Source organism: Streptomyces flavotricini, assembly GCF_020639365.1.
In the GTDB taxonomy this organism is placed as follows: Bacteria; Actinomycetota; Actinomycetes; order Streptomycetales; family Streptomycetaceae; genus Streptomyces; species Streptomyces flavotricini.
On record NZ_JAINUL010000001.1, the window covers coordinates 8362609 to 8417929 of the forward strand.

57 protein-coding genes and 2 pseudogenes (1 of these 59 cut by a window edge) are annotated in these 55321 nt (G+C 70.7%); 20 read left to right on the forward strand and 39 right to left on the reverse strand.

Annotation, left to right across the window (positions count from 1 at the left end; genetic code table 11):
* Window positions 1-403 precede the first annotated feature (403 nt).
* The 4 genes from K7B10_RS38385 to K7B10_RS38400 all read right to left on the reverse strand — a co-directional run bounded on the left by K7B10_RS38385 (window position 404) and on the right by K7B10_RS38400 (window position 5972).
* Window positions 404-2875: a DEAD/DEAH box helicase gene (locus tag K7B10_RS38385; protein WP_308284673.1), complete on the reverse strand. Its 2472-nt coding sequence runs from the start codon at window positions 2873-2875 to the stop codon at window positions 404-406.
* 76 nt (window positions 2876-2951) lie between these two features.
* Complete coding sequence (locus tag K7B10_RS38390; protein WP_229344105.1) at window positions 2952-3581, reverse strand: hypothetical protein; 630 nt, start codon at window positions 3579-3581, stop codon at window positions 2952-2954.
* On the reverse strand, window positions 3578-4558 hold the full coding sequence (locus K7B10_RS38395) for a RelA/SpoT-related domain-containing protein (RefSeq protein WP_229344108.1): 981 nt from the start codon (window positions 4556-4558) through the stop codon (window positions 3578-3580). The genes K7B10_RS38390 and K7B10_RS38395 overlap by 4 nt, the downstream gene beginning before the upstream one ends.
* A 46-nt stretch (window positions 4559-4604) precedes the next feature.
* Window positions 4605-5972, reverse strand: a complete 1368-nt coding sequence (locus tag K7B10_RS38400; RefSeq protein ID WP_229344110.1) for a nucleoid-associated protein — start codon at window positions 5970-5972, stop codon at window positions 4605-4607.
* Between the two features lie 321 nt (window positions 5973-6293).
* Here K7B10_RS38400 and K7B10_RS38405 point away from each other — a divergent pair, with 321 nt between their 5' ends.
* Window positions 6294-7625 carry a hypothetical protein gene (locus tag K7B10_RS38405; protein WP_229344112.1) on the forward strand — a complete coding sequence of 444 codons (1332 nt, stop codon included), beginning with the start codon at window positions 6294-6296 and terminating at the stop codon, window positions 7623-7625.
* 304 nt (window positions 7626-7929) lie between these two features.
* Here the strand turns inward: K7B10_RS38405 and K7B10_RS38410 are convergent, their stop codons facing one another.
* From K7B10_RS38410 to K7B10_RS38435, 6 genes are all read right to left on the reverse strand, one after another.
* Window positions 7930-8625 carry a hypothetical protein gene (locus K7B10_RS38410; RefSeq protein ID WP_229344114.1) on the reverse strand — a complete coding sequence of 232 codons (696 nt, stop codon included), beginning with the start codon at window positions 8623-8625 and terminating at the stop codon, window positions 7930-7932.
* Window positions 8612-9556 carry a hypothetical protein gene (locus K7B10_RS38415; RefSeq protein ID WP_229344117.1) on the reverse strand — a complete coding sequence of 315 codons (945 nt, stop codon included), beginning with the start codon at window positions 9554-9556 and terminating at the stop codon, window positions 8612-8614. The genes K7B10_RS38410 and K7B10_RS38415 overlap by 14 nt, the downstream gene beginning before the upstream one ends.
* A gap of 98 nt (window positions 9557-9654) precedes the next feature.
* Entirely contained in the window at window positions 9655-10485 is an 831-nt protein-coding gene (locus K7B10_RS38420; protein WP_229344120.1) for an AAA family ATPase, read from the reverse strand.
* Window positions 10479-11255 carry an AAA family ATPase gene (locus K7B10_RS38425; protein WP_229344123.1) on the reverse strand — a complete coding sequence of 259 codons (777 nt, stop codon included), beginning with the start codon at window positions 11253-11255 and terminating at the stop codon, window positions 10479-10481. The genes K7B10_RS38420 and K7B10_RS38425 overlap by 7 nt, the downstream gene beginning before the upstream one ends.
* Window positions 11255-12841 (reverse strand): TnsB C-terminal domain-containing protein, encoded by a 1587-nt coding sequence (locus tag K7B10_RS38430; RefSeq protein ID WP_229344124.1) that lies wholly within the window; start codon window positions 12839-12841, stop codon window positions 11255-11257. The genes K7B10_RS38425 and K7B10_RS38430 overlap by 1 nt, the downstream gene beginning before the upstream one ends.
* A 542-nt stretch (window positions 12842-13383) precedes the next feature.
* On the reverse strand, window positions 13384-14190 hold the full coding sequence (locus K7B10_RS38435) for a hypothetical protein (RefSeq protein ID WP_229344126.1): 807 nt from the start codon (window positions 14188-14190) through the stop codon (window positions 13384-13386).
* 859 nt (window positions 14191-15049) lie between these two features.
* Here K7B10_RS38435 and K7B10_RS38440 point away from each other — a divergent pair.
* Window positions 15050-15490, forward strand: coding sequence for a helix-turn-helix domain-containing protein (locus tag K7B10_RS38440; RefSeq protein WP_229344129.1), 441 nt, complete (start codon window positions 15050-15052; stop codon window positions 15488-15490).
* 85 nt (window positions 15491-15575) lie between these two features.
* Here K7B10_RS38440 and K7B10_RS38445 read toward each other — a convergent pair whose 3' ends face one another.
* Together K7B10_RS38445 and K7B10_RS38450 are read right to left on the reverse strand one after the other, a co-directional pair.
* A complete protein-coding gene (locus K7B10_RS38445) occupies window positions 15576-16178 on the reverse strand; it encodes a ClpP family protease (protein WP_229344132.1) in 603 nt (200 codons plus the stop codon).
* A 1-nt stretch (window position 16179) separates the two neighbouring features.
* On the reverse strand, window positions 16180-16818 hold the full coding sequence (locus K7B10_RS38450) for a ClpP family protease (RefSeq protein WP_308284674.1): 639 nt from the start codon (window positions 16816-16818) through the stop codon (window positions 16180-16182).
* Between the two features lie 209 nt (window positions 16819-17027).
* Between K7B10_RS38450 and K7B10_RS38455 the strand changes: the two genes are divergently transcribed.
* On the forward strand, window positions 17028-17201 hold the full coding sequence (locus tag K7B10_RS38455) for a CsbD family protein (RefSeq protein WP_229344135.1): 174 nt from the start codon (window positions 17028-17030) through the stop codon (window positions 17199-17201).
* 73 nt (window positions 17202-17274) lie between these two features.
* Here K7B10_RS38455 and K7B10_RS38460 read toward each other — a convergent pair.
* The 4 genes and pseudogenes from K7B10_RS38460 to K7B10_RS38475 all read right to left on the reverse strand — a co-directional run.
* Window positions 17275-17502: pseudogene (locus K7B10_RS38460) on the reverse strand (DUF2267 domain-containing protein); the annotation flags it as partial.
* Between the two features lie 267 nt (window positions 17503-17769).
* Entirely contained in the window at window positions 17770-17928 is a 159-nt protein-coding gene (locus K7B10_RS38465) for a hypothetical protein (protein ID WP_229344137.1), read from the reverse strand.
* Window positions 17925-18398, reverse strand: a complete 474-nt coding sequence (locus tag K7B10_RS38470) for a hypothetical protein (RefSeq protein ID WP_229344140.1) — start codon at window positions 18396-18398, stop codon at window positions 17925-17927. The genes K7B10_RS38465 and K7B10_RS38470 overlap by 4 nt, the downstream gene beginning before the upstream one ends.
* A gap of 1225 nt (window positions 18399-19623) precedes the next feature.
* The gene (locus K7B10_RS38475) at window positions 19624-20649 is read right to left on the reverse strand and encodes an ATP-dependent DNA ligase (RefSeq protein WP_267501557.1); all 1026 of its coding nucleotides are present in this window, start codon (window positions 20647-20649) and stop codon (window positions 19624-19626) included.
* 892 nt (window positions 20650-21541) lie between these two features.
* Here K7B10_RS38475 and K7B10_RS38480 point away from each other — a divergent pair.
* Window positions 21542-22039, forward strand: a complete 498-nt coding sequence (locus K7B10_RS38480) for a DUF6233 domain-containing protein (protein WP_229344142.1) — start codon at window positions 21542-21544, stop codon at window positions 22037-22039.
* 7 nt (window positions 22040-22046) lie between these two features.
* Here K7B10_RS38480 and K7B10_RS38485 read toward each other — a convergent pair whose 3' ends face one another.
* From K7B10_RS38485 to K7B10_RS38500, 4 genes are all read right to left on the reverse strand, one after another.
* Window positions 22047-22409 (reverse strand): hypothetical protein, encoded by a 363-nt coding sequence (locus K7B10_RS38485; protein ID WP_229344145.1) that lies wholly within the window; start codon window positions 22407-22409, stop codon window positions 22047-22049.
* Entirely contained in the window at window positions 22406-22876 is a 471-nt protein-coding gene (locus K7B10_RS38490) for a hypothetical protein (protein WP_229344148.1), read from the reverse strand. Before K7B10_RS38490 ends, K7B10_RS38485 begins: the two co-directional genes overlap by 4 nt.
* Before the next feature lie 71 nt (window positions 22877-22947).
* On the reverse strand, window positions 22948-23241 hold the full coding sequence (locus K7B10_RS38495; RefSeq protein ID WP_229344150.1) for a transposase: 294 nt from the start codon (window positions 23239-23241) through the stop codon (window positions 22948-22950).
* A 75-nt stretch (window positions 23242-23316) separates the two neighbouring features.
* Complete coding sequence (locus K7B10_RS38500) at window positions 23317-24183, reverse strand: hypothetical protein (protein ID WP_229344153.1); 867 nt, start codon at window positions 24181-24183, stop codon at window positions 23317-23319.
* Window positions 24184-24830: 647 nt separating this feature from the next.
* On the opposite strand from K7B10_RS38500, the gene K7B10_RS38505 reads away from it, so the two are divergent.
* The 3 genes from K7B10_RS38505 (at window position 24831) to K7B10_RS38515 (ending at window position 26740) form a co-directional block, all read left to right on the forward strand.
* The gene (locus K7B10_RS38505) at window positions 24831-25238 is read left to right on the forward strand and encodes a YciI family protein (RefSeq protein WP_229344155.1); all 408 of its coding nucleotides are present in this window, start codon (window positions 24831-24833) and stop codon (window positions 25236-25238) included.
* Window positions 25239-25246: 8 nt separating this feature from the next.
* The gene (locus K7B10_RS38510; protein WP_229345718.1) at window positions 25247-26392 is read left to right on the forward strand and encodes an RNA polymerase sigma factor; all 1146 of its coding nucleotides are present in this window, start codon (window positions 25247-25249) and stop codon (window positions 26390-26392) included.
* A gap of 81 nt (window positions 26393-26473) precedes the next feature.
* Window positions 26474-26740, forward strand: coding sequence for a hypothetical protein (locus K7B10_RS38515; RefSeq protein WP_229344157.1), 267 nt, complete (start codon window positions 26474-26476; stop codon window positions 26738-26740).
* 18 nt (window positions 26741-26758) lie between these two features.
* On the opposite strand, the gene K7B10_RS38520 is transcribed toward K7B10_RS38515, so the two are convergent.
* The 3 genes from K7B10_RS38520 to K7B10_RS38530 form a co-directional block, all read right to left on the reverse strand.
* Window positions 26759-27391, reverse strand: coding sequence for a class I SAM-dependent methyltransferase (locus tag K7B10_RS38520; RefSeq protein ID WP_229344160.1), 633 nt, complete (start codon window positions 27389-27391; stop codon window positions 26759-26761).
* 99 nt (window positions 27392-27490) lie between these two features.
* Window positions 27491-27703 carry a hypothetical protein gene (locus K7B10_RS38525; RefSeq protein WP_229344163.1) on the reverse strand — a complete coding sequence of 71 codons (213 nt, stop codon included), beginning with the start codon at window positions 27701-27703 and terminating at the stop codon, window positions 27491-27493.
* Window positions 27704-27784: 81 nt separating this feature from the next.
* The gene (locus K7B10_RS38530) at window positions 27785-28264 is read right to left on the reverse strand and encodes a MarR family winged helix-turn-helix transcriptional regulator (protein ID WP_229344166.1); all 480 of its coding nucleotides are present in this window, start codon (window positions 28262-28264) and stop codon (window positions 27785-27787) included.
* Between the two features lie 204 nt (window positions 28265-28468).
* On the opposite strand from K7B10_RS38530, the gene K7B10_RS38535 reads away from it, so the two are divergent.
* Complete coding sequence (locus K7B10_RS38535) at window positions 28469-29818, forward strand: MFS transporter (RefSeq protein ID WP_229345719.1); 1350 nt, start codon at window positions 28469-28471, stop codon at window positions 29816-29818.
* A gap of 54 nt (window positions 29819-29872) precedes the next feature.
* On the opposite strand, the gene K7B10_RS38540 is transcribed toward K7B10_RS38535, so the two are convergent.
* From K7B10_RS38540 to K7B10_RS38555, 4 genes are all read right to left on the reverse strand, one after another.
* The gene (locus K7B10_RS38540; protein WP_229344168.1) at window positions 29873-30331 is read right to left on the reverse strand and encodes a hypothetical protein; all 459 of its coding nucleotides are present in this window, start codon (window positions 30329-30331) and stop codon (window positions 29873-29875) included.
* A 16-nt stretch (window positions 30332-30347) separates the two neighbouring features.
* Window positions 30348-31565: an RNA-guided endonuclease InsQ/TnpB family protein gene (locus K7B10_RS38545; RefSeq protein WP_229344171.1), complete on the reverse strand. Its 1218-nt coding sequence runs from the start codon at window positions 31563-31565 to the stop codon at window positions 30348-30350.
* A 208-nt stretch (window positions 31566-31773) separates the two neighbouring features.
* Entirely contained in the window at window positions 31774-32730 is a 957-nt protein-coding gene (locus tag K7B10_RS38550; RefSeq protein ID WP_229344173.1) for a DUF1648 domain-containing protein, read from the reverse strand.
* A complete protein-coding gene (locus K7B10_RS38555) occupies window positions 32727-33074 on the reverse strand; it encodes a GntR family transcriptional regulator (protein WP_229344175.1) in 348 nt (115 codons plus the stop codon). The genes K7B10_RS38550 and K7B10_RS38555 overlap by 4 nt, the downstream gene beginning before the upstream one ends.
* Window positions 33075-33161: 87 nt before the next feature.
* Here K7B10_RS38555 and K7B10_RS38560 point away from each other — a divergent pair, with 87 nt between their 5' ends.
* Window positions 33162-33713: a GNAT family N-acetyltransferase gene (locus tag K7B10_RS38560; RefSeq protein WP_229344177.1), complete on the forward strand. Its 552-nt coding sequence runs from the start codon at window positions 33162-33164 to the stop codon at window positions 33711-33713.
* Here K7B10_RS38560 and K7B10_RS38565 read toward each other — a convergent pair.
* Window positions 33654-34306, reverse strand: a pseudogene (locus K7B10_RS38565) (response regulator). The gene K7B10_RS38560 and the pseudogene K7B10_RS38565 sit on opposite strands and share 60 nt — an antisense overlap.
* A 71-nt stretch (window positions 34307-34377) precedes the next feature.
* Entirely contained in the window at window positions 34378-34533 is a 156-nt protein-coding gene (locus K7B10_RS38570) for a hypothetical protein (protein WP_229344180.1), read from the reverse strand.
* 987 nt (window positions 34534-35520) lie between these two features.
* Between K7B10_RS38570 and K7B10_RS38575 the strand changes: the two genes are divergently transcribed.
* From K7B10_RS38575 to K7B10_RS38585, 3 genes are all read left to right on the forward strand, one after another.
* Entirely contained in the window at window positions 35521-36621 is a 1101-nt protein-coding gene (locus tag K7B10_RS38575) for a bifunctional DNA primase/polymerase (protein WP_229344182.1), read from the forward strand.
* The gene (locus K7B10_RS38580; protein ID WP_229344184.1) at window positions 36618-38297 is read left to right on the forward strand and encodes a DNA primase family protein; all 1680 of its coding nucleotides are present in this window, start codon (window positions 36618-36620) and stop codon (window positions 38295-38297) included. The genes K7B10_RS38575 and K7B10_RS38580 overlap by 4 nt, the downstream gene beginning before the upstream one ends.
* Before the next feature lie 183 nt (window positions 38298-38480).
* Window positions 38481-38858, forward strand: coding sequence for a DUF6009 family protein (locus K7B10_RS38585; RefSeq protein ID WP_030872546.1), 378 nt, complete (start codon window positions 38481-38483; stop codon window positions 38856-38858).
* A gap of 153 nt (window positions 38859-39011) precedes the next feature.
* Here the strand turns inward: K7B10_RS38585 and K7B10_RS38590 are convergent, their stop codons facing one another.
* The 6 genes from K7B10_RS38590 to K7B10_RS38615 form a co-directional block, all read right to left on the reverse strand.
* Window positions 39012-39758: a VOC family protein gene (locus K7B10_RS38590; protein ID WP_229344185.1), complete on the reverse strand. Its 747-nt coding sequence runs from the start codon at window positions 39756-39758 to the stop codon at window positions 39012-39014.
* 48 nt (window positions 39759-39806) lie between these two features.
* The gene (tpg, locus tag K7B10_RS38595) at window positions 39807-40361 is read right to left on the reverse strand and encodes a telomere-protecting terminal protein Tpg (RefSeq protein WP_229344186.1); all 555 of its coding nucleotides are present in this window, start codon (window positions 40359-40361) and stop codon (window positions 39807-39809) included.
* Between the two features lie 6 nt (window positions 40362-40367).
* Window positions 40368-42527, reverse strand: a complete 2160-nt coding sequence (gene tap / locus K7B10_RS38600) for a telomere-associated protein Tap (protein ID WP_229344188.1) — start codon at window positions 42525-42527, stop codon at window positions 40368-40370.
* Window positions 42528-42662: 135 nt separating this feature from the next.
* Window positions 42663-43658 (reverse strand): ParB/RepB/Spo0J family partition protein, encoded by a 996-nt coding sequence (locus K7B10_RS38605; protein ID WP_229344191.1) that lies wholly within the window; start codon window positions 43656-43658, stop codon window positions 42663-42665.
* Window positions 43655-44932, reverse strand: a complete 1278-nt coding sequence (locus tag K7B10_RS38610) for a ParA family protein (protein WP_229344193.1) — start codon at window positions 44930-44932, stop codon at window positions 43655-43657. Before K7B10_RS38610 ends, K7B10_RS38605 begins: the two co-directional genes overlap by 4 nt.
* Before the next feature lie 191 nt (window positions 44933-45123).
* A complete protein-coding gene (locus K7B10_RS38615) occupies window positions 45124-45801 on the reverse strand; it encodes a ScbR family autoregulator-binding transcription factor (RefSeq protein WP_229344196.1) in 678 nt (225 codons plus the stop codon).
* Window positions 45802-46042: 241 nt separating this feature from the next.
* Between K7B10_RS38615 and K7B10_RS38620 the strand changes: the two genes are divergently transcribed.
* From K7B10_RS38620 to K7B10_RS38630, 3 genes are all read left to right on the forward strand, one after another.
* On the forward strand, window positions 46043-47332 hold the full coding sequence (locus K7B10_RS38620) for a cation:proton antiporter domain-containing protein (protein ID WP_229344198.1): 1290 nt from the start codon (window positions 46043-46045) through the stop codon (window positions 47330-47332).
* A gap of 126 nt (window positions 47333-47458) precedes the next feature.
* Window positions 47459-47953, forward strand: coding sequence for a hypothetical protein (locus K7B10_RS38625; RefSeq protein ID WP_229344212.1), 495 nt, complete (start codon window positions 47459-47461; stop codon window positions 47951-47953).
* Between the two features lie 176 nt (window positions 47954-48129).
* Window positions 48130-48636 carry a DinB family protein gene (locus tag K7B10_RS38630; RefSeq protein ID WP_229344214.1) on the forward strand — a complete coding sequence of 169 codons (507 nt, stop codon included), beginning with the start codon at window positions 48130-48132 and terminating at the stop codon, window positions 48634-48636.
* Between the two features lie 10 nt (window positions 48637-48646).
* On the opposite strand, the gene K7B10_RS38635 is transcribed toward K7B10_RS38630, so the two are convergent.
* Together K7B10_RS38635 and K7B10_RS38640 are read right to left on the reverse strand one after the other, a co-directional pair.
* On the reverse strand, window positions 48647-49201 hold the full coding sequence (locus K7B10_RS38635; RefSeq protein WP_229344217.1) for a flavoprotein: 555 nt from the start codon (window positions 49199-49201) through the stop codon (window positions 48647-48649).
* 33 nt (window positions 49202-49234) lie between these two features.
* Complete coding sequence (locus K7B10_RS38640; protein ID WP_229344219.1) at window positions 49235-50080, reverse strand: alpha/beta fold hydrolase; 846 nt, start codon at window positions 50078-50080, stop codon at window positions 49235-49237.
* A gap of 120 nt (window positions 50081-50200) precedes the next feature.
* Here K7B10_RS38640 and K7B10_RS38645 point away from each other — a divergent pair, with 120 nt between their 5' ends.
* From K7B10_RS38645 to K7B10_RS38655, 3 genes are all read left to right on the forward strand, one after another.
* Complete coding sequence (locus K7B10_RS38645; RefSeq protein WP_229344221.1) at window positions 50201-50416, forward strand: DUF4287 domain-containing protein; 216 nt, start codon at window positions 50201-50203, stop codon at window positions 50414-50416.
* Between the two features lie 78 nt (window positions 50417-50494).
* Window positions 50495-51337 (forward strand): NAD(P)H-binding protein, encoded by an 843-nt coding sequence (locus K7B10_RS38650; protein WP_229344224.1) that lies wholly within the window; start codon window positions 50495-50497, stop codon window positions 51335-51337.
* 34 nt (window positions 51338-51371) lie between these two features.
* On the forward strand, window positions 51372-52379 hold the full coding sequence (locus tag K7B10_RS38655; protein WP_229344226.1) for an AraC family transcriptional regulator: 1008 nt from the start codon (window positions 51372-51374) through the stop codon (window positions 52377-52379).
* A gap of 65 nt (window positions 52380-52444) precedes the next feature.
* Here K7B10_RS38655 and K7B10_RS38660 read toward each other — a convergent pair whose 3' ends face one another.
* Entirely contained in the window at window positions 52445-52921 is a 477-nt protein-coding gene (locus K7B10_RS38660; RefSeq protein WP_229344228.1) for a GNAT family N-acetyltransferase, read from the reverse strand.
* A 102-nt stretch (window positions 52922-53023) separates the two neighbouring features.
* Between K7B10_RS38660 and K7B10_RS38665 the strand changes: the two genes are divergently transcribed.
* Entirely contained in the window at window positions 53024-53557 is a 534-nt protein-coding gene (locus K7B10_RS38665; RefSeq protein ID WP_229344230.1) for an anthrone oxygenase family protein, read from the forward strand.
* 18 nt (window positions 53558-53575) lie between these two features.
* Here K7B10_RS38665 and K7B10_RS38670 read toward each other — a convergent pair whose 3' ends face one another.
* Entirely contained in the window at window positions 53576-54070 is a 495-nt protein-coding gene (locus tag K7B10_RS38670) for an anthrone oxygenase family protein (RefSeq protein WP_229344232.1), read from the reverse strand.
* A gap of 191 nt (window positions 54071-54261) precedes the next feature.
* Between K7B10_RS38670 and gdhA the strand changes: the two genes are divergently transcribed.
* Window positions 54262-55321: the 5' portion of an NADP-specific glutamate dehydrogenase gene (gdhA, locus tag K7B10_RS38675; RefSeq protein WP_229344234.1), read on the forward strand. Its footprint extends 296 nt past the window's final position; 1060 of the gene's 1356 nt are visible here — the first part of the coding sequence; it begins with the start codon at window positions 54262-54264; its stop codon lies off the right edge, out of view.

Here is a 55321-nt window from a genome sequence, read left to right on the forward strand (position 1 = left end):
GTATCTATGCGCTGCGCGCATAGAAGAGACCCCCCCGAGCTGCGCTCGGGGGGCTCGGCTTCGCCGAGCAGGGCTGCTCCCTTCGGGAGCAGAGTCCTTCGCTGCGCTGCGGACGCTCAGGGTTCCGCTGCGCTTCACCCTGAGCGCCTGCTTCGCAGGCCTGGGAGTTCCGCGCTGCGCGCGGAGGGTGACTCCGTTTCACGGAGTCTGGGCCTTCGGTCAGTTGGGGTGTCCGCTCCGCTCCCACCCCTGCTCCTTTCGGCTTCGCCTCCAGGAGGAGAGCCCGCTGCTGCGGGCTGCCAGCCGTAGAGGGGCTGGTGTTTCCTTCGCCCAAAAGTTTCTGAGAATCCGGCTTTCCTCTCGTTCCTGTTTCTGTCTCGCGGCTGGACTCTGCAAAGCCCAGTCAGGTGAAGGCTGGTGAAGGGTTCTCGTCAGTCCATTCGTCTTCGAAGAGGGCTGCGAGGAGGACTTCGTGCTCGGGGTTGAGCTGGCCGGCGCGGTGCTTGGTACGGGCCTTGGCGAACCAGGGGCCGATCTTGATGGTGTCACCGTCGACGGTGATCGACTCGCGGGCTGCTGGAGCTCGACGCTCGCGGTGGAGGAAGAGTTCGAGGATCTGGACGGTCTCGGCGAAGGTGCGGCGGGCTACGGGGCGGGGGGCCAGTGTGCTGGTGGTGGGGGTGAGGTCGAGGGCGGCGAGAAGCTCACGCTGGCCGGCTTCCAGGCTTGTCCATTGGGTGAGTTGGCGGATGGCCCAGCTGCCGATGCTCGTGCTGGCGACAAGGGTGTCGGGTGTGAGGGGGCGTCCGGTTTCGATGTGATGGCGGGCCAGGTGGTACTTGCGGTGCCAGTCGGGGCCGTACGGGAGGAGCCAGTGGGGGTCGATGGCCTCAAGGTCCGCGGCGCGGGCGGGGTCCAGGTGGCCACGTCCGGCGAGGGATCGCTGTTCGGCGAGCCAGGCGCCGACAGGGGTCGTCGAAGGTGCGGCGAGGTGGCCGTGGGCGCGGTGGTAGTCGGTGACGGCGGTGAGGCGGGCCCGCCAGGCGGCCTGGTGTTTGTCCCAGATCATGCCCAGGGCGTCGAGTTCGGCGGTCCAGTCCGTCTCAAGGCTGCCTGCTGCCCGGGCGTCGCGCATGGCGGTGACGAAGCGGCCGAGCTCAAAACCGGCGGTGTCGGTGTAGGTAGCGGGGACGTCGAGGTGGCCGTAGGCATCGTGAAATGCCTGGGCGGATACGAGGCCTTCGCGGCGGGTGCGGGTGAGGGCACCACGAGGGTTGAAGGCGATGAGGTCCATGGCGCGGGCGATGCGTTCGGGGTGGATGGTGAAGTCGAAGTGCCAGCGGTGCTGGATGAGTCTGCTGGTCTCGGCCGGCAGGCGGTTGGCCTTGTTGGGAAGGCGTTCGAGGATGCGGTGGTCGTGGCTGGCCAGGGCGGTGGTGATGGCCCAGACGGGCTCGTATGCGCTGCCCAGGATGTTCTCGGGGTCGGCGCCGGGCGGGATGTAGAGGGGGATGATCAGGCTGGCGACCTTGCCGCTCACGGACAGGCGCAAGGACCGGCCGAGGGCTTGGACACAGCGGCGGACACTGCGGGTGGGGTCGGCGAAGACGACTGCGTCCACGCTGGGGATGTCGACGCCTTCGGCGATCAGCTTGGCGTTCGCGAGAATCGCGAAGGGCGCGGCAGCGAAGTCGGCGAAGATGTCGGCGCGCTGCTGCGCGGTGTGCTCGCCGTGGACGAAGAACAGCTGCGGATCCACGTCCGGGCACAGATCGGCGGCGGTGCGGCGCAGCTGGCGCAGGGTGTGGCCCAGTTCGCGGGCAAAGCGTTTGGCGTCTTCGACGAGGTTGAAGTAGACCAGCACCCGGCGCAGCCCATGTTCGGACATCGCTTTGAGGACGGCCAGGTGGAGGGCTGTGGTGCGCAGCGCGCCATCCATTTTGAGACTGCCGTCTTCGGTGGTGGGAAGGTTGAGGCGCTCGCGCAGTTGTGCGTCGTTGAGGGTGGGTACCACGATGCGGTAGTCGGCTGCTCGGCCGTCTGCGATGGCCTGGGCGAGGGGATACTCGTGGATCTTTTTGCCGTAGACGGCTTCGTTGTCCATCGAGTTGGCGAAGTCGTCGACGCTCGGCGCCGGGGTGTGCCATCGGCGGGGGCGGGCGGTATCGGCGGATTCCGACAGGTCCGGGCCAGCCAGGATCCGCGGGGTGGCGGTCATGTAGAGGCGGCGATCGGCGCGGATACGGGTGGCGTCGTTGACGACGGCCCATTTCTTGTCGGTACGGCCCGCGATCCGGTGCGCCTCGTCCATGACCGCCAGGTCGAACGCAGGCACCTCGAACTGCGTGTGCCACGTGTTCTCGATCTTGTCGAGGGAGTCGTAGGTGCAGATCACCGTCAGCGCCGGGAGCCGGTTTGCTCCCTCCCCCACCTGCGACATCAGCCCGGCCAGAGCGCGGAAGTCACCGGTTGAGCGGACCCGGTGGGTGACCAGCACGTCATGGCCGGAGGCATCCATGGACGAAACGATCAACATGTGCTCCGTGTGGCCGTCTCCGCGCCAGGCCAGCGCGGTCTGCACGGCCAGGTCCAAGGTCGGCACCACGAACAGCACCAGTTTGGCGTCGAGGGCATCAGCGATCCGGATCGAGGCAAGGGTCTTGCCGGTGCCGGTCGCCGACACATAGAGCCCGCGCGTACCCGGCCGGCGCAGATGCCGTACCGCCTGCTGCACTCCCTGGGCCTGGTCCGGGAAGAGATGGGACCGTTCGGGGCGGCCGGGCAAGGGTGGGGTGAGGGCTGCGGTACTCATACCGACCATGCTCGCAGCAGCGACAGGACGCGTGGAGAAAATGCGCTGGGTGGGGCGCACCACACCCGGGAGCGGAGGCGTTCCGGCTCCTTGGTCGGATGCGGCCCCCTCGCAGGAGTGGGCCTTCCTCTCTCCTCGCCTATGGAGACGGCGTAAGTACCGTGCCGGACTGAGACTGGGCCGGCAGCGGCGCAGGGGGCGTGGTCTGTTCGGCGAGTTTGCGGTAGCCGGTCGTGGTGAGGGCGCGCCAGGCGCGGTAGAACCCGAAAGCGGTCACTGTGCCGAACACGGTGGTGGCACCCAGGGTGAGCGCACGGTGATCGAGGGGGTATCGCAGCATGGCCAGGTCTGCGGTGAGAGTCAGGGCCGCGGTGTTGAGGAGCCATCCGCGACAGATCCGCACGCGGGAGCGGGCGTAGTCCGCCCGGGCGGCCAGAGTGGGGAAATCGGCCAGGCGAAGGCGTGCCTGTGCGTAGGCGCTGCTGGAGGCGAAGTACTGGGAGCGCAGGCGGCGGCGTTGGGGGGTCAAAGCGGTGTCGGCGGCCCGGTCGAGGAGGATACCCAGGGCGTAGGCGGCAGCGAGGGACACGCCGGTGGCCAGGGAGGAGCCCGCCACGGGGGCGAGTTTGGCCGTGTTGGCAGGGCCGATCACGGCGATGAGGAGCAGCGCCGCCGCGGTGAGTGTGCCGATGCCGACCACGAGGACCTCGATGAACATCGCGGTGGCGGCCGCCAGTGCGGGGGGTTCCGGCTGTGCAGAGTTCTTCATAGGGCAATCCCCCAGATTTGTGCCATGTCGGTGAGCATAGTTTCCGGCAGCTGGCCGTCCCAGGTGCTCTTGAGACGGAAGCGGGCATGGGCCAGCCGTTCGAAGATGATCAGGCTTTCCGGCTGGCTGGCCAGCATGTAGCGGCCGTGCTTGAGGAAGTGGTCGCTGGTGGGGCCGTAGTCGGCGTAGGCCCGCTGGATGCGTGAGCGGTAGCGTTCGGCGAACTCGGCCAGGCGCTCGCCGTAGGCGTTTTCGTCGTCGATGGTCTGCGCCAGTACGTCGAGGATGTCGTGCGACAGGTCCCGGCTGTAGGGGTGGTCGGTAAACGTGCGGTAGACCTGTTCGGCCATGTCAAGGAGCAGGTTGCTGCGCACGAGCTCGGGATGCTGCGCCATTGCTTCCACCCCCCGTTCGACCTCGAGGTCGTACAGCTCGACCAGCGCAATCAGACGGTATAGCGAGCGACTGACATCGGTGGGTGGGGTGACGCCGGGCTTGTAGAGGAGCCGGTGGGACATGCGCGACCACAAGTCGACCGCTTCGGTGCGCAGTTGGATCTCGCACTGATACGGGATACCGTCCGGGTCTTCTTCTTTGCCGAACATGACGGCCTGGACGTGCAGCCGCGGGTAGCGCAGGCGGTACTGGTCGTCGTGGGCGTCACGGTCGTCCTGCACCTCGATGATCTCGAGGGACTCTTTGATCACTTCCAGGGCAGGGTCAAGCAGCCCCCTGTGGGGCACGACCAGACGCACTCCGGCTTTGTCGGTGATCTGGTTCCAGGGGTCGGTGTAGCGCTTGCGGTACACCTTGGTGTTGAAGCTGCTGACTTCCTTGGCCCGGGAGGTCACCTGACAGGCGATCCCCTTGCGTGCGGCGCGGTTGAAGAGGTGGGTCGCGGTGGCTTTGGCCGCCTTATCGATGCGCGGCCACTCCTGCTGGTAGCGCTGGAAGGCCTCATCGACGGTCAGAGGCATGAAAGCCCCACCAATACCGCGCAAACGGGGATGTTGTCGCCTGAGGTCACGTCTGCGCCGGCAAGCAATCGTCGCCGCTCCGAGCGTGCGGCATCCGAGCCGGGACGGTGAGTACGACACTCTCGAGCCCCGGAATCATCTCTTTCTGGGAGGGCCGCTCCTCGGGCTGGCTTTGAGGCTTGTGCTGGCGGCCCGCCGCGGCGCCGCTGCTGGTCTTGGTGAGCTTGCCGGTGACCGTGACGGTGGTGCGGCCGTCCCCGAGATCCTCCAGGGCCACGGTGCCGTCCTGTACGGCTTCCAGCGGCGCAACCAGGAAGGCCCCGTTGGCAAGGTCTACTCGCACCTTCTGCAGCCGGCTGCTGATGAGTTCGGTGTTCTTGTCGAAGGCGCGGGTGGGAACGTCGTTCTCGGTCAGGAACGCGGCGAAGTCGTCGCGGTGCGGTTCCTGCAGGTGGGTTTCGAGGAACGTCACCGGGTCAAGGGTCCCGGCGGAACTCTGGAGCTCGACCATGACGGCCATGACGTAGTCCACCCGTACCTCGGAGTCCGTGAAGCGGCTGTTGACCCACTCCATGGCCGTGTCGTGGAAACGGCGGGTGAGCTCCCTGGGGTCGTCCTGATGCCGGCATCCCAGGAACTTCTCGAGGAAGAACCGGGCCACGTCCTTGCCTGATTTCTGAGGGTCCGCGGCCCATCCCTGGAGCCCCTGCTCGGTATCTCCTTCTTCGGAGAACAGAGCCACCTTGTACACCTTGGACTTCTCGGTGAACAGCAGGTTCGCGAAGTACTGCATGTCGAAGGTGCGCAGGCCGTCCGTGACGATCTCGTTGGCCTGCATGCCGGTCTCCTGCTCCAGCTTGACCATCAGCAGCGCGTGCCGGTCGTCCAGGCGGGCAGCGGCGACCAGGAGCAGGCCCGCCGAGCTGGACCCGTTCTGGCTGTCGCGCAGCGCATGGGCCAGCTCCCCGGAGACCTCCACCAGGTCCTGCCCGCCGGCCAGGTACGCCCGCACGGCATCGGGCAGGGGGGACTTGAGTTCAGGGTCCTCTACGACCTCGCGCCCCAGCCGATCGAGGACGTCGCGGAGCTTGGCCTGCAAAGCCGTGCGCACGGCATCGTCGAGCCGACAGGCCGTCTCGCTCAGCTGGAGCGGAAGAGGTTCCTCTCCCTTGGGGCGCTGAGGCACCACGTGAACGATGGCCTGCTCGACGACAAAGTCCCCGAAGTCGGTCCGCACTTCCCGCCCCCTGCATCCCGGCCCACAGCGCAAGGCCGGACGCCGTCCATCTCCAAGCGCGACCCGGGCCCGCTTTCGCGCCCGGACCGACGCACCTTCGTGCCATTGCCCCGCTGCGCCAGGAAAGAGACCTGACGGTCTCCATTCATGCCGCATGACGACAATCTCGGCGCTCATCGTAACGGAGCGTGTATCCAGCACGGACAGATACCGACAACGGGGACCGAACACCGGCGGCGGGAAGAAACTCCGGCCCACAATGCGTGCCGGCCTGGGGCGCGTGGGCAGCCGCGAAGCGCCCCTGCCCACGCGAGGCTCCCGGCAGCGGCCTGCGGCCGGAGCCCGGCGCCCGCTTTGGGCGACCGCCGACTGTCTCGGCACCCCCGAAGGAAAGCGTGTGATGCACGTCACTCAATGATTCTGGTGGAGGTGTGCCGGTTCGGTCTCGTCTCGGGCCCAGAAGTAGGAACCTCGTCGCCACCCCTTGAAGGAGTATCCGTGGCCCTGCTCTGTTACTCGGACCTCGATGACGGCCAAGCCGCCCTCTCCACACTCGACGGGCTGCATGCCTCCTTGAGGGGGTGGGTGTTCGATCTCCTGGCTAACGCCGAGATCCAAGATCGCTCTTCGCGGCCGCTTGAGCGCTTCACAGCTTCGCCCGCCGATCGAGGCACGAGTGCCGAGAGGATCGCCTTGCAGGCGATCCAGCTCATCACCTACGCCCAAGAACAACTGCTCCACCGGAACGCATACATCCGCTACCTCTGCCCCGACTGTCCGCGAGAGGGGCGCTCCGCATGCCCCAGAAGCCGAGGGCCGCACCCGCCGTGGAAAACCGCACCCGCCCCGGCGGCCGGCATGCCATCCGCCAAACGCCCTGTGCGGCCCCAGCCCCTGTTCCCCACCCCGTCAAAAGTCGTCGAGCGGCTTCACCTGACGGCCTCGGCGATCGAGCAATCACCGGACGACACCATGGACACGGCCACCCGGGCCTCGATCGCCGCCAAATTCCGCGAAACGGCGCACCGATGGCAGGTTCGGGGCATCGAAGACAGCGCTGTGGACCTTGAGACGACAAACCCTGGCGAGCTCTACGGCAGGGTCACGTTGGCGCTCAGCCGTTCCCACAACGTCGAGCAGGAGAGCACGGACGCCCGGCACTCGCCCGTGAACTTCATCGCGGCCGTACTCAAGAAACTGGCCGGCTACGTCAGCTCCCAGCCCCTGCCTGCAGCTCGTCAGACCATCGTGGCCGCACTTGTGGCCCGCAACGCCGCCATCGAAGGCGACACCGCCACGGTGGACGAATTCACCCGCACCTGGCTCGGCCTCGGCCAGCCGCAGATGTGGCGTGAGGCGGTGGAGGCGGCCCTTCTCAGCGACTGGGTCGACAGGCTGGGATACCGCCTCAGCCGGGACGCCGAGGTCGCGGAGCTGCTCAAGCGCCACGCACACACCGAACACCGACACCTAAAACCACTGTGGGAACGCAAAGTACGCGGCCTGCGGTTGCGCATGCTCGACGAACCCGTGTCGGAAAACCTCACGCTGCGAGACACCATCCCCGACCGACGACGTCCCGAGGACAGAGTCCTCGGACATCTGCAAGACGACCGAGTACGAGACGTCTTACGCTCCCTCACCCAGGCCGAGAAAGCCGTAGCGGCCGTCTACGGCTCAAGCCGTATGACCTGGACCCAGGCCGCGCACGCTACGGGAGCACACGATCCGGCAGCATTCGGAGAACGCGTACGACGGAAGCTCAAGCGGCTTGGAGCACAGCAAGCCCGAACGGCAGCCGCCGCACATCCACAACCGGCATCAAGGTGATGACCATCCTGGACAGCGCACTGCCCGACTTCCTCGGCAGCCTCGCAGCAGCACTCGTCCTCGCAGCCGGCCAATACACCAGGCGATCGATGAAACGCCGACGAGCACATCTGCCAGGCCGGACCGAGTCCACGCACGAGCGCGTGGACTCGCCACCCCCTTAAGAACCGTGCCCGCGCGCGACCCCAACCAGCCGAACGCCACCGGTGCCAGTCCAACCGCAGCTGCCTGTGAGCGGCCGCGGGAAAAGCCGAACCCCCCGCAATCGGGCACCCCGTACCGGGGCGGGTCTCGGGGCCGGGCCTCAGAGGGTCACGGTGCGCTGGTATTCCTGAACGCGCTGAGCGAGCTCGTCCTGCGGGGTGTCCGCCCACCGGCTCAGCCGGGTCCAGGGCACACCCCCCGCCCTTCCCACCAGGGCCACCTCGTTCATGGCCTGGCCGATCAGGGCGTGAGCCGCACCCAATGAGGCCATGGCCAGCTCGGCGCCCTCGGCCGCCGGCATGGAGCCGGCCACCCTCAGCTCCGTCAGGTGCCGTACCGCGTGAGTGATCAGGTCGGTGACGAAGGATGGCATGTCCGAGGAGACGCATGATCCCCAGGACCGAGTGTTCCGCCCGGCCGGCTCCAGAGGGTCGGCCGGCGCATCCGAATCCGCGGCCTGCCCGTGGCGTTGGGCTCTGACGTGGTCCCACACCCATTGATAGGACACGCCCGTGTCCTGGCTCTGGACGAGCGCCTGATAAAGCCCGAAGACGTCCCGGCGCTGCTCCGGGCTCTTGGCCGCGTCCTCGGCGAGCAGCTCATCCAGGCGCTCCTGGCATGCGCGCTGCTCGGTCTCGGTGACCGGCCCCGGCTGGGGCGCGATGAGGGAGAGCGCGTTCATGACGTACTCGCGGGAGACCTGGTGGCGGGCGGCCAGGGAGCTGGGCAGCTTGTCGCCGTCCCGGTGGTCCCGGCGGATCGCTGCCGGCAGGTCATGCTCGTCAGGTGCGGTCATCCTCGGCTCCCCTTGGTGGTGCGTGTCGTGAGTCTGGCATGCCGTCAGGGCGGCCTGCGCCCAGGCCGCAGGCCAGGGCTGCTTCCTCCACGGCGATGCGGTCCCATCCGGTCAGACGGAACAGGCGCCGGCTGCCGGCGCGGCCGTCGAGGTCCCTGAAGCGGCGCCCGGCCTCGATCAGGCCGGCCGCCCACACCGGCACGGCCTTGGCGGTGAAGGCGGAGGGCGGCAGGCTGATGACGTGCTCCAGCCCCCGGCCCGTCATGACCTGGGCGGCCAGCGCCGCAGCATGCTGGGGGTGGGCGATCCGGCTGTGCAGACGGCGGGCCACGGCCACAAGGTGCTCCTCAGGAAGCGGCGAGTGGCCCGGCGGCGGGAAGCAGAGCTCGTTCGCCGGTGGCGGGAACGGAGCCGGCTCCCACCACGCAAACCGGTCCGGTACCGGCCCGGCCGGTACGGCGGGCACGATGCGGCGGGCTGCGGTGAGCGTGTACACCCTGGCCGGGCGCAGCAACTCCACGGCGGCCGCCGCGGCGGGTGCGAGCGGGCCGTGACACACCAGGGTCAGGCGGATACCGGTCAGATGGGCGAGCGCGAACAAGCGTGTCAGATGGGCCGCGGTGACCAGGTGGGCGCGGGTGAGGAGGACATGTCCGATCTCCAGTGCCTGCACCCAGGCGGCGACCGCGCGCCAGGCGGTGCGCGCATCGCGCATCCAGCAGGTGCCTTCCTCACTGCCCGCCCACGGCAGGTGCTTGCCCAAAGCGCGCAGCAGATCGTGGGCCAGGGCTGCGGGGGCGGCCGTGGTGGGGGCCGGGTGCACGGTGATGCGTCCCGCGGCCGGGGCGTGGGCGGCCAGCGCCCAGTCCATGAACGCCCTGTCGTCGTCCTCGTCATGGACCACGGTGAGCAGCGGCCGCAGGCACGGCATACGGGTGTCCTCCGGTGGCCAGTCGGGCCTCCAGGCGCGCTCGGCCGGGCGTGGCATCGGCAACGGCCCCGGCGGCCGGACGGGCAGGGACACTGCCGTCACCGGGGAACCGGCCCGGGCCTGGGGGTGATGCGCTCCACCAGTTCCTTCACCGGCAGTGCGCCCTGGATACGGAGTGTTTGGTGGGCGTGGTGGGTCAGTGCCGCCCAGGCTCGCAGCCGGCCACGCGCCGAGCGGGCGTCGGTGCGCCGTAGCAGTCCGTCCGACGCACCACGCCACAAGGGATGCAGAGCACGCACGGCTGCGGGTATGAGCGCTGAGGCCAGCGCATTGATGTGCATCCAGGCCATGCAGCGGGAAGCCAGCATGCGCGTCTGACGCAGCACCGCTTCACCGCCCTGGCCGGCGATCAGCACCATGCACACTCCGCCGGCGGTGGCGTCGTACAGGTAGCGCAGGTACTCGAAGGCGGCGGGCGAGAGCTGGTGCGCCTCGTCGGCCACCACGATCCGCGGCCGGGCCGACAGTGCTGCGAGGATCAGTTCATCGGCCGTACCCGCATCATCGCCAGGGGTCTGCGGGCAGCCCAGCACCGCCTGAAACGCGCAGCGCAGATCAGCGGGGTCAGGACGCGAACGCAGCCGCAGCCAAGCGGCGCGGCCCGGCGGGTGGGCGGCGAGCACAGCCCGGACGGCGAACGTCTTGCCCACCCCGGCCGCCCCGTTCACGCACACCACGGCTCGCTCGGCGAACGCGTCGGCCACGGCACGGGCGGTGTCGGCGACGCCTTCGGTAGCCAGCGCCCGGAGCCCCGGCACGGGAAGGAAGTGCAGCCAGGGCTCGACCGGGTACGGCAGCACGGCGTAAGAGGGCTTGGCATCGCCCGTGCCGCCGCGGGCCGCGTGCGCGGTGTGGGCCCCGCTCAGCACTGCTCCAGGGCCCAGTCGACCACGCGCCGGTCCACCTCGCCGGTCTGGAAGTGCTTCAGGCCCTTGAGCACGTGGTGGGTGGCCCTGGCCCACTCGCGCATCGATCCGCCGGCATGCACCCGGTCGATGTGCGCCAGCAGTCCTTCTTCCGCGCCCTCCCACACCGGATGCATGGCGCGCACCACCTTCAGTGCCTCGGCCTCCGACATCGCCAGCACCTCGCAGCGGGTACAGATCCTCGACGCCAGCGCCGGGTCGCTCTGCAGCGTGTCATTGGCCTCCCGCCCGCCGACGAAGATCACCGCGGGCCGGTCGCGGCCGGTGTTGTCCCACAGGTTGCGGACGAACTCGAAACACGGGCGGCGGTACTGCTGCGCCTCATCGCACACGATCACATACGGGCGCCGGGGCAGACTCGCCAGCAGCAGCCGGTCGAACGGCGTCGGCGTGCCCGGCATCTTCCCTTGCAGCCGCATCTGCACGAACAACTCCTCGCGCAGGTCCTTGGGGCCCGGCCTCGAGCGTGCGAACTCCAGCGACAGCACCAGATCCGGGTCAAGCCGCGCGAGCGCGGCCCGGGTGGCGAACGTCTTGCCCAGGCCCGCTTCCCCGTAGACCAACGACATCGCCTTCGCTTCGACGGCCTCCACGATCGTGTCCTGCACCCGCATCAGCACCTCGGTGGCCACGAGCTGCGAACCGGGCACATCCAGATAGAACTCCGGCGGGCGAACCCGCCGGGCCTGCTCCGCTGCCGCCTGAACCGCCATCACGGCTCCTCTCCTGCGTCTGCCGGCGACCCGCCCGGCCGCACCCCGGGCACCACCCACCCCGGATCCGGGGCGTTGCGCGGCTGATATGCCGGGCCGCTCGCACGCCGCGGCCGCCCGGCCGGCGGCCCCGCCTCCTCGAGCTCCGCCAGCGCCTGGCGGCGCGTCATCGCCTCGGCCGGGCGCGGCGCGACGGGCTCTGTCACCGCTTCGTAGCGCACCCTGCGACGCACCGCGGACCCCTTCAGCGCCCGGCGCAGCCGACGGTCTCGCTCATCACGGGCTCGGAACACGCTGGCCCGCTCCACCTCGCTCGCCTCGTCCGCCAGCACCGCCCTGCCCAGATAGCGGTTCCCTGACACGGTGTAGAGGTCGATCTCGTGCGCGTGGTGCGGCATCCAGCGCACCCACACCCGCGTCCCCACCCGCCCCACCCCGTCCTCGGGCATGTAGGAGCGGCCGTGGAACTCCACCCCGTGGCTGGTGATCGTCCGCGTCCGGCCATCACCCTCAAGCATGTACGCCCGCAGGTCTTCAGCCCTCACCTCACGCAGCGGCGTCGTATCGGCCTGCCACGCGGCCAGCGGCGTCATCCCCGTCCTGGCCAGGCCATGTCCGGTGTTGTGCTCCACCACCCAGTCACGCAGCAGGCCCACGAATCCCTCGAACGAAAGCAAAGGGTCGTGCTGGCCCTGACGGGTGCGGTGATCCAGCAACGGGGCCCTCGTGTAACCGGGAAGGTCCGCGAAGAAACGGGACATGGCTGTCCGGTTCAGGCGCTCCACCCCGCCCTTCAGGCGCGCCGAGCCCACCACCGTGACCGGGACGTCCAGCGCACCGAACGCCGCACGGACGATCCTGGACACGAAATCCGCGCCCCCGTCGATCCGCACCAGCTGCGGCAGACCGCCCGCCGGCCCGTACGGGGCGCACGACAGGACCGAAAACCTGAGAGCGGCCAGCACCGAACCCCGGTGCGCGGAGCCCGCGGTGACCGCCCAGCCCATCACCATCGACGTGGCCCGGTCCTCGAACCACGTCACCCACACCCGCGCCAGCGAGCGGTCCGGCATCACCACCTTCAGCGGGGCCTGCTTGTGATCGCCCTCCCACGCCTGGTTACGGACCCCGCCCGGCCGTACGAACGCCGGGTCGAACCCCCGCGCTGCCGGCACCCCCTCACGCAGACCCGCCATAAGCCCCGGGGTCAGATCACGGCGGATCGCATCCCGCAACGTCGAGAGCCCGGGCGGCCGCCCTCCCGCGGCCCGGGCCCGGCCGGCCAGTTCCTCATGTGCGCGCTTCACATTCCCGCCGCAGTCCGCCAGCACATTGACGACCTCGTCCGTGATCTCGAAACGCGCGCGTCGGACCGGATGCGGGGAACCCGTCTTCTGCGCGCGGGCCAGCCACCGCCACACCGTACGCACACTCACACCCAGCGACACCGCGACCAGGCGCACATGCGCCGTCGACAACTCCCCCGCCGCCCGCCGTTCCAGCAACCGGGCCACCGCCACCGGCCGCAGCGACTCCCGCCGGTCTCCCAACGACACCATGCCGGTCTGCTCCGAGGCTGCTTCCACAACCCCACACGGTAGAAACAGGAACCGGCCCGGCCACGACGCAGAAACCATCCCTCGCCCCCGACCGGATGAACCCACCCCGTAACAGGCCTCCCCACCCCCACCCGCCTGCTACAAGCCCCTCCCGGAGAAAGGGCCGTACGAAGGAGACACGGGCAAATCAACACCGGTCGACACGGAACCCTGTCACCAGCCGACACGGCCCGCTGACACCACACCCCGGACACAAAAACAGGGCCCTCAACAGGCCCTCAACCACCAGTGACACCAACCCGCACTAACCAACGACAACCACCCCACACCTCACAGGTGCTGCTGTCGCGGATGACGAAGTCCACTGACATCTGTATGCCGATTCCTGTCAGCCGGTGAGCGAGCCCATTGCTTCATTTCTGATAACGGATGGATTCTGGGATCAACGCGTTGCCCCATCTCGGTACCGGACCGCCCTGCGAGTGTCGGAGGCCGGTCGGGCCGCGTGTGTTCGTGAGCCGAGCAGGTGCCAAGCACGGTTCCTGGTCGTGGTGCCGCGGCTCTAATTCTCAGCGTGGAGGCTGGAGTTCGCGCAGGCCATAGTCCGGCGGCAGCCACCCGTTCTTCCTCCTGGCGATGGTCTTCCGGGTGTGGGGTGGCGGGTACGGGCAGCCGCGCATCTGGTCGGGCTCGAGCATCACCGAGGCCAGTCCGTAGTGGACGGTGCACACCGGCCAGACAGTCTCCTGCTGCTGCCTCGGGCGCGGCGCTGTACCGGTTTTCCGCTTGCGTGGTGCCGGCCGGGGCGGTTGGGGAGGCCGGAGCTTGCAGCTTTCAGCGAAGGCGGTCAGATGGGGCAGGCCGGTGCTGCCCAGCGGGTCGGTGAAGAGAGGACCGCTGGTGCCGGTGACGATGTCCCAGCAGCGGCGGGCCGCCATCAGCAACGGACGCGCCCACAGCGGGACCGGGTGGGTCATGCAGCCCTGTCGGAGTCCGTCGTCGTGGAGTGTGATGGTGGAGGCCTCGGGGCCCAGGTCGTGGACGTGGACGGTGGACAGCTGGGTGGTGGAGGCAGCGGTGAACACCGCGGTCGCCAGCTCACCGGCCACATGCGGGTGCGCGGTGGCACGGTGCAGGCGCCAGGCAACCTCGGCCTCGGTGGTCTGCGGGATCACCGGCGGGAAGAAGTCGCAGTCGGCTGCCAGCGGTGCGCGGCAGTGGCAGAGGCGGGCGGGTTCGTCGAAGGCCAGGAGGGTGGTCAGGGCCGGAAGGGCGATCCAGCGGTGGGCCAGGGGGCGCCGCGGCGGGTGGTCGGCGGTGCAAGGAGCTGCGGCAGCGGGGAGGAGGGCCGTGGCATCGGCGAGGTGGTGGCGCACGCCGGACAGGACACGGTCCAGGCCGGCTGGCAGGTGTTGATGACGTCGACGGCCACCTTGGAGGTGCGGATCGCACTCTCCTTCCACTCCTTGCGCAGCCGCACGAGGGGCCGGGCCTTGGGCTTGGGCGGGCGCGTCTTCTTCGCGGCGATCACGGGGTGAACCACTCGGGCTTTCCCTCCCCACGCCCGCCTCAGCCGCCTCCTCTTCACCTGCGAGGACGTTGAGCGCATCTACGAGATGCACCATCTGCCGGCGCTCTCCCGCCAGCCCCACAGTGCGAGTAGAAGGAAGCGCAGTCAGTCAGCCAGGAAGCGAACCTGAACAGGCCGCGGCCCTGGTACCGCGTCGGCGAACTCCGGCTCCGGGGCGGGAACGACGACGGAGACTGCTCGCGGACCTGTGCCCACCGGTGCTCGCGGATCCACGCCTGGGCGGTCACGTCCTGGTGCAGCTGCGGGTTAGTCAGGCCGAGGCCCGCCGCGGAGCGGCCTGCGGGAGCCGGTCACCGCCCTTCCGTCCGCTTCCACTCCTTCATACCGATGGCACGCCCCCGAAACCGACCGGGCTTCGCGTGCGCCGGCGCCCGAGGGCTGTGACCACGATGCCGAGTCGGCCTCAAACCCCCGGCGCATCGTTCCACCGTTCTGGCCGCCCTGACCGTGCTGTCCGCGACAGAAGGACTGACCGGCACCATGCCCGGGAGGGAGCCGTACGCCCGGTCGGGTTCTCTGGTTCCTTCCGGCATTGCAGACACGCTCTAGCGCCGAACCCGAGTCGCCCCAGGCGCTGGCGCGGCTTCACCCAGGGCAGAAGACCACTCCCTTCCCCCCGCGCCCCGGATGCCTAGGGTGAGGGGGTGAGCACTCATGCGCCGAACGAGTCCCGCGTCATCTCCCTGCGTCCGCAGGCCCCGTCGCCCGGTTCCGGCGGGGCGGCCGGCGCCCCGCGGCGACCCATGGGGCGTCCACAGCCACGCGCGCCGAGGGAGCCGCTGTGGCGTGACCTCGTCGGCGACGTGCTGCGGCGCGAGCGGCTCGCCCAGGAGCGCACGCTGAAGGACGTCTCGGAGGCGGCCCGGATCTCGATGCCGTACCTGTCGGAGGTGGAGCGCGGACGCAAGGAGGCATCCTCCGAGGTGCTCGCGGCCGCCGCCCAGGCCCTCGGGCTCGGCCTCGCCGACCTGCTCCTGCTCGCCGGTGACGAGCTGGCCCGGCACGCCCGGAGCCGGGTGGTCCGGGCCCGCACGCCACCCACGTCGCCCACGGCGCAGTACGACGGCTTCTGCCTCGCCGCCTGACCGGACCGGGCCGACGGCCGGTACGACGGGGCGCGCCGCCGCCGTACCGGCCGCCTCGCCGGCCCTCGGCCACGACCGCGCGGGCTCAGACGAACGCGAACCGTCGGCTCAGCACCTCGTCGGCGAGCCCGTAGGCCACGGCCTCCTCGGCGGTGAACACCTTCTCCCGGTCCATGTCCGCGCGCAGCGTCGCCACGTCGTGGTGCGTGTGCCGGGACAGAACCTCCTCCACCTGCGAGCGGATACGGACCATCTCCTTGGCCGCGAGGCTGAGGTCGGAGACCGTCCCCTGCCGGGCGCCGCTGGCCGGCTGACCGAGCAGCACCCGCGCGTGCCGGAGCACGAACCGCCGCCCGGGATCTCCGCCCGCCAGCAGCACCGCCGCCGTCGACGACGCTTGACCGACGCAGAAGGTGGAGATCGGAGCCTGCACGAACGTCATCGTGTCGTAGATCGCCATCAGCGAAGTGAACGACCCGCCGGGCGAGTTGAGATAGATCGAGATCTCCTGCTCCGGGCTCGCCGACTCCAGGTGCAGGAGCTGCGCGATGACCACGTTGGCGACCCCGTCGTCTATCTCGGTGCCGAGAAAGATGATCCGCTCGTTCAGCAGCCGGCTGAAGACGTCGTAGGACCGCTCGCCCTGCGCGGTCCGCTCGATCACGTAGGGAACCGTGTACGACCCCATGTCACAGCCCCGTCCGTCGGCGCGGCGTGGCCGGGCGGATGTCGGCGAGCGACTCCACCACCCGGTCCACCATCCCGTACTCCCTGGCCTGTTCGGCCGTGAACCAGCGGTCCCGGTCGCCGTCCCGCGCAATCGTCTCCACACTCTGCCCGGTGTGCTGGGCGGTGATCCGCTCGACGGCCTTCTTGGTGAACTGGAGGTTCTCCGCCTGGATCTCGATGTCCGCGGCGGTACCGCCGATGCCAGCCGAGGGCTGGTGCATCATGATCCGCGCGTTCGGCAGCGCGAACCGCTTGCCGGGCGTCCCCACGGTGAGCAGGAACTGGCCCATGCTGGCGGCGAAGCCCATCGCCAGCGTCGAGACGTCGTTCGGGATGAGCCGCATCGTGTCGTAGATGGCCAGACCCGCGGTGACCGACCCGCCGGGGCTGTTGACGTACAGGCTGATGTCGGAGCGCGGGTCCTGCGCCGACAGCAGCAGCAACTGTGCGCACACCCGGTTGGCCGACACCTCGTCGACCTGGGTGCCCAGGAGGACGATCCGCTGGTCGAGCAGCCTTGCCGCGAGGTGGTCGTCGAAGTGGCCGGGCGGTGTGTCGCCCTCCTCCGCGCGGGGCGCGAGCATGGTGAGGGAAGTCATCTCTTCTCCTTGTCGAGGCGGGATGCCGTCGACTCCACTCTTGACCTCGGGAACCCCCCGAACGCCGTTCCTCTGCCCCCGGCAGATCCGCCACGGGCGGACACGACGTCACGGCACTGGTGGTCGAACCTGATCAGCTCCTTACCCACGCTGGAGTCGAACGGTCTGCTCCACATCAGGCGTTTCCACCGAAGAGGGAGTGATCAGCTGTGTCTGGTGAGCAGAAGGCCGAGGCGAAGGGCGAGCAGGCCAAGGGCAAGCTCAAGGAGACCGCCGGCCGCGTGACGGGCAACGAGCGGCTGACCGCCGAGGGCCGTGCGGAGCAGGCCAAGGGCGATGCCCGCGAGGCCAAGGAGAAGGTCAAGGACGTCTTCAAGCGCTGATCGTCATACGTCGGGGCCGGGACCGCAGGAGTTGTCCTGGCCCTGACGTATGACCGCGCGCTGTCGGCGTGGGTCAGGCGGCGGCGGGCTCGGGCTGGCGCAGTTCCGCCTGGCCGAAGAGGAGGGCGTAGCCGCCGGGGAGCCGGCGCAGGATGCGGGCGAGGAGGTCGGCTCCGGCGAGGCGGGTGACGACGGCGAGGACGGCGCCGGTGTCCCAGCGGGCGGTGGCGGGGGTGGCGCCGGTGTGTTCCGCGAGGTCTTTGACGAAGCCCCAGCCGGTGAGGTGTTCGGTGGTGGGGATCGGAGAACGGGTTCTGGCTCAACTTCTGTGGAGCCGTGCCGTGCGCGCTCGGGTGTACGGCGGAGCATCCCGCTGACCTGCCTGTCCGCCGTGTTCGGTCGCCCGATGCGCTCAGGTCTGGCCCGCCACCACAGAAGATGAGCCAGAACCCGAGAACGGGAGGCGGTCACCCGGGCTCTGCTCAACGGCCGTAGTCAATCGCGTGAAGCAGCTCCGGTTCTCGGGCTGCAGCGGGCGCACAGCCCCTTGGCGTGATGATCGGCTTCGTCAGCTGATGATCTGGTCCCCGTCAGGCACGTCCTCGACCGTGACAAGGCCGCGGGGCAGCCCAAGGCCCCGCGACACCGCCTGGGCAATCCCGTCGAAGTCCGGGCCTTCCGGGATCGGCACCTGCTCCCCCTCGCCGTAGCTCTCCAGCGCCTTCACGAAGTAGCTCCGATGCCAGGCGCCAACGGCCCCACTGACCTCGATCGCGGCCACAGGGCGCTCGCCGACGAGTTGCTTGAGCGCGTCCAGAATTTCATCGGATCGCAGTTCACCCGGTACCTGAAACAGGCTGGCGTGAGCACCGACGAGGCTGCCCGATGGTGGCGGCACCCGAAGCACCACACACCTCCCGTCAGCGCGCAGCCCGGCCCGATCTGCGGATACTCCACCGCTTCCGACAGCAGCACCTCCGCCCGCGTGTTGCAGCCGCCCGCGGGGATGTCACCGGCGTTCCAGTGCTTGAAGCTGGTCCGCTGGTAGCCGGTCCGGTCCTCGACCGCGAGCGGCAGCGCGGATACCGCGACGCTCATCGGGAGGACCTGCGGCACGACCGCGGGCTGGTCGGCGGCGTACGCCGCGGTGGGCAGGGACAGGGCGAGAGCGGTGGCCGCCAGGACGGCCCGCATCATGATCATCATGAGGCCGGCTGTATCGGCCCCCGCACCATCAGCAATAGGCTCACGGCGCCTGGTTCACCCGGCCGGGGCCCCACGTTAACCGGCAAAACGACACTTCACCGGCCGCCGGGCTCCCCCCACCCACGCGGTGGAGAACTGCCGCACCTCCAGCCACTCCGTCGTCGGGGCCGTCACCGACGGGCTGTCCCCCTTGGCTGTGGTGACGACCGAGCCGTCCCGCCCGGGCAGCGGCATCCACATCGTGATCCACTCCGCAGGTCGTCGTCCGCCCTGATGTCACCGGCGCGATAGTCCGCAGGGGCAAAGCAGCGCAATCACCGGGCACATCCGGCACGTCGCCGCGTTCGACCACCCCTCGCCGAGTGCACTCCGGACAGATCAGCACCAAGCGGGACGCCTCCAGCGCTACTACCTGCACACTGCCTGCGGAGGCCAGCGCGAAGAGCAGCGCACGCAATGCACCACATGCCAAATGCCGAGCCAGGAATTTGGCGATTTGTACAGGTTGTATACCTGACGTGTACGGGGCACGGCGCCCTAGGGTGAACACAATGGCCGGGGGGACGTTGGCCCGGGCAGTTCCGCCGCCCATGGCGGCAGTGGCGATCAAACACGCCTCGTGGCGGCGGCGCGGTTTCATTCCTTCCTTCACCCAGGTCACGCAACGGTGCGCGACAGGAGCCAGAGGACATGCAGACCAAGCCGAGCCAAGCCCGACGTGAGGCCTCCGACACGAACCGCCACACAGACACCCCCGCACCAGCCCTGGAACTACGCTGCGGCGGGCTGCACTTGACTCTTCAGCGCGTGCCCGTGTGGCTCGTGTCGCTGGCAGCAACCGCCGCAGGTACCGCCGCCACATGGTGGGCACATCAGTAGGGGTGGCGGCCCTTCACCTGATTCAGCGGCGAAACGCCACTGCTGCCGTACGCGAAAGGCCCCGACCAGCCCAGGGGGGGGGACGGGCTGATCGGGGCGGGGCCCGTGCCAGCCGGGGGGGGGAGGGCTGGCTCGGGCGTTCAAGGGGTGTGGGCGGGCAAGGGGTGGTCGCCTCGCGGCGGAAGGCACTGCGGGGTTTCAGCCGAACGATCTTCCCCACAGGCAAATGGTTGAGCCCGGGGACATCAGCCCCTCCGCCCTACCCACACAGATAGATGAACGGTCAACCACACCCGGATGTTCCCACTTCCTGCGCTTCCTCTCGATCCGGCCCGAATCAGCCCGACGCTGCGGCCGCGCCGGCACCGAACCCGGGCACATCCTCCGGGGCCACATCCGGGCGCAGCCGCTGGAAGCGGAGCGGGTGGCGGAAGATCCCGCCGTGGTCGACGGCCCGGTCGGCGCTGACCTCCGCGACCAGATCCGGGCGGACCAAGGTCACATCCAGGACGTCGCGGCTCCCCCATGCCGCCGAGAACACCGCCCCCGTCCAGGGGTGCCCGGATGCGGATGCGGTGAGACGCTCGGCGACCTGGCGCGCTGCGTCCGGGCGCAGCGGTACGGTCCGGGCGACGGCACGGAGTCGGCCGTCCTGGTCGTAGCGGCCGAGGATCAGCAGCTGCGGGCGGGTCAGGGTGCCGGTGACCGCGCCGATGACAGCTTCGGTGGTGTCGCGGCGGCGGACCTTGGTCCAGCCCCGCGTATTCGGGAGGTATTTGCTGGTCAGAGGCTTGATGACTAGGCCTTCGACGCCTGACACGTCTGTCCAGTTCTCCAGCCAGTCTTGCGCCGTCGCCAGGTCGGTGGTCATCGGGCACAGGGTCCACGGGGCCGTCAGCGCACGGGCGGAGCAGAGCACTTCGAGGCGTCGGCGGCGCTCACGGTAGGGCAGGCCCATGGTCGCGACGCCGTCGAGCTGGAGGACGTCGAACGCCAGGAAGTAGGCCGGGGTGCAGGCCGCGAGGGTGGCCGCGCTGCGGGCGCGGGCCGCCGCCCGGCGCTGCAACGCCTCGAACGACAGGGCCCCGGCCTCCGTATCCCAGACGAGGAGTTCGCCATCGAGGACCAGGCCGGGCGGAAGCTGGTCCAGTGCGGCCGCGACCAGGTCGGGGAAACGGTCCTGCACCAGCGAGCCGCGGCGGGTCTGGATCAGCACCGGGCCGCCCGGGACGGTCGGCGTAAAGAGCAGGGCGCGGTGTCCGTCGAACTTCTGCTCGTACGCCACGCCAGCCGCCAGGCGCGTGGGAGGGATCGCCTCGGCGGCCTGCGCCAGCATCGGCTCGACCGGCGGTCTGAGCACCATCCCCGGGCTCCCTCGCGCCTTTGCCCCCGTCCCAGGGTCGGTCAGGCCAGCCCTCTTCGGGCCGGTGGCGCGGCCGTAGCATCCACCATCCGAGGGGCCGGGCGGGCCGGTCAGAGGGGGTGCCGGGGCCGACTGCGGCACGGTAGCGGCATGCGCCGCTGGTCCCTGCCCCTGCTCCTGGCCGCCCTCCTCACGGCTCCCGGATGCGCCACCGTCCACCCCCACCTCCACCCCGCCCGCCAAGCTCTCCCCCGCCACCACGTCGGCGGACCCCAAGCAGCCGGCCAACCCTCGCCCCGCACAGCCGGACACCAGGCCGGGACTGCCCCTCTCCCGGCTGCCCGAGCCACCCACCACCCCCGAGCACGACCGCGCGCCCGCACCCGTCCGCCGCGCGCCGACCCGGCAGGCGTCCGACGAGACCCGGCGCGCCCGGACGGCACCCCGTCGCAGGGCCGCCCCGCCGAAGCACGCCGCGAAGCCCAAGCCCCGGAAGGCCAAGGCGCGGCCGAGCCGTACGCCCGCCCGTCCGGGACGCCCCGCGACGGGCGCGGGGACCGCCGACATGACGACGCTGTGCCGCGCCTCGCACGGCGTCACCAGCACCCCCATCAGCGCCCTGTGCCACCAGACCTACGGCCGGTGACCTGCGCAGACTCGTGCAGAAATTCGAACATGAGATCTAATAGGAGTGATGTCCTCCGCACTGCCAGGAGCCCACGATGACCACCTCCGAAACCCCCGCCAGACCCCAGCCCGTCACATGGGCCCCGAGCCAGACCGGCCCCTGCGCAAAATGCCACACCTCGACGTGCCGCTACGGGGTGGGTGGGAACCCGCTCTGCACGTCGTGCCGGCAGGCCCGGCAGGAGCAGTTCGCCCGCCCCTGACCGTGACTGAACCCCCGCCACCACCTGCACCGGTCACGCTGCTCCTGCCCGACGGACAGGAAATCGGGCGTGTACTGCTCTACGAGCGACAGCAGCTCGACTCCGGATTGTGGATGTACCGCATCGGCGTCCCCCTCTGGCAGACGGCCGCCGGGGGCGGGGTCGAGCCGGCCGAGTACGGCACGTGGGTCACCTCCGAGCAGCTGCGTCCGCTGCCCGGGGTCGACCTCGGGCACATCCCCGCCCACCCCCGTACCCACACCTCGACGCCGACCCGGTGGGCGTGGCTGCTCGACGGCCGCATCCACGGACGCCCGGCCACCGTCCACGCCGAAGGCTGCCGGAACGCCGCCGACCGCGCGCATCCGCTGGGCACGATGCCGGCGCTCGACGCACTCGCGCGCCCCGGTACGACCGCCTGCACCGTGTGCGACGCCGCCGAGGTACTGCTGCCGATCCTCGCCCACGGCCAGGACGACATGCCCGACACCGGCGACTGATCACAGGTCAGACGGTCGGGGACCCGGTGTAGTCGTGGCGTTGGTAGCCGTGTCCGTCGCCGTGCCAGTCCAGGAACAGCACCGAGTCCCCCAACGCTCCGCGGCCGGCCCGGTGGCTGATCGTCGGCGTTCGATAGTGGCCGTCGTAGTTCGCGTTGGACGTGCTGTCCTCCAGCCGATCCTCGAGCCCAGGGAAATCACGCTCGACCACCACGGGGTCGGTGCCCTGGCGGGATTGCTTGATCTGCAACCGCAGCTTGGCCCCGTCGAAGATCGTCGGATCGTCCACCTCACGGAACGCCGGGCCGTCCCACTTCACCTCGGCGTACACGTACACGGTGCCGCCGGACCGGGCCGCGCATGTCTTCACCGTGACCTTCCAGTTGTCCGGCCACGGCCCGTCATAGCCGGCGTCGTCAATGTCCTTCGTACTGCTCGCGCACCGGTAGGTCGGGGCGGCCACAGATACAGCTTGCCTTCGCCGGTGGCGTGCTCGGTGATGTCGGTCAGCCACAACCGGTTCGGGCCGTCAGAGGTGAAGTCGCGCCTTACCCGGTCGTCGTGGACCGGAGGGCCGGCCTTGGTGTTCTTGCCCCGGCCTTTGCGCTTGCCGAACGCGCTCCACCAGCGGTTGTCCCGGCAAATCCGCCAGGCGGTCCGCTCAGCCATCGACTCACCGGCGGCCCGCGCCTCGTCGTGAAGGAAGCGGTGGCCGAACTCGGGATCGTCGCGATGCGCGTCGAACAGGGCGTCGGCCCGGTATGCCTCGGTCAGCTCGGAATCGGTGACCGGTGAAGCCAGCCACCGGTAGTAGGGCTGGCGGGCCAGCTTGAGCACCCGGCACGTCACCGCCACCGGCACCCGGTGAGGGGCAGCGGCGGCGGCCGGCTCGCGGACGAGCGGGTACATCATTTTGACGGCAGGTTCGCCTGCGACAGATACGCCGCGGCCCTCCGCAGAACCTCGTTCTCCTGCACCAGCAGCCGGATGCGCTTGCGGGCCTCGCGCAGCTCGGCCGACTCATCCGACGATGTCGCGGGCCTGGCGACCTCGTCGGTTTCGGCGCGGTGCAGCCACTTCGACAGCGTGATCGGGTGGACGTCAAAGTCGGCGGCGATCTGTTCCAGCGTGGCGCCGGGCTCACGGTTACGCGCGACCCGCACGACGTCCTCGCGGAACTCCTTCGGATAAGGCTTGGGCAATGCGACATCCTTCCAGGCCGCCTCTCAGCAAGCCAGGTCAGGTGTCACTCATCCGTGCAGCAGTCCCAGGCACTATCAGGGGGTGGCCGTGGGTGACGCCGTCGAAGTCGCCAGCGGCGTGAGGGGCTCGACTTCCGCGATCGGCTCCTTCCCGGTCTTCAGCTTCAAGTAGACGCCGGCCGTGCACCTGGTGCCGTCCATGGGAACCACGTACGGTTCCGCGTCGGAGCCGGCGAGTTTGAGCGCCGTGAAGGTGATCGGACAACCGAGCTGCTTGGCTCCAGCGGGGGTGAGCGTCACTTTGACGACCGGCATGGGCGAATCTGCGGCTTTGGAGTTCACGGCCGTGGCGAGGAAGAACACTGCAAGCGCCGAAGCAGCAACGGCACAGGTCACGAGCAACCAGGAGAGGGGACTGGTCACCCGTTCGCGCAGCTTGTCCGCAGTGGCGAGCAGATGGACGCTTTCCAGCGTCCTGAGGACCCCTCTGAGGCCTCTCTCCGCATCTGCCCGCTCGGCATCGGATCGGGCGTCTGCCCGAGCCTGCTGGAGCTGATCGATCCGCTCGAGCAGGCCGTCGACATCCTTCTGCCGCGTGCCGAGAACCCTGTTGATGTCGAACCGCTTCAGTTCTGTGAGCTCGATCTCAACCGGCTGACGCATGCGGACCGCGAGCCAGACACTGGCAAGCAGAGCGACTGAACCACAGGTGAGGCCCCACCCCAGCCGCCATCCGTTGAGCCCTTCCTCGCCCGGAGCGCGGATGAGCGAGGTGAGCAGTGTCGCTGCCGGGACGGCCGCGAGGACGGAGATGAAGATCTCTCCCAACCTGCGGTAGGACTCGGTCGATCCGATGACCTCAGCTGTCAGTGCCTCTGCGGCCTCAGGCGTGGTGGTGCCCCCACCGGGCATCGGTCGTCCTCCTGCCGTGTCATCTGCCATGGCGTTCTGCCTTGCGTGGCCATTCCACGACAGGGGGAAGCGGTGGGCGTACGTCCAGCAGGGTCAACAGGTCCAACCACACGTCGCGCTCACACCAGAAGTGTGCTGTGGTCCCGTCACGGCTCTGCCGATCCAGCAATCCCGAGAAGGCCTGGGCATTCTTCACATCAGGCGCCCTGAGCTGGACCCAGTGGATGCCCTCCCCGTGGAGGCGACGCTCTGACCTGGGGCGGCGGCGCCAGACATCGGACGCGGGGCCGGGTTGGTCAGCGGGGAGCGGAGGCATGGGGGGAGCGTCGTTCCACTCTTGAGAGATGTACGCCGTGAGGACTGTTTCGCCGTCGGTGTACTTGACAGTCAGCTTGTCCTTCTCGTCCCTGGACACGCTCCCAGCCTTTTTCACCCCCGTCGGCGCGTCAATTCGAGAAGCGCATCCGAGCGCCTTGGGATCAGTCGACGAAGGTCCGTGCTCGCCGGTCCGACGTGACGCGGATTTGTCGAGGAGCGTCGTGGGGGGGTGCGCCGGCATCGCGATCCAGTACGCGAGTCAAGAAAAGATGGGCGGGGGTGTCGAGAAGGCGTGGGTGGCTCCGTCCTTGGAGTGAAGGCGGCCAGAATGGGTCGCATCAGCACCGAGGAGAGACACCATGGCCAAGTACCTGCTGCTCAAGCACTACCGTGGCGCCCCGGCTCCGGTCAACGACGTGCCCATGGATCAGTGGACGCCCGAGGAGATCTCGGCGCACATGCAGTACATGCACGACTTCGCGGCCCGGCTCGAGGGGACCGGTGAGTTCGTCGACGGGCAGGCGCTCGCCCCCGAGGGGACGTTCGTCCGGTACGACGGCGAGGGGCGCCCGCCGGTCACCGACGGGCCGTTCGCCGAGACCAAGGACCTGATCGCCGGGTGGATGGTGATCGACGTCGACAGCTACGAGCGCGCCGTCGAGCTGGCCGGGGAGCTGTCGGCCGCTCCCGGCGCGGGCGGGAAGCCGATCCACGAGTGGCTCGAGCTGCGCCCCTTCCTGACCGCGCCGCCCACCATCACGGAGTGAGCCCGTCCATGGACGAGGCACTGCTCCGGAGCCTCACACCGGGTGTCCTCGCCGTCCTCGTCCGCCGCGGAGCAGACTTCGCGGCGGCCGAGGACGCGGTGCAGGACGCCCTGGTCGAGGCGGTCCGTGTCTGGCCGGCCGACCCGCCGCGGGATGCGAAGGGATGGCTCGTCACCGTCGCCTGGCGGCGGTTCCTCGACGCGACCCGGGCCGACGCTTCACGGCGCAGGCGTGAGGACCGCGTCGAGGAGGAGCCGGCGCCCGGGCCCTCGCCCGCGGTGGACGACACGCTCCAGCTCTACTTCCTCTGCGCCCACCCCTCGCTGACGCCGTCGTCGGCGGTCGCGCTCACCCTGCGCGCCGTCGGCGGTCTCACCACCCGGCAGATCGCCCGGGCGTACCTGGTGCCCGAGGCGACCATGGCACAAAGGATCAGCCGGGCGAAGCGGACGCTTTCGGGGGTGCGCTTCGATCAGCCCGGCGACGTCTCCACCGTGTTGCGCGTCCTCTACCTGGTCTTCAACGAGGGCTACTCCGGCGAGGTGGACCTCGCCGCCGAGGCGATCCGGCTGACCCGCCAGCTCGCCGCCGCGATCGACCACCCCGAAGTGGCGGGGCTGCTCGCGCTCATGCTGCTCCACCATGCCCGGCGCGCCAGCCGGACCGCCCCCGACGGCAGCCTCGTACCGCTCGCCGAGCAGGACCGCGGCCGGTGGGACACGGCGTCTATCGCCGAGGGGGTGCGCATCCTGCAGGCGGCCCTCGCCCGCGACCGGTTGGGCGAGTTCCAGGCCCAGGCCGCCATCGCGGCGCTCCACGCCGACGCGCGGACCGCCGAGGAGACGGACTGGGTGCAGATCGTGGAGTGGTACGACGAGCTCGCGCGCCTGACGCAGAGCCCGGTCGTACGCCTCAACCGCGCGGTCGCCGTCGGCGAGGCGGACGGACCGCGCGCAGGCCTGGCGGCGCTCGCGGCGCTGGACGACTCACTGCCCCGGCACACCGCGGTGGCCGCGTACCTGCACGAGCGCGACGGGGACCTGATGACCGCGGCCCGGCTGTACGCCGAGGCGGCCCACAAGGCACCCGACCTCGCCGAGCGGGACCACCTGACGCGCCAGGCCGCCCGGCTCAACGCCCGTCTGCGTTCGTGACGGCTTTCGCGACGAAAGTCGCGCGCACGGTCATCGTTCGTAGGACGAAGGTCGCGTGCACGGGGTTCTAGTGTTGTGCGCATGACCAGTGACACGGGGGACGGTGCCGGCGGACGCCGATGGCCGCGGGCTGCGATGGGGGTCGTGGCGGGAGTGCTCGCCGCGGCGGGCGTGTGTGCGATCTTCTGGTGGCTGGGGCTGAACCTGGGCGTCGGCGCGGCCTGGCTGTCCGGGAAGGCCGCGGTCAAGGCGGGCTTCTTCGTCGCCGCCGGTGGGCTCGCCGGTGTGAGCATGTGGTGGCAGGGGCGTCGTGCGTCTCGCACGGCGCCGCCCGAGGGGACGGACTGAGGCGTCCTCCGTGGCGTCCTACGGGCGGCGGGCCAGCAAGTGGGCCTCCAGGAAGCCCCGTTCGGAGTTCGGGTCGTGGACCAGCCGGGCGAAGGGTACGAGGCCGGCTTCGGCCAGCAGCTCGGCGAAGCGGTCCACCGGCCAGCTGTAGGCGGGCGTCACCTTGTGGTCGAAGCGGACCGGCTCCGGCCGTCCGTCGGTCGCGAAGAACGAGACCAGGAGCAGGCCTCCCGGTGCCAGGACGCGTACTTGTTCGGCGAGCAGCGCGGGCAGTTCGCCCGGCGGGGTGTGGATCATCGAGTAGTGGGCCAGGACGCCGCCGAGCGCACGGTCCTCGACCGGCAGGGCCTCCATGCGGGCCTCGTCGAACCGGATCGCCGGATGGGCCCGCCGGGCGTGGTCGACCATGGCCGGGGAGATGTCGAGCCCAAAGGCGTCCAGCTCCAGGTCGTGCAGCATGGCCGTCAGATGCCCGGGACCGCATCCGACATCGGCCGTCCTCGGGTTTCCCGTACCGCGCACCAGCTCGACGAAGGTGCCGATCATGGCCCGCGCGAACGGCCGCGTCTCCAGCCGGTCGGCGAACAGCGACGCGTAGAGGTCGACGACGTCGTCGTAGGCCGCTCTGGTTTCGTCCTGGTGTTCCGCCACGGGGAGGAAGCTAGCATCCGGGGGATGCGGCCTCGGCAGTGATCCGCGGGACGGGCGCCGGCGAGCCGGGCCCGGTCGGGATCGGTCTGCGGAGTCGGGTCAGGGGCGGTAGGCGGTGCCGTGCGTGATCGAGTTGTGCACGGCGTTCGAGTTGTACGAACTCCGGTCGCTGCTCGCCTGCGCGGTGCGCGCCAGCTCTATCAGGAGGCCGTCCGCATTCTCCGTACGACGCCTGCCGCGGCGCAGCAGAGTCCTCACCAGCCATGCCGCCGCCACACCCATCAAGCCCAGGAACACACCCAGCTCGACCACGCCACATCCCCCTTGTGAACGCCGACTTCGGACCTGGCCATGTCATCACCACAGCGTCCGTGTCGGCAAGGTCGTTTCGGGTCATTGGCGGGCGCGGCGGGTGGGGCGGGGGGTTTCCGCCGGGGTCTCCAGGGGGCCCTCGGCCAGGACGGCCAGGACGCGCAGCAGGGTTTCGCGATCGGCGGGGGTGAGGGAGGCCAGAGCTTCGGCGTGCACCTCGTCGACGATCCGCCGGCTGGTGGCGGCGAGGGCGGCTCCCCGTTCGGTGACCGCGATGATGCGTGCCCGCCGGTCCTTGGCGGAGGGCCGCCGCTCGGCCAGGCCCGCCTTCTCCAGGGCGTCGACCGTGACGACCATCGTCGTCTTGTCCATGTCGCCGATCTCCGCCAGTTGGATCTGGGTCCGCTCCTCCTCCAGCGCGTGGACGAGGACGCAGTGCATCCGGGCGGTGAGGCCGATCTCTCCCAGGGCCGCTGCCATGCGGGTGCGCAGGGTGTGGCTGGTGCGGTCCAGGAGGAAGGAGAGATCGGGCTGGGTTCGGGCGGGCGCCATCGCGGTCATGCGAGCAGTCTAACAATTCGATCCGTTGAATATCGTCTGCAACAAAACTATCTGTTACGGTTCCGATGTTCCTTTGGGGCTGTGCCGATGGGAGAGACACCTGTGAATCGTGTTGCTGTTGCTGCGGAAATTCCCGCACCCGTCGGGCCAGAGGGTTGGGGGTTGCGGTCGCGGTGGACCGCGCTCGGTGTGCTCGCCACCGGAATGCTGATGACGGTCCTCGACGGCAGCATCGTCACCGTGGCGATGCCGGCCATGCAGGACGACCTCGATTTCACGCCCGCCGGGCTGAGCTGGGTCGTCAACGCGTACCTGATCGCCTTCGGCAGTCTGCTGCTGCTCGCCGGGCGTCTCGGCGACCTGGTCGGCCGCAAGCGGATGTTCCTGGCCGGGACCGCGGTGTTCACGGCGGCCTCGGTACTCGCCGGGTTCGCCGTCTCCCCCGCTCAGCTCATCGCCGCCCGGTTCCTCCAGGGCGCCGGAAGCGCGATGGCCTCAGCGGTCGGCCTCGGCATCCTGATCACCCTGTTCACCGAAGCCCGCGAGCGGGCCAGGGCCATCGCCGTCTTCTCGTTCACCGGCGCCGCCGGTGCCTCGCTGGGCCAGGTGTTCGGCGGGATCCTCACCGACGGCCTCGACTGGCACTGGATCTTCTTCATCAACCTGCCCATCGGGCTCGCCGCCGTGCTGCTCGCCGTGCCCGCGCTCCCCGCCGACCGGGGGCTGGGGGTACGCGCCGGCGCCGACGTACCAGGGGCGCTGCTGGTCACCGCGGGGCTGATGCTCGGCATCTACTCGGTGGTCGGGGTGGAGGAACACGGGTGGGCGTCCCCGCAGACCCTCGGCCTCGGGGGCGTCGCCGTGGCCCTGCTGGTCCTGTTCGTCCGTCGCCAGCGCCGTGGGCGCAACCCGCTGATCCCCTTGCGGATCCTGCGCTCGCGGACGGTGGTCGGGGCCAATCTGGTCCAGATGCTGATGGTGGCCGCGTTGTTCTCGTTCCAGGTCCTGGTGGCGCTCTACCTGCAGAAGGTGCTGGGGTACGGGGCCGCCGCGACGGGTCTGGCGATGCTTCCGGCGGCCGTGGTGATAGGGGTGGTCTCCCTGGGCGCGTCGGCCCGGCTGATGGCCCGGTTCGGCGAACGGCGCGTGCTGGTGGCCGGATTGGCCCTGCTCGTCCTCGCCCTCGCCCTGCTGACGCGGCTGCCGGTCCATGCCCGGTACGCCACCGACCTGCTGCCGGTGATGCTGCTCGCCGCGGGGTTCGGGCTGGCCACGCCGGCGCTCACCTCTCTGGCGATGTCCGGGGCCGGAAAGGAGGACGCGGGGCTCGCCTCGGGGCTGTTCAACACCACCCAGCAGATCGGGATGGCCCTCGGCGTGGCCGTCCTCTCCACCCTGGCCGCCTCCCGCACCCGAAGCCTGGCCGCTGCCGGCAGCGGCCGGGCCGAAGCCCTCACCGGCGGCTACCACGTGGCCTTCGCGACGGGTACGGGGCTGCTGCTCGGCGCGATCGCCCTGAGCGGGCTCCTGCTGCGCAGGCAGCGCAGCGCCTGACGGCGCGGTGCGTAAGGGCCGGGAACCGTACGGGTGGGCCCGGCCCCCTGGCCCTTACGTCATCTGCGGGGCGGGGGACCGTACGGGGACGGCGCAGGCGGCGTGGTCCGTGTCATCCGCGTGGTGGCGTTCGAGGTGGAGGGCGAGGTCCGCGCGCTCGCGGCGGGCGGTGTCCGCCTCCTCGCGGGCCCTGTCCAGGCGCTCCTCCAGGTGGGCGACGCGCTCCCGGTGGCGTTCGAGCTCGGCCCGGACGAACTCAACGTCGGCCACCTGCTGCGCCGTCTCCTTGCGGATCCGCTCCGTCTCCTCTTCGAAGCCCTGCCCGGCCTCGTCCAGTTCGGCGATGGCCTGCTCCCCGGCCTCCTCCGCCAGGGCGGTGCGCTGCTCGGCGGCGAGCGTCCGCCGGGCCGAGGCCCTGGTGACCTTCTCGATGCGCGACTCGGCGGCGGCCGAGTCGGTGATGATGGCCAGCTCTTCGATGTAGACCGGCAGGTCCGTGGCCAGCCGGGACATCAGGGCCAGGAGGTCCTCACGGGTTCCGGGTGCGGGCGCCGCCTTGGCCGCCCTCTTGGCCTCGGTCGCCTGGCGCTTCTCCTCCTTGCGCTCCTGCCGCTTCGCGCGGAAGCGGCGAAAGGACCCGAGTGCGTTGTGGTCCGGGTGGGCGCATTGACTTCCGCTCCCCTCCTTGAAGGGAGGGGATTCCTACCATGGTCATCTGACCGTCTCGGTGGGTTCCTGTTTCTTCGCGCTGTGCCGGGACGAGCCCCGGTCTTACCCGCGCTCCGCAGGCTGACACCGCCAGTCCGGCGGCTTTGGCGACGTTGACCGCCGCGTTGATGTCCCGGTCCAATACCACCCCGCAGGCCCGCCATGTCCACTCTCGGATGTGCAGGGGCTTCGGGCCGTCCTTGACGCCGCAGGTCGAGCAGACCTGAGACGTAGGCTCGAACCGTCCGATGCGAATGAAGGTGCGCCCGTACCGGGCGGCCTTGTACTCCAGCATCGTGGTGAACGCCGACCATCCAGCGTCGTGCACGGACTTGGCCATGCGAGTGCGGGCGAGTCCCTTGACCGCCAGGTCTTCCACTGCGACCGCTTGGTTTTCGCGGATCAGCTTGGTGGAGAGCTGATGGTGGAACTCGCGCCTTGCGTCGGCGGTCCGTGCGTGGGCGCGAGCGACCTTGACTCGGGCTCTCGCCCGGTTCGCCGATCCCCTCGCCTTCCGGCTCAGGTTCTGCTGCGCCTTCTTCAGCTTCTTCTCAGCCCGTCGCAGGAATCGGGGGCTGTCGATCTTCGTGCCGTCGGAGAGGATCGCGAAGTGAGTCAGGCCCAGGTCGATTCCGACCACGGCCTCCGTAGCGGGCAAGGCCTCGGGGGCGGTCTCGACCACGAACGAGGCGAAGTACCGACCGGCCGCGTCCTTGATCACGGTGACCGTGGACGGCGTGGAGGGAAGGTTGCGGGACCACTTGACCCGCACGTCCCCGACCTTCGGGAGCCGTAGGTCTCCGCCAGTCGTGATCGACCATCGGGCGTTGGTGGTGAAGCGGAGGGCCTGCCGGTTCTCTGTGCGGCTCTTGAATCTGGGAGCGCCCATGCGCGAGCGCTTGCCCTTGAGGCTGTCGAAGAAGTTCTTGTAGGCGGTGTCCAGGTCCCGGAGGGACTGTTGCAGGACGACGGCGGAGACCTCGCCCAGCCAGGCTCGTTCCTCGGTCCTCTTCGCCTCTCGGTTCAGGGTGGTGTACACCGCCCCGCGGAGGTCGGGCCGGACCGCCGAGGACACCACCTCGTCCCCGGCGCGCGGGCGGAACACGGCGGTGGGCGCCAGTTCGCCGAAGCCGGCGCGGGCCAGGTCGTAAACGTGGATCCGCCCGTCGAAGTGGCGGGTGACGACCTGGCGGGTGCGCGGCAGAAGCATGCGGCGAGGAGAGGGGCGGGCGGCGGAGGACCTCGGGTCAGGGGCGTTCGGCGGGGTTCGCGGTCAGGGAGTTCAGGAGGGCCGCGGCTCGTTCGGCGTCGTCGACCGTGACCGCGAAGTCCTTGCCCTTGGAGCGGATGACCAGGCATGCGCCGCTGCGGAGCATCACCGTCGTGCCCAGGCCGCTGAGGCGGTAGCCCCAGCCGCCGACCTGCGCCGGGGTGCGGGTCTCGGCGCGGGCCCAGTCGATGTCCGCCGCGGCCCAGCGCCGTACGGGCCACCCGAGGGGGCCGAAGGCCACGTCCAGACCGCGCTCGGCGATGCGTACCCGTACCGAGGAGCAGGCCAGTACGGTCATCGAGACCACCGCGAACGGCACGATCAGCAGCCACATCGGCTTCGTGGGATCGCCGATCCCGGCGAGCAGCGCGGCCAGTGCGACCAGCCCGGTGACCGCCGCGAGGAGGGTCAGCCACGGGTTCGTGGTGCGGGAGAGCCATACCCGGCGTTCGCCTGCGGGGATGTCCATCCGGGGGCCCTGCGGGGGCGAGGCGGGTGTGGTGGGCCGGCGGCTCGCGAGGATGCCCGCGAGGCCGGCGACCGCTGCCGCCACGACCGTGACCACGGCCCCGACCGTGACCGAGTCCGCGTCGTGCCAGTCCGCGTGGTGGAGGTTCGCCCGTACGATCGCGAGCTGCTCCCCCGCCAGCAGCACCCCGCACGAGAGGAGTACCGCCGCACGCCAGCGGCGGGCCGCACGCCAGAACACGGCGGCGACGACGAGCACGGTCCAGATCGAGGCCGGCAGCAGTACGGCGCCCCAGAGCGGGAGCGAGCCGTCGGGCTGCCCCAAGGCGCCCCAGTGCGTGGCCAGTCGGTCATCGAAGCCCCTGCGCGCCGCCAGGGGCAGTGCCACGAGCAGGGCGAGGATCCCGGCCGCCCAGGCGGCCGTCCCCAACGCCGCCACGCTCTTCGATCCCCCACGGTCCTTCACTGCGCCTCCTTGATCATCTCTATGAGTTCGGCCTTGCCGTACCCCAGTCGCGCGCCGTCGGCCACCAGCTCCCGTACGCGCTCCAGCAGCGCCGACCGTCCGTCCGCGCCGCCGGCCACGGTGACCCCGCGACCGCGCCGGAACTCCAGCAGCCCTTCGTCGCGCAGGGCGCGCAGGGCCCGAAGCACCGTGTTGGCGTTGACGCCCAGTGCCTGCGACAACTCCCGCGCGGGAGGCAGCCGGTCGCCCGGCCCGCACTCCCCCTCGGCGATGGCGCGCCGGATGGAGCCGGCCACCTGTTCGTGGAGGGGGCGGTTGTCCGCGATGTTCAGCCTCAGCAACATGATGCCAATGACGCTAGCACCATTCGCTCCATTCGGCAGTCATCAATCCGGTCGACATCCGGATCGCGAAGGCGTTGGGTGGACGGCATGTCAGAACTGCGCACCGCACGTCTCCTGCTCCGCCGGTGGCGGGAGTCCGACCTCGAGCCGTGGGCGGCGATGATGGCCGACCCCGAAGTCCGCGAGCACCTGGGGGAACCGCTGGCGCGGGAGCAGAGCGATGCCGTGGTGGCGCACATGCGCGCCGACTTCGACCGGCGGGGTTTCGGGTGGTGGGCGCTGGAAAGCCGGGAGAGCGGCGAGTTCCTCGGCCGCGCCGGCCTGGACGTGGTGGACGCGGGCATGCCGTTCGCGGGGGTGGACGTCGGGTGGCGGCTGGCGCGTTCGGCGTGGGGGCACGGTTACGCCACCGAGGCCGGCCTGGCCTGTCTGGACTTCGGCTTCCAGACCCTCGGGCTGCCGGAGATCATCGCGACGACCACCCTCGCCAACGTGCGTTCGCAGGCCGTGATGCGCCGGATCGGCATGGTGCGGGACCCGGCCGCCGACTTCGAGGACCCGAGCGTGCCCGAGGGGCCGCTACGGCGGTGCGTGCTGTACCGGTCCCCGCGTCCGGTGCCTGGGACGATCGCCTCGTGACGCGTGACGCGTGACGGCGACTGCGGTGACGGCGACCCGCGTGGCGCCGCCCGTCGTCGTGACCGAGGAAAGGTGTTGGGGACGGCGCCCCGGGGCGAGGGCTGCCCGTTCGGCGACCTCGATCGGGGCGCCGTCGGTGGGGCGCGAGGGGGTGTCGGTCTCGCGGGCGCTCAGGGCGAGGGGCCCTCGCCGACGGCATCGGCGGCCAGGGCCGGGTCGATGTAGCGGTTGCCCGCGTGCACGCTGCGGATGATGGTGGCCAGTTCGTGGGCGGAGACCGTCTTGAGGACGAAGCCCCTGACCCCGTGGGTGAGGGCGCGCTTGAGCTGGCCGGGGAGGCCGTGACCGGTCACGATCATGGTTGTGCAGCCCGGGAGGAGCTCCGTCAGCCTCTCGGCCACCGCCACCCCGTCCTTGCCGGGCATCTGGAGGTCGAGTACGGCGACGTCCGGCCCGTGGCGCAGTGCCATCTCGATCGCGTCGGGCCCGGTGGCCGCCTCGGCCACGATCTCCAGGTCCTCCTCCAGGGAGAGCAGTGCGGCGAACGCGCCGCGGATGAGGGGGTCGTCGTCGGCCAGGAGGACGCGGATCATCGGCTGCTCCCTGTCGGTAGGTGCACGGTCAGTCGGAGGGCGTGCCCGGCCGAGGGGCCGTGGCGCAGGGTTCAGGAGCGGGATCCGTCGACCACCTCGCGGATCTCGTGGTGGAGGCCGCGGGTGAAGCCCAGGCGTCCTTCGGCGACGACGAGCCGGGTCTGGGCCTCGCGGACGGCGTTGAACCGCCACGGGACGGAGGGGCACCGGACGGAGGACCGCAGCACTCGGTGATGACGTTCATGACTCGATCTTCGCGCTCCGTACACCGGCTTCGCAGTGAGTGGCCTCATGGGTTCTCATGACGGATGTCATGGACCGGGTGGGTGTCCGTCAAGCGGCGCATCGCGGGCCCGTACGGGCCCGGCCCGGTGGATCCGTCCCTCCCTCGCCGAATCGGCCGGGCGGGGCGGATCCACCGGTGTTCCGGCGTGGCCGGGGCGGCCGGGACGGTGGCTCCCGGAACCTGGGGGGTGTGCGGCGGAGCCCCCTCCCCCTGTACTCCCTCCCCCCGACAGGTACTGAACGCCGGTGGGGACACTTCGGTCCCTGTCCCTTCAGTCACTACCTAAACCTGCAGGTCAGCGGGTTGAGGCCGGTGGTCCAGGGACTGAAGGGACCCAACTTTCCAGTTATGAGCCAGATATGAACTACCAGGCTTCTTATATGCCTGCGCGCATACACGCACGCACGTAAAGAGCGGAAGTAGTGATTCTGAGTCCCTTCAGTCCCTGAGTCCTGGGGTGCAAGGCTCTGACCTGCATGTTTGCCGAGGGACTGAAAAGGGAGGGACTGAACGAGGGGCTGAGTGGTTCAGTACCTGTCCCGGCACCTGTTCGCAGGACCTGCCCGCCGGAGCCTCCGGTCGGCATGCAGGTCCTGCGTCGTACTCGAGGGCCGCTGGAGCCGCCGGTGGGGAGCCGGGGGTCGGTCGCGACACGCCCGGGGTGGCAGCCGATTCGAAGACGGAACTTTTCCGGACGAACCAGGGTAGAACTTCAGGGACTGAGGGACTGAAGGGACTGAATTCTCGATATAGCGGTGCCTGGCGCCCGAGCCCCCGCAGTCCCTGCGGTAATCTCCGCGATAGTGAATCTTCAGTCCCTCTGGTCCCTGAGGCGCAGGTCAGCCAGCCTGTACGTCAGGGACCGGGTCCGGGGACACGAACCGCCGTGCCCGACAGCCGCCCCCGACACCGCGTCAAGGAAGAGCCAGTGCTGGTCCATCCCGAGAACCCGCGCCACGGCGCGACCGGCGGGACGGCGCTGGACGTGGCGGCCTGGCTGGCCTCGCGCGGCTATCCGGTGCACCCCCTGGCCCCCGGGACCAAGACGCCCGCCGCGAACTGCCGGGAGTGCACGGGCCGTCACCACTCCCCCGAGGCGTGCCCCTGCCACGCGCAGGGCCGTTGGTGCCACGGGTTCCACGCGGCCACCACCGACCTGGACACCCTGCGCGCATGGTGGCGCAGGGAGCCCGAGTTCGGCATCGGCGTGGCCTGCGGCGCAGCCGGGCTCGTGGTCATCGACGTGGACGCCCACGCCTGCGGGCTGCCCGACCGGCAGCGGCTGCTGCCCGGCATCCCCATCGACGACCGCGTCGACCTGACCGGCCTGCAGAGCGGATTCGACACCTTGGCGCTGCTGGCCGCCCACCGTTCCCGGCCCGACCCCTGCGAGGACGCCTCGACCCTGCGGGTCCGCACGCCGTCCGGGGGGATGCACATCTGGTACCGGGCGCCCAAGGGCGGGCCACGGCTGCGGTGTTCCAGCGGGTCGAGCTCCCGGGTCGCGCTCGCCTGGCAGGTCGACGTACGGGCCGAGGGGGGCTACATCGTGGCTCCGACGACGCGTACGGCCGCCGGGGTCTACGAGGCGCTGCCGGGGGCCCGGCTGCCCGCCCCCCTGCCGCTGTGGCTGGTCGCCGAGCTCGTCCGTACGGGACACGCGGACTCCCCCGCGCCCGCCGGGGCCTCTCCCTGCCCTTCTCCGGCTCCCGCAGCCGTACGGGGGCTCCCTCTGCGCGGAGTTCGGCAGGAGGCCGGGAGACGGCTGCTGAGGGGCCTCCTGGAGGAAGTCGGCTCCTGTGGGGCGAGCCCGTCCGGAACGGCCTTCAGCGAGAAGCTCAACCGCGCCGCCTTCACCGCGGGCGGGCTCGTCGCGGGCGGCCATCTCGACGCGGCGGAGGGCCGCCTGCTCCTGCTCGAAGCGGCGGACCGGGCGCGGCCCCGCCAGTCGCGCCGCAACGTCCTCATCGTCGAGTCAGGGCTGCGCGCCGGAAGCGATCGGCCGATCCACCCCAAGGAACGCACATGAGCAGCGCCAAGAGCACGGGGTTCAACGCCCAGGCGGCGGCGGAACAGCTCGCCGCGTTCACGGCCGAGGTGACGGTGGATCAGGGCGTGACCGGTGAGAGCGCCGCCGCGCCCGCCGGATCGCCGGCGCCCACGGCGTCCGCCGCGTTCGCCGCCGCCGCGGCGCGCGGCAAGCGGCGCCTGCCCGCCCAGCAGAACGCGGCCCCGGTCCCCGCCGGCGCGGGCGGCGCCGACTTCATCCAGACGGGCCTGCTGCACAACCTCAGCGACCGCGGCAACGCCAAGCTCTTCGCCCACCTCCACCACGACCGGTTCCGGCACGTCGAGGGGCTCGGCTGGTACGTCTGGGACGAGTACCGCTGGAAGCGCACCGGCGGCGAGAAGGCCGCGATCTGGGCCGCGGGCGACATGGCGGAGGAACTGCCCCTGCACGACCCGCGCGGCTACTTCACCGACCGGGAGCTGTCCCAGCACCGCAAGCGCGCGATGTCCACCTCGGGCGTCAAGGCCATGCTCACCCAGGCGAAGGCCTCCCCCGAACTGGCCCTGGACCCCGACACCCTGGACGGGGACAAGTACGCCCTGTGCACCCCGGCGGGCGTCGTGGACCTGCGTACGGGCGACCTGCACAAGCCCGACCCCACGCGGGACCTGCACTCGCGCGCCACGCACCTGGCGCCCGAGGCGATGCCGACGCCCCGGTTCCACCGCTTCCTCGACGAGACGTTCGGGGACGACGAGAAGGGGCAGGAGATGATCAACTTCCTTCATCTCCTGCTCGGCTACTCCATCACCGGCGACGTCGGCGGGCAGGTCCTGCCCTTCCTCTACGGCGTCGGCGCGAACGGCAAGTCCGCCCTCCTCGACGTCGTCATCAAGATCCTCGGGGACTACGCGGACGTGGCGCCGCCCGGCTTCCTGATGGAACGCGGCAAGTTCAACGAGCACTCCACCGAGCTGACCGAGCTGCACGGGCGGCGCCTGTTCGTCTGCAGCGAGCTCAAGCCGCACGACAAGTTCGACGAGGCCCGGGTCAAACTGCTGACCGGTGGTGACCGGCTCAAGGCCCGGCGGATGCGGCAGGACTTCTTCAGCTTCGAGCCCACCCACAAGCTCTGGCTGCTCGGCAACCACCGTCCCGAGGTCGGCACCGGCGGACATGCGTTCTGGCGCCGCATCCGGCTCATCCCGTTCGAGAAGGTCGTCCCCGACCACCGGAAGATCGACAATCTGGCGGAGACGCTCGTCCAGGAGGAGGGCCCCGGCATCCTGCACTGGATGATCCAGGGGGCCAAGGCCTATCTCGCCGCCAAGCCGGCCCTGACGGGGCCGAGCGTCGTCCGCAGCGCCACGCAGGCGTACGCGACGACCGAGGACCACATCGGGCGGTTCCTCGGCGAGTGCTGCACCACGGGCGGGGCCGACCTGCCCGATCCCCGCGACCTCAAGGTCGAGCAGGGCGCCCTGTACCGGGCGTACAGTGCCTGGTGCCTCGACGGCGAGGGGCTGCGGCCCGCGACCACGCGCGCGTTCGCCACACGCATCCGCGCCGAGGTCGGCGTCGCCTCGCCCAACGAGATGCTCCGCTCGAACGGGCAGAAGTTCTACCCCGGACTGGCTCTCCTGGCCGATGAGGAGCAGACTCCGCGCGAGGCGAACAGGGCAACCACGACGTGATCGGACGATGGGTGATGCCGCCCCGGGGTGGGCACGCCTACGATGGACAAGGAAGATGAACAGACCCACCACCCGGCAGCGGCCCGCAGGGCCCTGCTGCATACCGGCATCGGCGCCGCCGCCCGCGGCGTGGAGGGACCAGGGGCTCCACCGGGCCCATGTGATCGAGGAGGGACCCAGGCCATGAGCTCGCTACTGACATCAAGCGATCTCGCCCACGAGGACAAAGTGGTGTGGCTGGAGGACCCCGAAGAGCTCGACTACGTGCGCCAGGCCCTGGACAAAACGCCCCGCCGCCGGGGGAAGCCGCGCTACCACCGGGACGGCCGCATGATCGGCTTCACCGAGCTCGGCGACACCGCCGAGGCGGATCCGGACAGCGGTCTGCAGAAGCGGCGCGTCTTCTACCTGCTGCCGCACGACCGCGATGCGGAGCCGCACGGCCTGTACCGGGAGGGCGCGCCGGGCGAGGCCGTCGACCCGCGGACGATCGGGCCGCGGCAGGTGGGCAGGAAGACCGAGCGCTCCCAGCGGGGTCTGTCGGCGCCCACGGTCGCGTGACGCCGGTCGCCATCGGGCGCCTGATTTCGGTCGATTTCTCCTGTCGCCCGGCTTCCGGATTCCTGGTTTCCGTTTCTTGTTCGTGATTCCGTTTTTCAGTCCCTTGAGTCCCTCCGGTCCCTGTTCGGTCCCTGTCCTGTCGCCCGTTCCGGGTCAGGACAGGGCCAGGACGCAGAGCTCGTGGCCTTCCGGATCCGTCAGACAGGTCCACGGCACGTCGCCCTGGCCGACGTCGAGATCGGTGGCGCCGAGGGCCCGCAGCCGGGCCGCCTCCCCCGTTTCGTCGTCGCCGGGGTACGCCAGCAGGTCGAGATGGACGCGGTCCGGCACGGTCTTCACGCCGGGCGTGCGGATGAACTCGAGGTACGGGCCGACGCCCCGGGCCGAGCGCAGCACCGCCTGATCGTCGGACACCCCGTGCAGGGTCCAGTCGATCGCCGCGTCCCAGAACCGGGCCATCGCCCGCGGATCCGCGCAGTCGACCACCACCGCGGCGACCGGGCCGGTGTCGCGGTACACCTTCCGGGGCTCCAGTACGCAGAACTCGTTGCCCTCGGGGTCGGCGAGGACCGTCCACGGCACGTCGCCCTGGCCCACGTCGGCGGGGGTCGCACCGAGGGAGCGCAGGCGCGCGACCAGCTCCGCCCGGTGGGCCGCGGACGTGGTCGCGAGGTCGAGGTGCACACGGTTCTTCGCCGCCGTCCTGGCTTCCGGGACGGTGACGACGTCGATGCCGACGGCGACCGGGTCGGGCCAGACGAAGGGGCCGGCGGGCCCGACGTACGTGGTCACGCCGGGTGTCCCGGCGGAGGCGGTCCAGCCGAGTGCCGCCGCCCAGAACCGGCCGAGCGCCTCGGCGTCGAGGGCCTTGATGTTCACCTGGACGGGTCGTAGCGGCATGGCGTACTCGGTCCCTTCAGACCCTGTGGGCGTCGGTCGCGTGCGTCCTCAGAACGCGAAGTCGACGTAGTCGATGTCGGTGAACTCCACCAGCAGGCCGCCGGCGCGGGCGCCGTTGTCCTTGAAGTAGATCTCCTGGAGGCCTTCCGCGGCGATGGCGCGCAGCCGGGCTTCGCCGGCGCCGGCCTCCTGGGCGGCGAAGAGGCGGCCCGCGTACTCCGGGGGCAGGTGCTGGGTGATGCGGCGCATGCGGCCGTCGTCGGTGGTGCCGGGAGCGGCGGTGAAGCCGAAGCGGGCGCGGGTCTCGATGACCAGGCCGGTCGTCTGCGCGGCCTTCGCACGGGCGCGCTTGCGCACCAAGGGCTGCCAGCGGCGGCGTACCTCGGACTCCAAACGGGCGGCGAGGGCCGGCTTGGGCTGCCTGAGCTGGTCCTTGACGTAGCGCTCGACCGTGCGCTGGGAGATGCCGAGCAGGCGGGCCGCCTCGCGGGTGGACTTGAGCTGTTTGACGAGGAAGCGCATCTGGGCACCCGCCGTTTTGGGGACGGGACGGGTGAAGTGCTGTTCGTCGGCGCGGGTGAGGCTGTCGTCGATCTCGGGCATGTCCGGCTACTCTCCGTCGGCCGCGGCGTCGTGGCCCTTGATGTGGCGGGCGGGGTTGAGTCCCTGGTCGAGCATCTCGACGGCCCACAGGAGGGACTGGGTGCCCTCGTGCTTGACCATGCCGGGGCTGACGCCGAGGCGGAAGCCGCCGGGGAGCGGCTTGCCCTCGGGGGTGCGGGGGAGGAAGTCGAGGGGGCTCGGGCCGTCGGAGAGGTACACCGCGCAGTCGGAGAGGACGGCGATGGGGTGCAGCCCGGCGGCGGCGAGCTTGTTCATCTTGCGGTGCATGTTGACGCGGGCCGTGGAAATGACGGCGGCGCGGATGTCGGGGCGCCAGGTGGGGCGTTCGAGGGCGGGCCAGGGTTCGCCCGGGCGGTACGCGGCGCCCTGGGGGCGTTCGCGGAGCTTGCCGATGCCGCCCTTGACGGTGGACTTGATGGCCGAGAGGACCGGTTTCAGGACGGGATCGGGGTGCTCCTGGAGCTCGGCCATCGCCGCGAGGAACTCGGGCTCGGGGAGCGCGGAGGTGACACCGAGGTCCGCCATGGTGGCCATGTACGCGTCGCGCAGGCGGGTGTACCAGGCGTCGAGGTACGGGCCGTGGTCCGGGCGGAGCCAGGCCTCGGTGGCGTGGACGGGGTGGCCGAGCTCCTGCGCGTAGGCGAGGGTCGGGGTCGCGTACCAGGCGGGGCCGGTGGGCGGATGGCCGTTCGGGGTGAAGGGGCTGGGCAGGCGGGGGTCCAGTTCGAGGGAGGAGAGGTCCGCGAGCCAGCAGCCGGGGGTCTTCGGGTCGAAGCGGGGGCTCCGGGTGTGCACGGCGGGGCCGATGCCGACGGGGAGACGGTTGGCCGCCGCGGCGAAGGCCATGTTCACGTCGATGCCGACGGCGTGGGCACGGGCGCATTCGGCGTCGGTCAGGAGCTGGGGGTCGCGGATCCAGTCGTACGCCTCTTCGTCGAGGACCTGGTCCGGGGTGCGCTGGTGGGCGCGGGGGTACAGGGCGGCGACGACCGGGTGCTCGTCGGGGGCCTCGGGCGGGGCCGGGTCGACGGCCCGGGTGAGGGAGCCGGCGACGGGTGCGGACTCCCAGGTGTTGGTCTCGGGGTTGCGGGCGGCGCGGGTGGGCGGGCGCAGGGCCGTCATGAGTTCGAGACCGGAGACGGCGGTGGAGCCGCGGGGGGTGAGGACGCGGGCGGCGTACGTGGTCAGCAGCGCGGCCAGTTCCGGAGCGGGGAGCTCGGCGGTGTGCTCGCCCCAGGCGCGGGCGTCGAGGGCGCCCCAGGGGAGGACCGCGAGCTGGACGCACTGGCGGCCGGTGGTGGGGGTGGCGGGGCGGTAGATGCGGGGCCAGGGACCGAAGCCGCGGCGGGTGAGCTGCCACTTGGCCTTGGCGAGGAGCTTGAGGGTGGGGTGGTCGTCGGGGAGGCGGAGGGTGCGGCGGTCCTCGAGGGTGGGGGGCAGGCCGAGCGCCTCGGCGGCCGCGGGTGTGAGGACGAGGAGGGGGTCGCCGTCCTTCCCGTTGCGGTGGAGGCGGGGGGAGCGGAGATCGGCGTCGGGGCCGAGGGCCCAGGCGATGAGGGTGGGGAGGTCGGTGCGGGCCTTGGGGGGGAGAGGGAGGAGGAGGCCGTGGGCGGCGTGGGCCTTGTCGGTGCCGTCGAGGACGACGAGGGGACCGTTCCCTTCCACGGGGACGGGGCGGGCGGCGACTGCGGTGCGCGCGGGGGCCGGGGCGTTGACGGCGTTAACGGCGTTAACGGTCGGCGGGGCCGACGGGGCTGAGGGCTGTGCCGGGGCCGGCTGCTTCGAAGCCGGGGCGTCAATGGCGTTAACGGTCGGGGGCGCCGGAGCGGGGGGCCGTGCCGGGGCCGGCTGCTTCGAAGCCGGGGCGTTAACGGCGTTAACGGGCGGGTCCGGGTGGAGGGTGGAGAGGCCTTCCAGGAGGCGGGCGTAGGCGGCGCGCTTGGGGGCGCGGGGGGCCGTACGACCGGTCTCCCAGGACGTGACCGTTTCGCGGCGGACGGAGAGGGCCTTGGCGATCTGGTCCTGGCTCAGGCCCGCGGCTTCGCGCAGGCGCTTGCGCTCGTCCGGGTGGGGGAGCGGGTCCTGGGCGGCTTCCTCGAGCAGCGCGTCGACCGCTGCGAAGAGGCTCTCTTGTTCGTCGGGCATGGTACTTACCTCCGTGTGCAGCCTAGGTGAACCGCACGGCTGAACGCACATGAAGCGCACGTGGGGGCGCTGACGGCGTTAACGGCGTTAACGGCGTTAACGCCCCCGGCGTGGGTACTGCCCCGGATGCCCGGCTCAGAGCCGTTGCATCAGGAGCTCGGTGACGGCCTTGAGGTCGTCCGGGGTGAGGTGGGCCGTGAGGCCGTCCGCGATCGTTTCCGGGGAGTCCGTGGCGATCGTGATGCGGGGCGCGGCGGGTAGCGAGGCCGGAGCGTTAACGGCGTTAACGGTCGGAAGGGCTGGGGCCGGGGCCGGGGCGGGAGCCGGATCCGGGGTCCGGGTCGGGGTCGGGGTCGGGGTCGGGGTCGGAGCGTTAACGCCGTTAACGGTCTGCGGAGGAGTGTGCGTGCGCTGGCGCGGCGGGTTGGGGGAGCTCAGGGTCTCGTCCGCCGCCGCCTCCTGCTGCTCCTGGGGGAGCCGTCCGATCCGGCGGGCCGGTTCGACCTTGAGCTCCCCCGTGTCGACCTTCTCCTGGAGCGCCGGGGTCAGGTTCAGGAGCGTCAGGCGCTGGGAGACCCAGGCGGGCGTCTTGCCCAGCCGCTTCGCGACCTGGGCCTGGGAGCCGTGGACGTCGACGAGCTCCTGGAGCGCACGCGCCTGGTCCATGGGGGCCACGTCCACGCGGTGGACGTTGGCGATGAGCGCCGACTCCAGGATGTCCGCCGCAGAGGCGGACAGGGCGTCGTTCACGTGGATGTGCATGGTCTTCAGGCCGGCCAGCTGGGCCGCCGCGAGACGGCGGTTGCCGTCGATGACCACGTACGGGGCACGGCCCAGGCCGTCGGTCTGGCCCGGGTGGGCTTCCATGAAGGCCATGCGGGTGGCGACGGCGAGGGGCTGGAGCTGGCCGCGGGAGATGAGGGACTGGGCCAGCTCGTCGAGTTCGGTGAGGTCCTCCCGGAGGTTGAACGGGTTGTGGGCGAGCGCCTCGATGGGGACCTCGGACGGTGCGACCATGCCGGAGGTGGGAGCTCCGGTGGCCTCCGCGATCGCCGCGCGGCGGGGGCTGACGCCGACGGGCTGGGCCCGGGCGAAGGATGCCGAGACTCCGAGTTTGTCGGCCTTGCTCATGAGATCTCCCTGGCGAGGGCGCGCAGCGCGATGGCCTGGTCGCCCTTGGGTGAGTAGACGAACAGCGGCTGCTTCACGCGGACGGCTTCGCGCTGTTCCTTGAGGTCGGGCACGATCGCCACGACGCGCGGATCCTTTATGTCCATCCAGGCCTGCAGCGAGGAGGTCGCGATGTAGCCGCGGCGGCCGTCGTAGAGGTTGACGACGAGGCCGAGGTAGTCGATGTCGAGGCTGAGGTCGTCGCGCAGGTCGTTGATCTGGGAGGTGAGGAGGTCGTACGCGTCGGCTGACGAGTCCTCCGCCTGTACGACGATCAGCGCGCCGGAGGCACCCGGCTGCTCGGTGTCGCGGCGGCGCCCGTAGTAGATGGCGGCGTCCATGCTGAGGCCGAGGCTGGGCGGGCAGTCGATGAGGATGACGTCGTACTCGGACTCGACGGGGGCCAGCGCGCGTTCGAGGGCGGCCTCGCGGGCGCGGACGGTGGAGAGGCGGACGTCGAGGAGGAAGGCGTCCGTGCAGGCGGGCAGGAGGTGGAGGCGGTTGCCGAAGCGCTGGTCCGGGACGGGGACGATCAGGTCGGCGAGGGGCCCCTTGGCCTCGCCGGCCATGTGGCAGGTGAGGCTGTCGCCGCCGATGGGCAGGGGCTGCTGGCCGAGCTGCTTGGTGAGGTGGCCCTGGGGGTCGAAGTCGACCAGCAGGACGCGCATGCCGAGGCCGGGGAGGTCTTCGAGGTCGAGGGGGGTGGTCTCGGGGGGCTGGTGCCCGCTCGCCCTGCCGTCCTCGCCGTCTTCGGTCGCCGAGTGGCGGGCCAGCTGACGGGCGATGCGGACCGGGTGGAGGCTGTCCGGGTCCTCGGCGAGGGCTTCTGCCGTGCCGGCGGTGATGGCGGTCTTGCCGACGCCGCCCTTCTGGTTGCACACGACGATGCGGCGTACGACGGAGGGCCGCCTGACCGTGGGCGCGGGATTCATCTCCAACCAGAGGCGGACCGCTTGGGCGAGGCCCTGGATGAGGGAGACGCCACGGTCCTTGGAGCCGGCGCGGAAGGACTCCCACTGGCCGGAGGGCAGCCAGGTGGAGAACGATTCGGCGCCCGAGGTGTCGACGGGGGAGGGGGCGGAGGCGAGGGCGCTCCAGTGGGCGATTCCCTGGTGGACGGCATCCTGGATGTCCACCCGCAGTTGGGCGGTGCGGATTTTCAACTCCTGGCGGAGCCACGGGGGGAGCTTGGAGACGACCTTCTCTCGGTCGCTCTGAGTCGAGGGCGAAGTCATGAGAGGGACTTTACTAACGTTCGTGGGTCCATGTGCGCGCCACGCTTGGGTTTTGCTAACGAAATGGTCCGTCATTGCCCGTGAGGGGTGAGTTACGGGCTCCGGGTACGCGACAGGGCGGCCTCGTACACGTCGTAGCGAGCACCCCCGTGGTTCACCACGGCGTGTGCGAGGCCGCCCTGGACACGTCGTCAGCCGACCGGCACCGCCGGGGAGTCCGGGGTGGTGGTCAGCCCGAGTTCGGCCCGGCACTCGGGCGAGCCGGCCGGGTCGAAGTGGGGGAGGCGGCCGGCGGGGACGATGCCCGGGAGGAGGAAGTGCCACAGGTCCATGACCCGGGTGTGCAGGTCCGCGCGGCCGGTGCGCACGTGCGAGGTGACCTGGATACCGGTGAACGCGCCGACGAGGAGCGTCGAGAGGTCGTACAGGTCCAGCGTCGGGAAGACGTCGCCCCGGTCCTGCGCCGGCTTCAGGCAGCCGAAGGCGGTGTCGATCCAGGTGTTGTACGGGGTGGGGTCGGGGTTGGTGAAGGAGCCGAACTCGATGACGAGGCGGATGGCGGCGCGGATGCGGACGTTGGAGCGCAGTCCGTGCGCCATCTGGTGGGTCAGGTCGATGACCGTCTGGAGGCCGGGCTCCTCGATGGCGGGGACGCCTTCGGAGATCTGGAACTGCTCGTCCATCAGGGTGCGGGCGAGGGCTTCCTTGGACTGGAAGTGGAAGTACAGGGCGCCCTTGGTGACTCCGGCGTGCTTGACCACGTCGCTGAGGCTGGCGGCGCCGAAGCCGAAGCGGTCGAAGGCGATGGCGGCGCCGTCGAGGATTGCCTGCCGCGTGATCTCGGCACGTTCCTGCCGGGCCCTTGCCATGTGGGGGTCTCCTGGTGCGTTGCCGCTTGCCGCCGCTGAAGCTCGTACAAGGTTCAATCTAGTCGCGCGACCCCAAAAAAAACCAGTCGACAAGTACTTTTACGTGGCGGTGGCTGACGGTCCGTCGGAACCGGCGGCCGGTGTCGAGGCGTTAACGGCGTTAACGCCGTTAACGGTCGGACCCCTGGAAGTGTGCGGCGGTTCGTTGCCGGGGCGGGGGGATCGGCGGAAACCTGTGGTGGTGGGAGCGTCACGTGATCCGCTCGAAGCCGTGCTGGTGGCCGTACCCGTCGTCGTTCTCGCGTGCGGCGTGGCCGCCGCCGTGATGCGCAGGCTGGGGCAGACGGCCGTGGTCGGGGAGATCCTGGTGGGGATCCTGCTCGGTCCGTCGTTGCTCGGATGGCTCTGGCCGGCGGGGAGCCGCTGGCTGCTGCCGGGCGAGGTCCTTCCGTCCTTGGGGGTACTGGGGAACCTGGGGCTGCTGGTCTTCATGTTCCTGGTAGGGCTGGAGCTCGACCCCGGGTTGCTCCGGGGGCGCGGGCGGGCCGTGGTGGTGGTGAGCCAGGCGAGTGTGTGGATCCCGCTGGGGCTCGGGGGCCTGCTGGCGCTGGCGATGTACGGGTCCCTCGCGCCGGAGGGGGTCGGGCGGGCCGAGTTCGTGTTGTTCGTGGCCGTCGCGATGAGCGTGACCGCGTTCCCGGTGCTGGCGCGGATCCTGAAGGACCAGGGGCTGTACGGGACGCCGGTGGGCGCGCTGGCGATGGCGTGCGCGGCGGTGGCCGACGTGGTGGCCTGGTGCCTGCTGGCGTCGGTGGTGGCCATCGCGCAGCCGCTTCGGGGCGGGGGAGGGGATGCCTGGGGGACCGCCGGCACGGGGGTGCTGGCCGGGCTGTTCCTGGCGGGGATGTGGTGGGGCGTGCGGCCGTTGCTGGCGTGGGGGGTGAGGAGATGGGCACCGGATCCGGAGGCCGGTGACGGTGCCGGTGCCGGTGCCGTGGTGCTGTTGTGCAGTGGGCTCTGCCTGGCGGCCTACGCGACCAACGCGATGGGGGTGCACGCGCTGTTCGGGGCGTTCGTGTTCGGGGCGGTCGTGCCGAGGACGGCGGTGGTCGAGGCCGCGGCGGAGCGGATGCGGGCGTTCGCAGTGCCGGTGCTGCTGCCGCTGTTCTTCGTCGGGAGCGGGCTGAAGACGGACGTGGGGCTGCTGGGCGGCGGCGCGGTGTGGCTGTGGGCGGTGGCGGTGCTGGCGGTCGCGGTCGCCGGGAAGTGGGGCGCCGGGACGGGGGCCGCGCTGCTGGCGGGGCAGCCGGCGCGGGACGCGGTGACGCTGGGGGCGCTGATGAACTGCCGCGGGGTGACGGAGCTGGTGGTGCTGAACGTGGGGCTCGGGCTCGGGGTGATCGGGGCGGAGCTGTTCACGGCGCTGGTGCTGATGGCCCTGGTGACGACCGCGGTGACCGGGCCGGTGGTACGGGCCGTGCGGGCACGGGAGCCGGATGCCGAGGCCGCCACGGTCGGCGTGCGGCGTTGACGGCGTTAACGGCGTTAACGCCGTCAACGGTTGTCCCGTCCCAGTTGATCCGGTCCGCCCGCTCCTGGGCTGTAGGCGCTGCCTGATCTACTACCTGCCGACGAACTGGAAGCTGAGAGGAAAGCGATGGGAGCCCTGACCGACTACTTCCGCGCGGTGGACGCGGCATCAGTTGTGGAGACGCTTGGGCGGGCGGACGGCGGGTCCCCGCTCGGCGCAGGGCCCCCGGTCTTCGATGGGGTCGAGACCAAGCACGTGGATCCGACCGTTGTCCTGGCGATGCTGATTGCCGCCATCCGTCAGGTTCAGTGGCGAGTGGACCTGGTCGAGCAGGTGACCGTGTGGCCGACCTCCCCGGTACCCGGCCCGGACGGGCCCGAGGACGAGGACGACCCGTGGGTGACGGGACCGTGGGTATCCGAACTCGATCCCCTGGTGCGGGACACCCTGGCGGCTGTGCACGACTCCGAAGTGCCGACCATCGTCGCCAGGTGGGTGCAAGCCGAGGAGCTGCACGGAGCGCGTGCCGAAGACATGCAGCCGGTGGCTGCAGAGATCGTCCTGCTCGCCAGGCGGGCTCTCGGCGCCGACGAGCGGCTCTACTGCTGGATGTGCCTGTGAGGTGGCACAGCCCGGATGCCCGGTCGACAGCCGGCGAGCCAGGTCAGGCGTTAACGCCGTTAATGATCCACACGATGAGCCCTCGGCGTTGAAGGCGTTAACGGCGTTAACGGCGTTAACGGTCCGGGATGTGAAACGGGAGGCGCGGGACGGCGTACGGCTGTGATCATCGAGTGATGATCGACGAGCAGCGGACCAGGCCCGTACTGACGGGCGATGAGCGCGCCACCCTGACCAGCGTTCTCCAGTGGCAGCGGGACACCCTGATGATGAAGTGCGCGGGGCTGACCGACGAGCAGTTGCGGTGCAGGGCGGTCGCGCCGTCCGGGCTGAGTCTGATCGGGCTGGTGCGCCACCTGGCGGAGGTCGAGCGGGGGTGGTTCCGCAACGTCCTGAACGACGAGGACGCACGCGGCTACTTCCCGAGGAACGCGGCGGGGGAGTGGACGGAGTTCCACGTGGAGGACGCGGATCCGGCGGAGGCGTTCAGGATCTGGGAGGACGCGTGCGCGCGCTCCCGGGCGATCGTCGACGCCGCCGAGTCGCTCGACGTGACGGGACGCGACGGCGGTCAGGCGTACTCGCTGCACTACATCCTGGCCCACATGATCGAGGAGTACGCCCGGCACAACGGGCACGCGGACCTGCTGCGCGAGGCGATCGACGGGGCGACCGGGGAGTAGCCGCCGGGGCTTACGGGGCGTGCGGGGTGGTCGCGGCGTCCAGGGCGGTGAGGGCCGCCGGCCAGGGGAAGTGGGGCGGGGCGTCGGGGCCCGCCGGGCCGGGGATGAAGCCGCCCTCGCCGTAGAGGACGGAGACGCCGGCGCCGCGCAGGGTGGCCAGGGACTGGTCGAACTGCGGGTGGGCGGCGAGGGCGGCGTTCATGCAGGGCATGGTGACGACCGGGGTGCCCTTGCCGATCGCCTCGGCCGCGACACCGACGGCGAAGCGGTCGGTGAGGCCGAGGGCCCAGGCGTTGAGGGAGTTGAAGGTGGCCGGGGCGAAGAGCAGGGCGTCGGCGGCGGGCCATACGTCCGGCTCGCCGGGGAGTTTGTACTGCCATCGCACGGGGTGCCCGGTCAGGGCCGCCAGGCCGTCGAGGCTGCCGGCGAGCCAGTGCGCGGCGCTGGGCGTGAGGCCGAGACAGACGTCCCAGCCGCGGGACTGGGCGTCCTCGATCACGTGGGCCACGTCGAAGACGGGCGGGGCGGCGGAGCAGAGCAGGTAGAGCGTCCTCGTGGGGGTCATACCGACATGTGATCACATTGCTTGATCTCGACCCTAGTTGAGGGACCCCGATCGGCCGGTTTGCCCGAAGCGGTCCCCGTTTCCGGCCGACTTGGCGAGGAAATCGGCCAGGACGGCGTGGAGGGCCCCGGGGTTGTGGAGGTGGACGTCGTGCGGGGCTCCAGGGATCGAGACCGCCGTCGTGTCGGGGCCCGGCGGGGTGAGCATGCGCTGTGACTCCTGCGGCGTGACGATCCCGTTCTCACCGATCACGAGCAGTACCGGGCAGGTGATCCGTTCCCACTCGGGCCACCAGGCACGGGTGGTGTTCTCGGTGATGGCGGCGACCATGACGTCCCGCTCGAAGCGGGGGTACCAGCCGTCCGGGCGCTCTTCCAGCCCCGCCGCCCAAGCCTCGCTGCCCAGGAACTCCCGGGCCGCGTCCGGCGAGGGGAACGGGAGCGGCCAGGAGTCGAGCATGGCGCCGATCTCGTCCGGGGTCGCGGGGTCGGCGGCCGCCGCGCCCGCTTCGATCAGGACCAGGGCGCGGAAGAGGTCCGGGTGGGCGGCCGCGGCCAGCATCGCGGTGTGACCACCGAGGGACTGCCCGATGAGGACGGGGCGGTCGAGCCCCAGGTGGGCCGTCACGGCGAGGACGTCGGCGACGTGGGCCGCGCGGGAGACGTCTGCAGGGCGGCGCTCGCTCGCGCCGTGGCCGCGCTGGTCCACCGCGACCACGCGGTGGTGCGGGGCGAGATGCTCCGCGGCCGCGTCCCACTCGCCGGCGTGGCCCGCCAGCCCGTGGAGGAGGACGACGGGGACGCCCGTGCCGCCCCAGTCCCGGCAAGAGAGGCGGACGTCGTCCCGGGGCGAGGTGACGATGCGTTCGGTCCAGGTCATCGGCACATCTTCCAATATTCTTGCGGGGGCGGCGATGAGTTTCGGGGCGGGACCGGGTCTACCCCTTTGTACGAGGATGACAGCCAGGACGACAGCCAGGACGACAGGAGAACCGCGGAGATGAGCGAGCCGGTGAAGGGCCCCGCCAGTTACTTCCCTTCGATCGAGAAGAAGTACGGGCGCCCCGTCGCGGAGTGGAAGGACCTCATCCGGTCCTCGCCGCTGAGCAAGCACATGGAGCTGGTCTCCTGGCTCAAGGCCGAGCACGGTATCGGGCACGGCCACGCCAACGCCCTCGTCGCGCACACCCTCGGCGAGGACGCCGGACGGGCCTGAGCGCCGCGTGGACGCTCGCGCATGGAGTTGAGCTCTTCGGCGATGTCGCGTCTCGCCGGGGCGGGCTTGACTTGAGCCATGACACGGACACGGGCACACACGACGAACGACATCCACCCCCTCACCCTGGCCATCGGCGGGAACGGCAAGACCGGTCGGCGCGTCGCGCAGAAGCTGCGCGGGCAGGGGCGTGCCGTGCGGATCGGGTCGCGTACCGGGGCTCCTCCCTTCGACTGGAACGTGCCCGGGACCTGGGGGCCGGCGCTGGAAGGCGTCGACCGGGTGTACGTGACCTACTACCCGGACCTCGGGTTTCCCGGGGCCGCCGAGCAGGTCGGCGCGTTCTCGGAGGCGGCCGTGGCCGCCGGGGCGCGCCGGCTGGTGCTGCTGTCCGGGCGGGGTGAGGAGGCCGCCCGGCGCGGGGAGGAGAGCCTGAAGGCGTCCGGGGCCGCCTGGACGGTCGTCAGGGCCAGCTGGTTCAACCAGAACTTCGACGAGGACTTCTTCCTGGAGCCCGTACGGTCAGGGGAGATCGCCCTGCCGACCGCGGACGCCGTCGAGGCCTTCGTCGACACCGACGACATCGCCGACGTGGTGGTGGCCGCGCTCACCGACGACCGGCACATCGGCCGGACGTACGAGCTGTCCGGGCCGCGGCTGATGAGCTTCGCCGACGTGGCCGCCGAGCTGTCGAAGGCGACGGGGCGCGAGATCGCGTACGTGCCCGTCCCGGACGAGGAGTACAGGGCCGCGCTCCGCGAGAACGGTCTGCCCGAGGAGTTCGCCGACCTGTTCGCGCAGATCCTCGACGGGCGCAACGCGCATCTGGTGCACGGGGTGGAGGAGGTCCTCGGGCGCCGGCCCAAGGACTTCGCCGACTACGCGCGCGAGGCGGCGGCCACCGGTGTCTGGGAGCTTTGAGTTTCTGACACGGGGCCGGGGAGAGGATGGGGCCATGGACACGCTGACCGGTCTGCTCGAAGGCCCCAAGGCCAGGGGCGCCTTCCTCCTCAAGGCCGTCTACAACCCGCCCTGGGCGGTGCGGATCGAGGACCGTGCCCCGCTCTCGGTGGCCACGATGGTGCACGGCTCGAGCTGGCTGCTCCCCGACGGCGGTGAGCCCGTACGGATCGGCCCCGGGGACGTGGCGGTCGTACGGGGGCCCGAGCCCTACACGATCGCCGACTCCCCGGACACGCCGGTGCAGGTCACGGTCGACCCGGACCAGCGGTGCAGCACCTCGGACGGCGAGGACGTCACCGAGAGCATGGCGCTGGGCGTGCGGACCTGGGGCGCACAGTTCCAGGAGGCCGGGTCGGCGGTGATGCTGAGCGGTACGTACCAGGCGCCCGGCGAGATCGGCCGCCGGCTGCTCGCCGCGCTGCCGACGATCGTGGTCCGGCCGGCGGCGGCCGCGGACGCCACGCTGATCGGACTGCTCGCCTCCGAGATCTCCCGGGACGAGCCGGGTCAGGAGCTCGTCCTGGACCGGCTGCTCGACCTGCTGCTGATCGGGGTGGTGCGGACGTGGCTCGCGGATCCCGGCTCCGGGGCACCGGGCTGGTACCGGGCGCAGGGCGATCCGGTGGTCGGGCGGGCGCTGCGGCTGCTGCACGAGAACCCGGCCCGCGGCTGGACGGTGGAGGAGCTCGCGCACAAGGCCGGGGTCTCGCGGGCCTCGTTGGCGCGGCGGTTCACGGAGCTGGTGGGGGAGCCGCCGATGGCGTACCTGACGGGGTGGCGGCTGGCACTGGCGGGCGATCTCCTGCGGGAGCCCGACGCCACGGTGGCGACGGTGGCCCGGCGGGTCGGGTACGGGTCGGCGTTCGCGCTGTCGACGGCCTTCAAACGGGTACGGGGGGTGAGCCCGCAGGAGTTCCGTACGGGGGCGGCGGCCGCGCCGACGGCCCGGCCGGAGGCGGGCGGGCCGCCGCGCACGGTGGTCCTGCCGGGCACCCGCTAGGGGATGCCCGCAAAGTCCCGTCTGCCCCGCGGCGCACGGCGCACGGCGCTACTTCGCGGGCACCCCTAGGCGGACAGGTCCAGTACGCCCACGGTCTGGCCGCCGCTCGTCTCGCCGGTGAGCCGGAAGCCCAGGCCCAGGTAGAACGGCTCGGGCGTGCCGGGGCCTTGCTCCCACGTGACGTACGCGCGGTCGGCGCCGCGGTCGCGGAGCTCGGCGGTGAGGGCCCGGACCGCGAAGCGGCCGTAGCCCTTGGCCTGATGGGCGGCGGACACGTTCAGGCGCCAGATGCCCGAGCGGATGTCGGCGGGGTCGCGCTCCGGGTTCCAGGCGATGTCGAAGAAGCCCATGACGAAGCCGACCACCTCGTCGCCGTCGACGACGGCGCGCGGCCAGGCGATGTCGCCGTGGACGTAGGCCTCGGCGAGGGACTTGACCACGGGGGAGACGAGATGGGCCTGGTCGGGCCGTACCCGGACCGCGCACACCGCGTCGAAATTGGCTGCGGTGACCGGCTCCAGGCGCAGTGCGGAGGTGCTCATGGCCGCACCCTAGCGGAGGCCGTGTCCCGCGCCGACGGCGGATGTTCCGGGACGGATCCGATCAGGAGCAGCAGTACCAGCACCTGCAGAAGGGAGCTTCTCATGCGGACGAACACCACCGCCGGCGGCGGCAGCCGGATCGCGACCGTCCTGCTCATGGTCTCGACCGTGCTCGTGGGCCTGATGGCGGGCCTGTTCTTCGCGTTCGACGTCTCGGTGATGCCGGGGCCGGCGCGGGGCGGCGGGCGGACGTACGTCACCGCGATGCAGAACATGAACGCCGTCATCGACGGGAACGGGCTGTTCGGCACCGTCTTCGTGGTGGCGCTGTTCGCCGCCGTCGCCTCGGCGGCCGTGGAACTGCGAAGGGGCCGGCGCGGGGTCGCGGTGTGGGTGGGGGCGGCGGCCGTGCTCTACCTCGCCGTCCTGGTGGTCACCCTCACCGTGAACATCCCGCTGAACAACGAGCTCGCGGACGCGGGCGACGCGGCCCGGCTGACCGACTTCCCGATCGTGGACCGGTTCAGGGGGACCTGGGCCGCCACCAACATCGTGCGTACGGCGTGCAGCACGGCGGCACTGATCGCCCTCGTGCGGGCGCTGGTGCTGTACGGGCGGGCCACCCGTCCCCGGTGAGGAGCCGTCAGGGCCCGTTCAGAGGCGGCCGCTGAGGACCAGGGCCCAGGCCAGGCAGCCGAGCGCGATCGTGCACAGCAGCGTCCGCCAGCGGTTGGCCGGCACCCAGCGCGCCTCGAAGGCCTGCCGGACGGCGGCCGGGTCGGCGATGCGCTCGACGGGGCCGGCCGCGTCCAGGGCGTTGTTGAGGGGGATGTTGATCCGGCCCGTGACACCGAGCTGGAGGGCGTACGCGACGAGCGCGGCGATCAGCGGCGGCGCCGCGGAGCCCGCGCCGGAGGCGAGGTGCAGGACCAGAGCGAGGGCGGTCAGCAGCAGGGAGCCGAGGAAGGCGGTCATGAACAGGCCGTTGACGATGGCGACGTTGACGCGCTGCATCACCTGGACGAGCGTCCGGTCGTCCGAGCGCCGCAGCGCCGGCATCACGGACACGTCGAACGCGAAGAACAGGCCGGCCATGAGGCCCGTGGTGATGGTCGCGGCGATGAGTGCGGCAAGTCTCGCGGTGTCCACGTCCGGTTCCCCCTGCTGATCGTCTGCTTGCGGTCATGTGCGGGTCGAATCCTCGAGGCTGCCGATCCCAGGGCTCTGTGAAAAATGCGCGTCCTGGACACACTCCGCTCGGAAACGACCGGTTTTCGCGGTACTGGTGGCAGCATGCACCTGCCGTCGTCTAAGCACCGCGCACTCCCTGGAGGACACACGTGAAGGACTCGAAGGACAGGCTGGAAGCACTGCGGGCCGAGATCGAGCGCCGCAACCCCGCTCAGCCCGAGTTCCACCAGGCGGTGCGGGAGGTCCTGGAGACCCTGGCTCCCGTTTTCGCCGCCCGGCCCGAGTACGCGGATCCGGCGGTGGCGTTGGTCGAGCGGCTGACGGAGCCGGAGCGGCAGATCGTGTTCCGCGTACCGTGGCAGGACGACCGCGGCCGGGTCCACGTCAACCGCGGCTACCGCGTCGAGTTCAACAGCGCGCTGGGCCCGTACAAGGGCGGTCTGCGCTTCCACCCCTCCGTGGACATCGGCGTGGTCAAGTTCCTGGGCTTCGAGCAGATCTTCAAGAACGCGCTGACGGGGCTGGGCATCGGCGGCGGCAAGGGCGGCAGCGACTTCGACCCGCGCGGGCGCTCGGACGCCGAGGTCATGCGGTTCTGCCAGTCGTTCATGACCGAGCTGCACCGGCACATCGGAGAGCACACCGACGTTCCGGCGGGGGACATCGGCGTCGGCGGCCGCGAGATCGGCTACCTGTTCGGCCAGTACCGGCGCATCACCAACCGCTGGGAGGCCGGGGTGCTCACCGGCAAGGGAGCAGGCTGGGGCGGCTCCGCGATCCGGCCGCAGGCCACCGGCTACGGCAGCGTCCTGTTCGCCGCCGAGATGCTGAAGGTGCGGGGCGAATCACTGGACGGCCTGTCGGCGGTGGTCTCCGGCTCGGGCAATGTGGCGCTGTACACGATCGAGAAGCTGCAGCAGCTCGGCGCGAACCCGCTGACCTGTTCGGACTCCCACGGCTACGTCGTCGACGACAAGGGCATCGACCTCGCACTGCTCAAGCAGGTCAAGGAGGTCGAGCGCGGCCGTGTGAGCGAGTACGCGCAGCGGCGCGGCTCCTCGGCGAGGTACGTGTCGGACGGGCGGATCTGGGACGTCCCGGCGGACGTGGCCTTCCCCTCCGCCACGCAGAACGAGCTGGACGGCCAGGACGCCCGGACGCTCATCTCGAACGGGATCAAGGCGGTCTCCGAGGGCGCCAACATGCCGA

Excerpts from the sequence above, each read along its gene's own strand:
- K7B10_RS38390 (WP_229344105.1), bottom strand. The coding sequence starts at position 3,581 with ATGAAGAACTCTGCACAGCCGGAACCCCCCGCACTGGCGGCCGCCACC.
- K7B10_RS38395 (WP_229344108.1), bottom strand. The coding sequence starts at position 4,558 with ATGCCTCTGACCGTCGATGAGGCCTTCCAGCGCTACCAGCAGGAGTGG.
- K7B10_RS38400 (WP_229344110.1), bottom strand. The coding sequence starts at position 5,972 with ATGAGCGCCGAGATTGTCGTCATGCGGCATGAATGGAGACCGTCAGGT.
- K7B10_RS38410 (WP_229344114.1), bottom strand. The coding sequence starts at position 8,625 with ATGACCGCACCTGACGAGCATGACCTGCCGGCAGCGATCCGCCGGGAC.
- K7B10_RS38415 (WP_229344117.1), bottom strand. The coding sequence starts at position 9,556 with ATGCCGTGCCTGCGGCCGCTGCTCACCGTGGTCCATGACGAGGACGAC.
- K7B10_RS38425 (WP_229344123.1), bottom strand. The coding sequence starts at position 11,255 with ATGGCGGTTCAGGCGGCAGCGGAGCAGGCCCGGCGGGTTCGCCCGCCG.
- K7B10_RS38445 (WP_229344132.1), bottom strand. The coding sequence starts at position 16,178 with ATGGGGTCGTACACGGTTCCCTACGTGATCGAGCGGACCGCGCAGGGC.
- K7B10_RS38450 (WP_308284674.1), bottom strand. The coding sequence starts at position 16,818 with ATGACTTCCCTCACCATGCTCGCGCCCCGCGCGGAGGAGGGCGACACA.
- K7B10_RS38470 (WP_229344140.1), bottom strand. The coding sequence starts at position 18,398 with ATGATGCGGGCCGTCCTGGCGGCCACCGCTCTCGCCCTGTCCCTGCCC.
- K7B10_RS38475 (WP_267501557.1), bottom strand. The coding sequence starts at position 20,649 with ATGGTGCTCAGACCGCCGGTCGAGCCGATGCTGGCGCAGGCCGCCGAG.
- K7B10_RS38500 (WP_229344153.1), bottom strand. The coding sequence starts at position 24,183 with ATGGCAGATGACACGGCAGGAGGACGACCGATGCCCGGTGGGGGCACC.
- K7B10_RS38505 (WP_229344155.1), top strand. The coding sequence starts at position 24,831 with ATGGCCAAGTACCTGCTGCTCAAGCACTACCGTGGCGCCCCGGCTCCG.
- K7B10_RS38510 (WP_229345718.1), top strand. The coding sequence starts at position 25,247 with ATGGACGAGGCACTGCTCCGGAGCCTCACACCGGGTGTCCTCGCCGTC.
- K7B10_RS38515 (WP_229344157.1), top strand. The coding sequence starts at position 26,474 with ATGACCAGTGACACGGGGGACGGTGCCGGCGGACGCCGATGGCCGCGG.
- K7B10_RS38530 (WP_229344166.1), bottom strand. The coding sequence starts at position 28,264 with ATGACCGCGATGGCGCCCGCCCGAACCCAGCCCGATCTCTCCTTCCTC.
- K7B10_RS38535 (WP_229345719.1), top strand. The coding sequence starts at position 28,469 with ATGCTGATGACGGTCCTCGACGGCAGCATCGTCACCGTGGCGATGCCG.
- K7B10_RS38540 (WP_229344168.1), bottom strand. The coding sequence starts at position 30,331 with ATGTCCCGGCTGGCCACGGACCTGCCGGTCTACATCGAAGAGCTGGCC.
- K7B10_RS38555 (WP_229344175.1), bottom strand. The coding sequence starts at position 33,074 with ATGTTGCTGAGGCTGAACATCGCGGACAACCGCCCCCTCCACGAACAG.
- K7B10_RS38560 (WP_229344177.1), top strand. The coding sequence starts at position 33,162 with ATGTCAGAACTGCGCACCGCACGTCTCCTGCTCCGCCGGTGGCGGGAG.
- K7B10_RS38580 (WP_229344184.1), top strand. The coding sequence starts at position 36,618 with ATGAGCAGCGCCAAGAGCACGGGGTTCAACGCCCAGGCGGCGGCGGAA.
- K7B10_RS38585 (WP_030872546.1), top strand. The coding sequence starts at position 38,481 with ATGAGCTCGCTACTGACATCAAGCGATCTCGCCCACGAGGACAAAGTG.
- K7B10_RS38590 (WP_229344185.1), bottom strand. The coding sequence starts at position 39,758 with ATGCCGCTACGACCCGTCCAGGTGAACATCAAGGCCCTCGACGCCGAG.
- tpg (WP_229344186.1), bottom strand. The coding sequence starts at position 40,361 with ATGCCCGAGATCGACGACAGCCTCACCCGCGCCGACGAACAGCACTTC.
- tap (WP_229344188.1), bottom strand. The coding sequence starts at position 42,527 with ATGCCCGACGAACAAGAGAGCCTCTTCGCAGCGGTCGACGCGCTGCTC.
- K7B10_RS38605 (WP_229344191.1), bottom strand. The coding sequence starts at position 43,658 with ATGAGCAAGGCCGACAAACTCGGAGTCTCGGCATCCTTCGCCCGGGCC.
- K7B10_RS38610 (WP_229344193.1), bottom strand. The coding sequence starts at position 44,932 with ATGACTTCGCCCTCGACTCAGAGCGACCGAGAGAAGGTCGTCTCCAAG.
- K7B10_RS38615 (WP_229344196.1), bottom strand. The coding sequence starts at position 45,801 with ATGGCAAGGGCCCGGCAGGAACGTGCCGAGATCACGCGGCAGGCAATC.
- K7B10_RS38625 (WP_229344212.1), top strand. The coding sequence starts at position 47,459 with ATGGGAGCCCTGACCGACTACTTCCGCGCGGTGGACGCGGCATCAGTT.
- K7B10_RS38630 (WP_229344214.1), top strand. The coding sequence starts at position 48,130 with ATGATCGACGAGCAGCGGACCAGGCCCGTACTGACGGGCGATGAGCGC.
- K7B10_RS38635 (WP_229344217.1), bottom strand. The coding sequence starts at position 49,201 with ATGACCCCCACGAGGACGCTCTACCTGCTCTGCTCCGCCGCCCCGCCC.
- K7B10_RS38640 (WP_229344219.1), bottom strand. The coding sequence starts at position 50,080 with ATGACCTGGACCGAACGCATCGTCACCTCGCCCCGGGACGACGTCCGC.
- K7B10_RS38645 (WP_229344221.1), top strand. The coding sequence starts at position 50,201 with ATGAGCGAGCCGGTGAAGGGCCCCGCCAGTTACTTCCCTTCGATCGAG.
- K7B10_RS38650 (WP_229344224.1), top strand. The coding sequence starts at position 50,495 with ATGACACGGACACGGGCACACACGACGAACGACATCCACCCCCTCACC.
- K7B10_RS38655 (WP_229344226.1), top strand. The coding sequence starts at position 51,372 with ATGGACACGCTGACCGGTCTGCTCGAAGGCCCCAAGGCCAGGGGCGCC.
- K7B10_RS38660 (WP_229344228.1), bottom strand. The coding sequence starts at position 52,921 with ATGAGCACCTCCGCACTGCGCCTGGAGCCGGTCACCGCAGCCAATTTC.
- K7B10_RS38665 (WP_229344230.1), top strand. The coding sequence starts at position 53,024 with ATGCGGACGAACACCACCGCCGGCGGCGGCAGCCGGATCGCGACCGTC.